47 protein-coding genes and 2 pseudogenes (1 of these 49 only partly in view) are annotated in these 57,473 nt (G+C 74.3%); 17 read left to right on the plus strand and 32 right to left on the minus strand.

Annotation, left to right across the window (positions count from 1 at the left end):
* On the minus strand, positions 1-1,070 hold a 1,070-nt coding region (locus ACFTWP_RS01505), incomplete at its 3' end, for a C40 family peptidase (RefSeq protein ID WP_380261423.1).
* A gap of 199 nt (positions 1,071-1,269) precedes the next feature.
* Here ACFTWP_RS01505 and ACFTWP_RS01510 point away from each other — a divergent pair.
* Entirely contained in the window at positions 1,270-1,944 is a 675-nt protein-coding gene (locus ACFTWP_RS01510) for a class I SAM-dependent methyltransferase (RefSeq protein WP_380261425.1), read from the plus strand.
* Between the two features lie 113 nt (positions 1,945-2,057).
* Here ACFTWP_RS01510 and hypE read toward each other — a convergent pair whose 3' ends face one another.
* The 16 genes from hypE to ACFTWP_RS01590 form a co-directional block, all read right to left on the minus strand.
* Positions 2,058-3,155: a hydrogenase expression/formation protein HypE gene (hypE, locus tag ACFTWP_RS01515; protein WP_380261427.1), complete on the minus strand. Its 1,098-nt coding sequence runs from the start codon at positions 3,153-3,155 to the stop codon at positions 2,058-2,060.
* Positions 3,148-4,302 carry a hydrogenase formation protein HypD gene (hypD, locus tag ACFTWP_RS01520; RefSeq protein WP_380261429.1) on the minus strand — a complete coding sequence of 385 codons (1,155 nt, stop codon included), beginning with the start codon at positions 4,300-4,302 and terminating at the stop codon, positions 3,148-3,150. Before hypD ends, hypE begins: the two co-directional genes overlap by 8 nt.
* Positions 4,299-4,595 (minus strand): HypC/HybG/HupF family hydrogenase formation chaperone, encoded by a 297-nt coding sequence (locus ACFTWP_RS01525; protein ID WP_380261431.1) that lies wholly within the window; start codon positions 4,593-4,595, stop codon positions 4,299-4,301. Before ACFTWP_RS01525 ends, hypD begins: the two co-directional genes overlap by 4 nt.
* A gap of 48 nt (positions 4,596-4,643) precedes the next feature.
* On the minus strand, positions 4,644-7,019 hold the full coding sequence (hypF, locus tag ACFTWP_RS01530) for a carbamoyltransferase HypF (protein ID WP_380261433.1): 2,376 nt from the start codon (positions 7,017-7,019) through the stop codon (positions 4,644-4,646).
* On the minus strand, positions 7,016-7,858 hold the full coding sequence (gene hypB / locus ACFTWP_RS01535) for a hydrogenase nickel incorporation protein HypB (protein WP_380261435.1): 843 nt from the start codon (positions 7,856-7,858) through the stop codon (positions 7,016-7,018). The genes hypF and hypB overlap by 4 nt, the downstream gene beginning before the upstream one ends.
* A 5-nt stretch (positions 7,859-7,863) precedes the next feature.
* Complete coding sequence (hypA, locus tag ACFTWP_RS01540) at positions 7,864-8,244, minus strand: hydrogenase maturation nickel metallochaperone HypA (RefSeq protein ID WP_380261437.1); 381 nt, start codon at positions 8,242-8,244, stop codon at positions 7,864-7,866.
* A 197-nt stretch (positions 8,245-8,441) separates the two neighbouring features.
* Entirely contained in the window at positions 8,442-8,543 is a 102-nt protein-coding gene (locus ACFTWP_RS01545; protein ID WP_380261439.1) for a DUF6893 family small protein, read from the minus strand.
* Positions 8,528-9,175 (minus strand): hydrogenase maturation protease, encoded by a 648-nt coding sequence (locus ACFTWP_RS01550; RefSeq protein WP_380261441.1) that lies wholly within the window; start codon positions 9,173-9,175, stop codon positions 8,528-8,530. Before ACFTWP_RS01550 ends, ACFTWP_RS01545 begins: the two co-directional genes overlap by 16 nt.
* Complete coding sequence (locus tag ACFTWP_RS01555) at positions 9,172-10,599, minus strand: hypothetical protein (protein WP_380261443.1); 1,428 nt, start codon at positions 10,597-10,599, stop codon at positions 9,172-9,174. Before ACFTWP_RS01555 ends, ACFTWP_RS01550 begins: the two co-directional genes overlap by 4 nt.
* Positions 10,596-11,306, minus strand: coding sequence for a DUF6084 family protein (locus tag ACFTWP_RS01560; RefSeq protein WP_380261445.1), 711 nt, complete (start codon positions 11,304-11,306; stop codon positions 10,596-10,598). Before ACFTWP_RS01560 ends, ACFTWP_RS01555 begins: the two co-directional genes overlap by 4 nt.
* Positions 11,303-11,956 (minus strand): DUF5947 family protein, encoded by a 654-nt coding sequence (locus ACFTWP_RS01565; protein ID WP_380261447.1) that lies wholly within the window; start codon positions 11,954-11,956, stop codon positions 11,303-11,305. The genes ACFTWP_RS01560 and ACFTWP_RS01565 overlap by 4 nt, the downstream gene beginning before the upstream one ends.
* Entirely contained in the window at positions 11,953-12,534 is a 582-nt protein-coding gene (locus tag ACFTWP_RS01570) for a hypothetical protein (protein ID WP_380261449.1), read from the minus strand. Before ACFTWP_RS01570 ends, ACFTWP_RS01565 begins: the two co-directional genes overlap by 4 nt.
* A complete protein-coding gene (locus ACFTWP_RS01575) occupies positions 12,531-14,315 on the minus strand; it encodes a nickel-dependent hydrogenase large subunit (protein WP_380261451.1) in 1,785 nt (594 codons plus the stop codon). Before ACFTWP_RS01575 ends, ACFTWP_RS01570 begins: the two co-directional genes overlap by 4 nt.
* A gap of 75 nt (positions 14,316-14,390) precedes the next feature.
* Complete coding sequence (locus ACFTWP_RS01580) at positions 14,391-15,473, minus strand: hydrogenase expression protein HypE (RefSeq protein WP_380261453.1); 1,083 nt, start codon at positions 15,471-15,473, stop codon at positions 14,391-14,393.
* A 143-nt stretch (positions 15,474-15,616) separates the two neighbouring features.
* Positions 15,617-17,368, minus strand: a complete 1,752-nt coding sequence (locus tag ACFTWP_RS01585; RefSeq protein ID WP_380261455.1) for an enoyl-CoA hydratase-related protein — start codon at positions 17,366-17,368, stop codon at positions 15,617-15,619.
* Between the two features lie 250 nt (positions 17,369-17,618).
* Positions 17,619-18,899 (minus strand): ATP-binding protein, encoded by a 1,281-nt coding sequence (locus ACFTWP_RS01590; RefSeq protein ID WP_380261603.1) that lies wholly within the window; start codon positions 18,897-18,899, stop codon positions 17,619-17,621.
* 419 nt (positions 18,900-19,318) lie between these two features.
* Between ACFTWP_RS01590 and ACFTWP_RS01595 the strand changes: the two genes are divergently transcribed.
* Positions 19,319-19,873: a YceI family protein gene (locus ACFTWP_RS01595; protein ID WP_380261457.1), complete on the plus strand. Its 555-nt coding sequence runs from the start codon at positions 19,319-19,321 to the stop codon at positions 19,871-19,873.
* A gap of 223 nt (positions 19,874-20,096) precedes the next feature.
* On the opposite strand, the gene ACFTWP_RS01600 is transcribed toward ACFTWP_RS01595, so the two are convergent.
* A complete protein-coding gene (locus ACFTWP_RS01600) occupies positions 20,097-21,239 on the minus strand; it encodes an N-acetylmuramoyl-L-alanine amidase (RefSeq protein ID WP_380261459.1) in 1,143 nt (380 codons plus the stop codon).
* Positions 21,240-21,592: 353 nt separating this feature from the next.
* Positions 21,593-22,273: a GntR family transcriptional regulator gene (locus tag ACFTWP_RS01605; protein ID WP_380261461.1), complete on the minus strand. Its 681-nt coding sequence runs from the start codon at positions 22,271-22,273 to the stop codon at positions 21,593-21,595.
* 134 nt (positions 22,274-22,407) lie between these two features.
* Here ACFTWP_RS01605 and ACFTWP_RS01610 point away from each other — a divergent pair, with 134 nt between their 5' ends.
* Both ACFTWP_RS01610 and nadE read left to right on the plus strand, forming a co-directional pair.
* A complete protein-coding gene (locus ACFTWP_RS01610) occupies positions 22,408-23,463 on the plus strand; it encodes a bile acid:sodium symporter family protein (protein ID WP_380261463.1) in 1,056 nt (351 codons plus the stop codon).
* A gap of 92 nt (positions 23,464-23,555) precedes the next feature.
* A complete protein-coding gene (nadE, locus tag ACFTWP_RS01615) occupies positions 23,556-24,398 on the plus strand; it encodes an ammonia-dependent NAD(+) synthetase (RefSeq protein ID WP_380261465.1) in 843 nt (280 codons plus the stop codon).
* Positions 24,399-24,449: 51 nt separating this feature from the next.
* Here the strand turns inward: nadE and ACFTWP_RS01620 are convergent, their stop codons facing one another.
* From ACFTWP_RS01620 to ACFTWP_RS01640, 5 genes and pseudogenes are all read right to left on the minus strand, one after another.
* The gene (locus ACFTWP_RS01620; protein WP_380261467.1) at positions 24,450-25,265 is read right to left on the minus strand and encodes an alpha/beta hydrolase family protein; all 816 of its coding nucleotides are present in this window, start codon (positions 25,263-25,265) and stop codon (positions 24,450-24,452) included.
* A 173-nt stretch (positions 25,266-25,438) separates the two neighbouring features.
* Entirely contained in the window at positions 25,439-25,609 is a 171-nt protein-coding gene (locus tag ACFTWP_RS01625) for a hypothetical protein (protein WP_380261469.1), read from the minus strand.
* Between the two features lie 173 nt (positions 25,610-25,782).
* A pseudogene (locus tag ACFTWP_RS01630) lies at positions 25,783-26,754 on the minus strand (right-handed parallel beta-helix repeat-containing protein); the annotation flags it as partial.
* A 159-nt stretch (positions 26,755-26,913) separates the two neighbouring features.
* Positions 26,914-27,363: pseudogene (locus ACFTWP_RS01635) on the minus strand (carbohydrate binding domain-containing protein); the annotation flags it as partial.
* 182 nt (positions 27,364-27,545) lie between these two features.
* Positions 27,546-28,394, minus strand: coding sequence for a beta-glucanase (locus tag ACFTWP_RS01640; RefSeq protein WP_380261471.1), 849 nt, complete (start codon positions 28,392-28,394; stop codon positions 27,546-27,548).
* 704 nt (positions 28,395-29,098) lie between these two features.
* Between ACFTWP_RS01640 and ACFTWP_RS01645 the strand changes: the two genes are divergently transcribed.
* Entirely contained in the window at positions 29,099-29,854 is a 756-nt protein-coding gene (locus ACFTWP_RS01645; protein ID WP_380261473.1) for an SDR family NAD(P)-dependent oxidoreductase, read from the plus strand.
* A gap of 39 nt (positions 29,855-29,893) precedes the next feature.
* Here ACFTWP_RS01645 and ACFTWP_RS01650 read toward each other — a convergent pair whose 3' ends face one another.
* A complete protein-coding gene (locus ACFTWP_RS01650; RefSeq protein ID WP_380261475.1) occupies positions 29,894-30,679 on the minus strand; it encodes a hypothetical protein in 786 nt (261 codons plus the stop codon).
* 30 nt (positions 30,680-30,709) lie between these two features.
* Positions 30,710-31,309: a hypothetical protein gene (locus ACFTWP_RS01655; RefSeq protein ID WP_380261477.1), complete on the minus strand. Its 600-nt coding sequence runs from the start codon at positions 31,307-31,309 to the stop codon at positions 30,710-30,712.
* A gap of 323 nt (positions 31,310-31,632) precedes the next feature.
* Here ACFTWP_RS01655 and ACFTWP_RS01660 point away from each other — a divergent pair, with 323 nt between their 5' ends.
* Both ACFTWP_RS01660 and ACFTWP_RS01665 read left to right on the plus strand, forming a co-directional pair.
* Positions 31,633-31,863: a hypothetical protein gene (locus tag ACFTWP_RS01660; protein ID WP_380261479.1), complete on the plus strand. Its 231-nt coding sequence runs from the start codon at positions 31,633-31,635 to the stop codon at positions 31,861-31,863.
* 290 nt (positions 31,864-32,153) lie between these two features.
* Positions 32,154-32,978 (plus strand): DUF4230 domain-containing protein, encoded by an 825-nt coding sequence (locus ACFTWP_RS01665; RefSeq protein ID WP_380261481.1) that lies wholly within the window; start codon positions 32,154-32,156, stop codon positions 32,976-32,978.
* 37 nt (positions 32,979-33,015) lie between these two features.
* Here the strand turns inward: ACFTWP_RS01665 and ACFTWP_RS01670 are convergent, their stop codons facing one another.
* From ACFTWP_RS01670 to ACFTWP_RS01680, 3 genes are all read right to left on the minus strand, one after another.
* Positions 33,016-33,555: an ATP-binding protein gene (locus ACFTWP_RS01670; protein ID WP_380261605.1), complete on the minus strand. Its 540-nt coding sequence runs from the start codon at positions 33,553-33,555 to the stop codon at positions 33,016-33,018.
* Positions 33,556-33,733: 178 nt separating this feature from the next.
* Positions 33,734-34,123 carry an STAS domain-containing protein gene (locus ACFTWP_RS01675; RefSeq protein WP_380261483.1) on the minus strand — a complete coding sequence of 130 codons (390 nt, stop codon included), beginning with the start codon at positions 34,121-34,123 and terminating at the stop codon, positions 33,734-33,736.
* 346 nt (positions 34,124-34,469) lie between these two features.
* Positions 34,470-35,258 carry an RNA polymerase sigma factor SigF gene (locus tag ACFTWP_RS01680; RefSeq protein WP_380261607.1) on the minus strand — a complete coding sequence of 263 codons (789 nt, stop codon included), beginning with the start codon at positions 35,256-35,258 and terminating at the stop codon, positions 34,470-34,472.
* Positions 35,259-35,917: 659 nt separating this feature from the next.
* Here ACFTWP_RS01680 and ACFTWP_RS01685 point away from each other — a divergent pair.
* Positions 35,918-40,297 carry a HAMP domain-containing protein gene (locus tag ACFTWP_RS01685; protein WP_380261485.1) on the plus strand — a complete coding sequence of 1,460 codons (4,380 nt, stop codon included), beginning with the start codon at positions 35,918-35,920 and terminating at the stop codon, positions 40,295-40,297.
* Positions 40,298-40,605: 308 nt separating this feature from the next.
* On the plus strand, positions 40,606-42,945 hold the full coding sequence (locus tag ACFTWP_RS01690; protein ID WP_380261489.1) for a SpoIIE family protein phosphatase: 2,340 nt from the start codon (positions 40,606-40,608) through the stop codon (positions 42,943-42,945).
* 131 nt (positions 42,946-43,076) lie between these two features.
* Here the strand turns inward: ACFTWP_RS01690 and ACFTWP_RS01695 are convergent, their stop codons facing one another.
* Positions 43,077-43,430, minus strand: coding sequence for a PRC-barrel domain-containing protein (locus ACFTWP_RS01695; RefSeq protein WP_380261491.1), 354 nt, complete (start codon positions 43,428-43,430; stop codon positions 43,077-43,079).
* Between the two features lie 384 nt (positions 43,431-43,814).
* On the opposite strand from ACFTWP_RS01695, the gene ACFTWP_RS01700 reads away from it, so the two are divergent.
* The 5 genes from ACFTWP_RS01700 (at position 43,815) to ACFTWP_RS01720 (ending at position 53,041) form a co-directional block, all read left to right on the plus strand.
* A complete protein-coding gene (locus ACFTWP_RS01700) occupies positions 43,815-44,018 on the plus strand; it encodes a cold-shock protein (RefSeq protein WP_034090357.1) in 204 nt (67 codons plus the stop codon).
* A gap of 570 nt (positions 44,019-44,588) precedes the next feature.
* The gene (locus tag ACFTWP_RS01705; RefSeq protein WP_380261493.1) at positions 44,589-46,124 is read left to right on the plus strand and encodes a DEAD/DEAH box helicase; all 1,536 of its coding nucleotides are present in this window, start codon (positions 44,589-44,591) and stop codon (positions 46,122-46,124) included.
* Positions 46,125-46,321: 197 nt separating this feature from the next.
* Positions 46,322-50,035: a SpoIIE family protein phosphatase gene (locus ACFTWP_RS01710; protein WP_380261495.1), complete on the plus strand. Its 3,714-nt coding sequence runs from the start codon at positions 46,322-46,324 to the stop codon at positions 50,033-50,035.
* A 100-nt stretch (positions 50,036-50,135) separates the two neighbouring features.
* On the plus strand, positions 50,136-51,053 hold the full coding sequence (locus ACFTWP_RS01715; protein WP_380261497.1) for a methyltransferase domain-containing protein: 918 nt from the start codon (positions 50,136-50,138) through the stop codon (positions 51,051-51,053).
* Positions 51,054-51,499: 446 nt separating this feature from the next.
* Positions 51,500-53,041 carry a M1 family metallopeptidase gene (locus ACFTWP_RS01720; RefSeq protein WP_380261499.1) on the plus strand — a complete coding sequence of 514 codons (1,542 nt, stop codon included), beginning with the start codon at positions 51,500-51,502 and terminating at the stop codon, positions 53,039-53,041.
* A 237-nt stretch (positions 53,042-53,278) separates the two neighbouring features.
* On the opposite strand, the gene ACFTWP_RS01725 is transcribed toward ACFTWP_RS01720, so the two are convergent.
* Together ACFTWP_RS01725 and ACFTWP_RS01730 are read right to left on the minus strand one after the other, a co-directional pair.
* Positions 53,279-53,659, minus strand: coding sequence for a hypothetical protein (locus tag ACFTWP_RS01725; RefSeq protein ID WP_380261501.1), 381 nt, complete (start codon positions 53,657-53,659; stop codon positions 53,279-53,281).
* 151 nt (positions 53,660-53,810) lie between these two features.
* Positions 53,811-54,911, minus strand: a complete 1,101-nt coding sequence (locus ACFTWP_RS01730) for a chemotaxis protein (RefSeq protein WP_380261503.1) — start codon at positions 54,909-54,911, stop codon at positions 53,811-53,813.
* Positions 54,912-55,135: 224 nt separating this feature from the next.
* Here ACFTWP_RS01730 and ACFTWP_RS01735 point away from each other — a divergent pair, with 224 nt between their 5' ends.
* The 3 genes from ACFTWP_RS01735 to ACFTWP_RS01745 form a co-directional block, all read left to right on the plus strand.
* A complete protein-coding gene (locus tag ACFTWP_RS01735; protein WP_380261505.1) occupies positions 55,136-55,741 on the plus strand; it encodes a hypothetical protein in 606 nt (201 codons plus the stop codon).
* 69 nt (positions 55,742-55,810) lie between these two features.
* On the plus strand, positions 55,811-56,026 hold the full coding sequence (locus tag ACFTWP_RS01740; protein WP_380261507.1) for a hypothetical protein: 216 nt from the start codon (positions 55,811-55,813) through the stop codon (positions 56,024-56,026).
* A gap of 117 nt (positions 56,027-56,143) precedes the next feature.
* Positions 56,144-57,473: the 5' portion of an ATP-dependent DNA ligase gene (locus ACFTWP_RS01745; protein ID WP_380261509.1), read on the plus strand. Its footprint extends 230 nt past the window's final position; the window shows 1,330 of its 1,560 coding nt (coding positions 1-1,330); it begins with the start codon at positions 56,144-56,146; its stop codon lies off the right edge, out of view.

Raw genomic sequence — 57,473 nt, forward strand, 5'->3', positions numbered from 1 at the left:
ATCTCACGCCCCCAGGCCTTGCAGAACACGTAGTTGGTGCCCTGGTACAACGTCCCCGTACTCGCCGTACTCGTCGGGGACCCGTACACCGAAGCATTGGCGAGCGTGTCCACCCAGTACTTCGTCGTGCTCGGAGGCGGGGTGGATCCGCCCGGGCAGTCGGGGATCACCGTGCCGTTGTTGTCCTTGGCCACGTCGTTGCCCCACCTCGACAGGTAGTACGCCGACACCCACTGACCACCCGGCCCCACATCCGGATCCGTCTTCAACCACCAGTGGTTGAAACTGCTCCCACTACGGATCTCACGCCCCCAGGCCTTGCAGAACACGTAGTTGGTGCCCTGGTACAACGTCCCCGTACTCGCCGTACTCGTCGGGGACCCGTACACCGAAGCGTTCGCGAAGGTGTCCACCCAGTACTGCCCGCCGCCGGGCGGCGGAGTGGGGGATCCGCCGCCCGGACCGTAGAGCCGGATGGCGCCGTAGTAGTCGCCGTGCGAGGACAGCGCCGCCACCTGGACGTAGCCGCCGGAGTACGGCGCCTCCGCGATGTACCCCTGACCGAGGTACATCGCCACATGGTGGATGGTGGAGGCGGTGTTGCCGAAGAACACCAGGTCGCCCGGGAGCAACGGGCCGGTGCCGTCGGCCCGGTAGAACCGGGCGACCGCGCGGGACGAGGGCCACTGGGTGGTGGTCACCCCGTTGATCACGTCGGCGCCGACCGCCAGGTAGTACGCGTAGCGGACCATCCCGGAGCAGTCCAGACCGCGGACGTGGCAGTCGTTGGGCGCGCCGTTGGACGCGTCGCAGATCCCGTACGAGAGCCCGGGCTGGCCGCCGTGGCCGCCACCCCAGGAGTAGGGCGTTCCGATCAGCCCGCAGGCGGAGTTCACGGCGGCGGCGGCCTGCGGCGCGGCGCCCTGGGCGAGTACACCGCAGGCCGGCGCGGCCTGGGCGGGCTGCACGCCGGAGAAGAAGAGGAGGACGGAGGCGAACATGGCCAGCAGAGCCGCGTACCGGAGGCCGGCAACGGCTCGGCGCGGTAAGAGGTCGACGCGCGTAGTCATAGGGGAGTCCTAGGCTGATGTGTGCCACAAGTGGCAGTAGGGGGAGGTGATTTGGTGGCGGTCATTCAAGCACCGGACGGCCGCCGCGGATAGAGCGGGCGGCCACCTTCCCAAAGTCCTCACCGGCCGGTGGCGGCGACCGCCACCACGCCCGCGACAATGGCGGGATGACCACCACCCGCCGGCCCGGCGCACCCCTGTGACGGCGCCGCAGCTGTACTCCGAACAGGCGCTCGCGGACTGCGACGTGGTGGCCAACTCCACCATGAACCGCGCCCGCGGCCTCACCGGCGTGAACAGCTACGCCCGCGAACTCGGCTTCGACCCGGTCGTCCGGCTGCTGGCCGCGCCCGGCCCGCCGGCCTGGCTCGACCTGTGCAGCGGCGAGGGCCACGCGTTGCGCGCCGCCGCGGCCAGGCTGCCGGACGACGCCGTGCTGACGGGTGTCGACCTGGTCGGCCCGCGCACCCGGTCACCGCTGCCGCCGACGGTGGAGCTGGTCACCGCCTCCACGGCCGACTGGCGACCGGTCAGGGCGTACGACCTGATCACCTGTGTCCACGGGTTGCACTACCTGGGCGACACCTTGGCACTGCTCACCCGGGCGGCCGGCTGGCTGAAGTCCGACGGGCTGCTCGCCGCCGACCTCGATCCGGCCTCGCTGCGCCTGCCCGACGGCGGGCCGGCCGCACGACCCGTCCTCGCCGCGCTGCGGGCCGCCGGGTTCGAGTACGACGCCCGCCGCCACCGACTCACCCTGCACGGCGGTCGGACCCTCACCCTGCCGTTCACCTGGCTGGGAGCCGACCCGGCGGCCGGCCCGAACTACACCGGCCAGCCGGCCGTGGCCTCGTACTACCGCCCGTCGGGCTGACCGACCCGGGCGAACGAGCGGCCTCACGCACAAGGACGACCCGCCGGCGCAGACCTCGCCGGCGGGTCGTCCCGCCCTGTCGCCGGCCGCCTCCGGGGGCGGCCGGTCCCGACTCAGCAGATCCGGGGCAGCTGCTCACCGATCGGCAGGTCGACCACCCTGGTCCCGCCCAGCGCGGTACGCGCGACCACCATGCCGGGGTGCTCGGCGACGCACTCCCCGATCACCGCGGCCCGGGCGCCGAGCGGGTGGGCGCGCATCGCGTCCAGCACGGCGTCGGCGTGCTCGCGCGGCACGAACGCCACCAACTTGCCCTCGTTGGCGACGTACATCGGGTCGAGGCCGAGGATCGCGCAGGCGTTGGCGACCTCGTCCGGGACGGGGACGCTGCGCTCCTGGACGAGCACGCCGACACCCGCCGCGACGGCGATCTCGTTGAGCGCGGCGCCCAGCCCGCCCCGGGTGGGGTCACGCAGGACGTGCAGGTCGGGGGTGACGGCGAGCATCGTCTCGACCAGTCCGCCGAGCGCGGCGCAGTCGCTCTCGATCCGGACCCCGAACTCCAGACCCTCCCGCACGCTCATCACGGCCACGCCGTGGACGCCGATGTCACCGCTGACGATCACCACGTCCCCCGGTGCGGCCCGCTGGGCGCGGATGTCCACCCCGGCCGGGATCAGGCCGATCCCGGCGGTGTTGAGGTAGATGCCGTCGCCGTGGCCGGCCTCCACCACCTTGGTGTCGCCGGTCACCACCTCGACGCCGGCGCGGCGGGCGGCGTCGCCGAGTGCCTGGGCCACCCGGGCGACGACCGCCATCTCGACGCCCTCCTCCAGGATGAAGGCGCAGGAGAGGTAGGCCGGCCGAGCCCCGCTCATCGCGAGGTCGTTGACCGTGCCGTTCACCGCCAGGTCTCCGATGCTGCCGCCGGGGAAGAACAGCGGCCGGACCACGAACGAGTCGGTGGAGAAGGCGAGTCGGGCGCCGCCGAGGGTGAGCGCGGCCGAGTCGCCCAGCGAGGCCAGCACCTGCCCGCCGAAGGCCGGGGCGAAGACGTGCTCGACCAGCTCGGCGGACATCGCCCCGCCGCCGCCGTGGCCCATCACCACCCTCGGGTGGTCGCGCAGCGGCAACGGGCAGCTCCAGTTGGCGAAGTCCGGTGCGGGCGCGGTGCTCGCCGTGCGGGTGCCGGTGGTGGTGGTGTCAGGCAACGGGGCTCGCCTCCAGCGGAACGACCGGCAGGGTGCTGGCCGGCAGGGGTGCGGCCGGCATGCCGAGCCGCCGGTAGAGGTAGTAGGCCGCGCAGGCGCCCTCGCTGGAGACCATGGTGGCGCCGAGCGGGTTGCGGGGGGTGCAGGTGGTGCCGAAGGCCTCGCACTGGTTGGGCTTGAGCAGCCCCTGGAGGACTTCGCCGCTGCGGCACTCGGCCGGCTCGCGGGTGGTGATGCCGGTGACCTCGAAGCGGTGCTCGGCGTCCTGCTCGCGGTAGCGCGGGGAGAGTCGCCAGCCGCTCTGCGGGATGACCCCGATGCCCCGCCAGGAGCGGTCGGTGACCTCGAAGACGTCCGCCAGCATGGCCTTGGCAGCGGGGTTGCCCTCCGGGCGCACCGCACGCCGGTAGGCGTTCTCCACCCGGTGCTCGCCACGCTCCAACTGCCGTACGGTGCGCCGGATCCCCTCCAGGATGTCGAGCGGCTCGAACCCGGTCACCACGATCGGCACCCGGTGCCGCTCGGCCAGCTCCGGGTACTCGTCCACGCCCATCACACTGCAGACGTGGCCGGCCGCCAGGAAGCCCTGGACCCGGCACTCCGGCGAGGTCATGATCGCCTCGATGGCGGGCGGTACCCGCACGTGCGAGACGAGGAGGCTGAAGTTGCGGATCCCGAGCCGGCGCGCCTGGTACACCGTCATGGCGTTCGGCGGGGCGGTGGTCTCGAAGCCGATGCCGAAGAAGACCACCTCCCGGTCGGGGTTCTGCTGAGCGATCCGCAGCGCGTCCAGCGGCGAGTACACCACGCGCACGTCCCCGCCCTCGCCGCGCACCCGGAACAGGTCGCGGTCGGTGCCGGGCACCCGCAGCATGTCGCCGAAGGAGCAGAAGATCACACCCGGCCGGGAGGCGATCTCCAGCGCCTTGTCGATCACCTCCAGCGGTGTCACGCAGACCGGGCAGCCCGGCCCGTGGATCAGTTCGACGCCCTCCGGCAGGAGTTGGTCGATGCCGTGCCGGATGATGGTGTGCGTCTGTCCGCCGCAGACCTCCATCAGCGCCCACGGCCTGGTCACCGTGGCCCGGATGTCGTCGAGCAGCCGACGGGCCAGTTCCGGGTCCCGGAACTCCTCCAGGTACTTCACTCCTGCACCTCCTGAACTACGCCGCCCGCACCGGCGGCCGCCTCCCACGGATCCCCGAACTCCTCCTGCAACAGACCGAGTTCGTTGAAGAGCTCCAGCGTCTTGCGGGCCGACTCCTCGTCGAGCCGCTGCAGGGCGAACCCCACGTGGACGATGGCGTACTCACCGACCGCCAGGTCCGGCAGGTACTCCAGACAGACGTCCTTCACCACGCCGCCGAAGTCGACGACGGCCATCCGGGTACCGTCCCGCTCCTCGATCTCCACAACCCTTCCGGGTACTGCCAGGCACATCGGGCTCTCCTCACTTCTCGGCGACCGGTCGAACTGCACACCCGCTGCTCAGGATTCGGCCGTGGCCGCCTCCTCCGCCGGGATTCGTCCCGCCACCATCAGCTGGCCGAGCGCCAGCCCCCCGTCGCCCGGCGGGACGAGCCGGTGGCGCAGCACGGTGAATCCGTCGGCCGTCAATCCGGCGGCGCAGGCACGGGAGAGCAGCACGTTGGCGAACACGCCGCCGGTCAGCGCCACCGTCTCCAGCCCGTGCTGCTCGCGCGCCCGCCCGCAGGCCCGGCGGACCAGGTCGGCCACCGCCTGGTGGAAGCGCGCCGCGAGCAGTCCGGGCGGCGCACCCGAGCGGAGGTCGGCGGCCATCGCGGTGAACACCGGTGCGGGGTCGGCGATCAGCGACGCGTCGCCCGGGTGCCCGCCGCCCGGGCCGGCCTCGACCGGGCGCAGCTCGAACGCGTATCCGCCGCCCGCCTCCTGATGGCCGACCGCCGCCGCCTCCAACTCGATGGCGGCCTGGGCCTCGTAGCCGGCCAGCTGGCAGATTCCGGCCAGCGAGGCGGCCGCGTCGAAGAGCCGGCCCATGCTGGAGGTCGGCACGCAGTTCAGGTTCCGGTCCAACTGGCGTGCCAGCACTCCCAGTTCCTCCGGCGGGCAGGCCGCCACGCAGGGCAGGTCCGGCGCCCAGTCGATGCCGGCGGCGTGCAGGTGCGCCAGCGCCATCCGGTAGGGGCGGGCGACCGTGGCATCGCCGCCGGCCAGCGGCGCGTACCGTAGCCGGGCGTACCGTCGGAAGCCGTCGTAGTCGGCGATCATGACCTCGCCGCCCCAGACGGCCCCGTCGTCCCCGTAGCCGGTGCCGTCGAAGGCCACGCCGATCACCGGCCGGCTGCCGTCGAGTCCGTGTTCGGCCATGGCCGCCGCGATGTGCGCGTGGTGGTGCTGCACCCGGACGAGCGGACGGCCCTCGGCGGCCCGCCGCGCCCACCCGGCCGAGCGGTAGCCGGGGTGGCGGTCGGCGGCGAGCAGTTCGGGCTCGACCCCGGTGATCGCGCCCAGCTGGCCCACCGCGCGGCCGAAGGCGCGCTGGGTGTCCAGGTCGTCCATGTCGCCGATGTGCCCGGACAGCCAGGCGCGGCGCCCCTCGCCGAGGCAGAAGGTGTTCTTCAGGTCGCCGCCGACCGCGAGGGTGGCGCGTACCGGCAGCGGCAGCGTGAGCGGCAGCGGCGCGTACCCGCGCGAGCGGCGGACGGGCAGGCTGTGACCGTCGCAGATCCGGACGACCGAGTCGTCGCACGGGACGTGGATGGGGCGGTCGTGGGTGAGCCAGGCGTCGGCGAGCGGCGCGAGGCGGGTCAGCGCCTCGGCGTCGTCGGTGACGATCGGCTCACCCGACCGGTTCCCGCTGGTCAGCACGAGCAGGCCGGGCCCGGGAGGGTCGCCGGGCAGGCCGAGCAGCAGGTGGTGCAGGGGCGTGTAGGGCAGCATCACGCCCAGGTCGGGGCTGCCCGGCGCGACCTGCTCAGCCGGCCCCGGCCCGCCCGGCCGGCGGCGCAGCAGGACGATGGGGTGGGCCGGGCCGGCCAGCAACTCCCGTTCCTCCGGGCCCAGCCGGACGTACGGCTCGACCTCGGCGAGGGAGCGGGCCAGCAGCGCGAAGGGCTTGTCACCCCTGGCCTTGCGGCGGCGCAGCAGGGCCACCGCCCGGGCGTCGGCGGCGTCACAGGCGAGGTGGTAGCCGCCGATGCCCTTGACGGCGAGGATGGCGCCGGCGGCCAGCATCCGCCGGGCCAGCGCCATGGCGTCCGCCCCGCCGGTGTCGGGCCGGCCGGGGACGATCAGGGCGAGCCGGGGTCCGCAGGCGTGACAGGCGACGGGTTGCGCGTGGAAGCGGCGGTCGGCCGGGTCGCGGTACTCACGGGCGCAGTCCGGGCACATCTCGAAGCCGGCCATGGTGGTGTTGGCCCGGTCGTAGGGCAGTGCGGTGACGATGGTGAACCGCGGGCCGCAGTTGGTACAGGTGATGAAGGGGTGGCGGTAGCGGCGGTCCGCCGGGTCGGCCAGTTCGGCGAGGCAGTCGGCGCAGGTGGCGACGTCCGGTGGGACGAGGGTGCGGCGCGGCCCGCCGGCGCTGGAGGCGACGATCGCGAAGCCCTCGCCGCCGGTGACCGGTAGCGGCCGGTGGCTCACCGACTCGACCGCGGCGAGGGCCGGCGCGTCGCTGGCGAGCCGGCGGCAGAAGGCGGCGACGCGTTCGGGGTGGCCCTCCACCTCGGCGGTCACGCCCTCACCGGTGTTGGTGACCTGGCCGTGCAGCCCGAGCTCGGTGGCGAGGGTGTAGACGAAGGGCCTGAACCCCACCCCCTGCACCACGCCCTGCACGGCCACCCGCCGGCGTTCCCGGAGGTCGGGGGACTCCTGGAGCGTCAAGACCTGTCCCCGGAGGCAACGGTGGCGTGGCCGTGCTCGTGCCCGTGCCCGTGGTCAGTCCCGTGCCCGTGGTCGTGCTCGTGGTCGTGGTCGTGCGCATGTCCGTGGTCGTGGCCGTGCCCCGACCCCGCCGGGTGCCCGTCCCCGCCCTGCTGCCGCGCCATCACCGGCAGGTGCACCGGCCCGCCCTCGCGCACCGCCAGCGCACGGTCCAGGAGCAGGCCCGCTCCCAGGCCCCTGCGGGCCGAGGTGAAGAGGATCTCCACCCCCGGATTGACCCGCCCGACGTTGGCGCGGAACGCCGCCTCGTCGAACTCCACCGCCTCGGCGATGTCGGTCTTGGTCACCACCACCAGGTTGGCGAGGCCGAAGGCCGTCGGGTACTTGAGCGGCTTGTCCTCCCCCTCGGTGACCGCCGCCAGGGCGACCCGCAGCGACTCGCCGAGGTCGTAGGAGGCCGGGCAGACGAGGTTGCCGACGTTCTCGACGAACAGCACCTGCGTCGCCTCGGGCAGCCAGCCGTCCAGGTGCCGGCCGAGCATCGAGGCCTCCAGGTGGCAGAGGCCGTCGGTGAGCACCTGCTTGACGGGCACTCCGGAGCGCGCCAGGCGGGTGGCGTCGTTCTCGGTGGCCAGGTCGGCGGTCAGCGCCGCCACCGGGATCCCGCGCTCGCGGGCGATCCCGAGCTCGCTCTCCAGCAGGGCGGTCTTGCCGCTCCCCGGACTGGACAGCAGGTTGACGGCGATGGCGCCGCGCGCGGCCAGCGCGGCCCGCAGGTCCTGCGCGCTGCGGTCGTTCTTGGCGAGCACGGCCTGCTGCAGGTCGACGACTCGGCACATGGGCTTCAGCCTTCCCGGTGGGCTCGGGCGGGCACCGGGCGGTCGGCCCAGCGGACGCCGGTGATCTGGAGTTCACGCCCGGCCAGCAGTTCGGCCTGCGTTCCGCCGCACCGCGGGCAGACCAGGTCCGGCGGCATGCCGACGGGCCACTCGGCGGCGCAGGGTGCGCAGCGGGCCCGGGCGGGCACCGTCTCGGCGACCAGTTCGGCGCCCTCCAGGACGGTGCCGGCGCAGGCGAGTTCGAAGCAGAAGGCGAGCGCGTCCGGGACGACCCCGGCGAGTTCGCCGACCTGCAGGTGGACGGCCTCGACCGCGGTCTCCCCGGTGGAGCCGGCGGCCTCCTCGACCTGCTCGACCACGGCCATGGCGATCGACATCTCGTGCATGGGCCCTCCTCCCCGCGCGTCCTCGCCGCCGCGGGCGTGCACCCGTCCATCGGGGCGCCGTGGTCGGCGCTCGGCGTCCGGGCTCCATTACAGAGCGCGGTGACGGCGCGGCCCCGGAGCCGCGCCGTCACCGCGCCGTCGCCTACGCCATTCGCCGCAGCCCCGTCACCGGACGGCGCGGCCGGCGCCGGCGCCCCTCACATGCAACGGATCTTCAGGTAGCGCTTGATGTCGGGCAGGCTCACCACCACGAGGAGGGTGACGAAGCCGGCCACGCCGGCGATCAGGATTTTCCGCATGCTGGTGTCCTTCTCTCTTCTCGGTCCCCCGCGCTGAGGGCCGCCACCGGTTCGGCGGCGGCCCGACTGCCGTTCCCGCCCCCGCCGCCCGCCTCGGCGCCGGGCTGCTCCGCCGGGCTCCCCGTCCCCTCCCGCAGCACCTGGAGCACCACCTCGACCGCCTGGGGGACGGCGGCGGCCACCGGCTCGCTGAGGCCGATGCCCTCCTCCAGCGACTGCGGCTCGCACCCGACCACCAGGACCCGCCCGGGGGGCGCGCCACCGGTGCCGGCGCTGAGCGTGTCCAGCAGCGCCAGCACCGCGTCCGGGCCCATCCGGTGCCCGTCGAGGACCGGGGACTGCGGCTCCACCGAGCCCGGAGCGGCCGCCTCGATGAGGTACACCGTGCCGGGCACGCCGCCGCGGGCGGTGGCGTCCACCAGGACCAGGGCCCGGTAGCCGTCCAGCAGTTGGTAGGCGAGGTGGACGCCGCGGACCCCGAAGTCGACCACGTCCACGTCCGGCGGCAGCGGCCGGGCGGCGAGCAGCCGGACGGTCTCCACGCCGAATCCGTCGTCGCCGAGGAAGATGTTGCCGACCCCGGCCACCAGGACCCGGCCGGCCGCGCCCGGGGCCGCCGCGCTCTCGCTCACACCTCCTCCAGGGGGACGACCTCGTCCGGCTGGAAGTAGAGGAACCGGCCCTGCTGGCGCCAGAGGTCGGCGCCCGGATCGCCCTCGACGGTGACCGCCAGGTGGACCGCGCCGTCGACGTCGTGCAGCACCGCCTCGACCAGCGCGCTGCGCCCGTCGAGGAAGAGGTCCTGTGCGTCGGTGCGCCGCAGGCCGGGCTTGAGGAGCACCCTGCTGCCGGCACCGACCGAGTGGTCGCCGATCCGGACGCGGTCGCGCGAGGGATCGACGCTGCGGTCGCCCGCCGGGTCCCACCAGGGGGTCTCCGGGCGCGGGGCGAAGGGCTCGCCCGCCTCCGGCGCCGCGCCCGGGTCCTGCCGGACGGCCGGATCGGTGATCTCCCGCAGCGCCCGGACCGCGCCGTGCAGCCGCTCCCACACCTCGGGCGGCAGCGAGTCGGCGAGGTCGATCACCTCGCCGGCCCGGATGTCGGTGCCCCTGGCCTCGCGCTTCTCCCGGTCGGTGAGGGCGGTGGTGCGCAGCGCCAGGATCTCGTCGATCTCGGTCGCGTCGTAGAGCGTGCCGGCGCTCTCGGGCGCGACCATCGGGTGGTCCTCCAGGATGATCGGGGAGGAGAGCAGCACGTCCGCCCGGCCCTGCTCGCCGGCCAGCACCGGCCAGGTGCGCTCGTTCCGGCAGTCGGCGACCGCGCCGCGGGCCCATTCCGGCGGGTCGGTCATCGAGACGAAGGTGCCGGCGGTGAGGCCGAGCAGCAGGTGGGCCGAGATGAGCGAGTGCGGTAGTGCGGCGTCGCGGGCGGCGGCGGCCTGCGGGGCCCAGCCGCCGGCGTTGGCGAGCTCGGCGGTGAGCTTCAACGCCGCGTACGGGCCGGGGACTTCGGTGGTGCGCAGCCGGAGCAGGCCGTCCACCTGCTCGCGTCGGCGCAGCAGCCGGCCGGTCACCTGCCCCTCCTCGGTGTGGACGAGCTCGCTGTCCTCGGAGGCCGGCCTGCTGAACGGGACGCTGACCCCCTCCCCGGTCAACTCGTCGAGCGACAGGGTGAGTTCGATCCGCTCCTCGACCCCCTCGTCCCAGGGGACGAGGATCCGGTCGGGCAGTTCCAGCGCGTCCGTCGGCTCGAACGCCCAACCCGGCAGCGCCCGTTCGACGGTACGGCGCTGGGCCCGGAGGAACCGCACCTCGATCAGCAGGCTCGCGCCCCGGCGTGGTTCCATCAGGCACTCGGTGCGCTGCGAGGAGTGCTCGGCGCTGTCGGCGCCCCAGGCCGGGGGGACGAGGACGCCGAACTGCCAGCGCAGCCGGTTCTTCGCGGCCGACGCCCGGTACGGGTAGAGCACGTAGCCCTCGAAGAGGACGGCGTCGGCGATCTGGCGGGCGGCGGAGAAGCGGGTCTCCACTTCGGGCACGGGGGCGCTGGTGGTCACCGTACGGTCCCTTCGGTCGACAGGTGTGCTGGTGCCGCGGTGGTGCTCAGCGGCCGGGCCGGTCGCGGTGCGGACGGGCCGGTGCCCGCGGCGGCGAGCAGGGCGCCGACGGTCGCCTCCCAGGAGGGCAGGGCGTGCCGGGAGCGGTATCCCAGCAGGGCGTCCATGGCGTCGTGCGGCAGCCGGATCCAGCCGCAGCCGGGGAAGTGCTGTTCGATCATCTGGTGCCAGACGGCGACCGGCATCGCGCAGCGGGCCTCGCGGTCCCAGGGCACGGGCTCGACCTGGAAGCCGCCGGCGCCGGTGAAGGCGGTGCCGGAGAAGAGCAGCAGCAGCGGCGCCGTGCCGTCGGCGAGCGCGCCGAGGTAGCGGGAGGCCGCGATGTCCATGTCGTAGGTGCAGGGCACCACGAGGTCGGCCTCGGTCTCCCCGGTGAACCCGGGGACGGTGAGCGAGACCTGCGCGAACTGCACCGGGTTCAGCGTGCTGCCCCAGCGGGAGCGCTCACCGAACAGGTCGGCGAGCCGCTCACCCTCCTGCGTGTCGTAGCCGCGCCGGGCGGGTTCGAGCCGGAGCTGGCAGCGCAGCGCGAGGGCATGGACCCGGGCCCCGTCGGCGGCGGTGATCCGCAGCCGGAAGACGAGGGTCGGGCCGGCCGCGTACGGGTCGGCCCGGACCCCGGTGCAGGTGAAGGTCAGTTCTGTCACGGCAGTTCGCCCTTCGGTAGGGTGCGGGCCCGGGCCCGGACGCGCTCGAAGAAGGCCGCGAGGTCGGCGCGGGCCTCGGCCCCGCCGTCGAAGCCCTGCCAGAGCAGGCGCATCCGGCCGACCAGCTCGTAGCAGATGTCGATGGGCACCAGGTAGCACTCGGTGCGCCCGGGGGCGCGGTGCAGCAGCAGCGCCTCGACGTCGGCCGCCAGCCGGTCGGCCAGCACGCTGCGGCCGAGCACCGACTCCCAGGTCTGCGGGTCGAGTTCGCTCTCGGTCGCGCCGGCCGGGCTGGGGTAGAGCGCGACCAGGCGCTCCAGCGCGGCGTTGCGGAAGAAGAACGCGGTGCTGACCGGGATCTGGAGCTGCTCCCAGGCGCCGTCGTCGAGGGTGTGGTGCGGATCGACGAGGTAGCGCTCCGGCACCGCCTGGTAGTGGCCGCCGCCGGCGCCGGCCTGCGCGAAGAGCACCGCGCAGGCCTGGCAGGCGCAGGCGAGGGCCCGCAGGCGGGTCTCCACCAGGTGCCGGTGCTCCGTGGCGAGTGCCTGCCCGCACAGTTCGCACCGCTCCGGCCGCGGGGGCGCGGGCTCCCGGAACCGGCGCAGCGCGGCCGTGCCCGTACCGGGCCCGGCGGTCGGCGGCGCGGTCACCGGGCGCCCGCCGGCCGGGCGCCGATCTGCAGCAGCACCGGTTCGGCGGCGCGCGGTTCGGCGGGCTCCAGATCGACCGCCGTCACCTCGGGCGCGAAGCAGGCGAGGGCGCCCTCGATGCTCTGCCGCGCGCTCTGCTCGGTGCTCCCGCAGCCGCAGCCTCCGCCGGTGGCGGCGGCCAGGCGCAGCCGGAGCGTGCCGGTGTCCTCGTCGAAGTCGAGCACCTCGGCGGGGTGGTCCGGCACGGCGGCCAGGGCCCGTCCGATCCGGGTGGTGACGTCGTACGGGTGCAGGTCGTGCAGCACCAGCAGGCCGGCCACCAGCTCGTCGTCCAGCAGTCGGGCCAGCGCCGGCGCGGGGGTGCCACCGCCGTTGCCGCCGCCGGCGGGAGCGTCGGTGAGCAGGGCCACCGTGCGGGCCAGGCCCGCACCGTAGAAGTCCATCAGGACGCGGACCAGCTCCTCTGCGGCGGCGCCCACGGCCGGGTCGCCGGTGGCGGCCAGCCGGTCGAGGACCTCCTCGACCCGCCGGCCGGTCTGCTCGGCGCTCGGCGCGCCGCCGTGGGTCGCGGTGCTCATCCGCCCATCCCGCTGAGTCCGGTGGGGACGTGCATCTTCTGCACGGTCTTCCCGTCGCCGACGTACATGTGGACGCCGCACGGCAGGCAGGGGTCGAAGCTGCGCACGGCCCGCATGATGTCGATGCCCTTGAAGTTCTCCGGGGAGTTCTCCTCGAAGATCGGGGTGTTCTGCACCGCGTCCTCGTACGGGCCCGGCGTGCCGTAGGTGTCGCGGACGCTGGCGTTCCAGGGGGTCGGCGGGTACGGGTGGTAGTTGGCGATCTTGCCGTCCCGGATCACCATGTGGTGCGAGAGCACGCCGCGCACCGCCTCGGTGAAGCCGCAGCCGAGGCCCTCGTCGGGCACCTCGAACTTCTCCCAGGTCTGGGTGCGCCCGGCGCGCACCTCGGCGAGCGCCTTCTCGGCGAAGTGCAGGGCGGCGCCGGCCGCGTAGGCCTGGAAGTACGTCCGGGCGCGGTTGCGCTCGATCGCGTTGCTCCACTGCGGGATCTTCCACTCGAAGCTCTTCTCCGGCTTCGTCATGGTCCGCGGCAGGTTGATCTGCACGCTGTGCCCGGTGGCCTTGACGTACCCGAAGTCGACGAGGCCGGAGAGCGCGGTGGACCAGAGCCGGGCGAGCGGGCCGCCGCCGGTGTCCAGCGCCAGGTAGTCCTTGCCGTCGAACCAGCGGGGGGACATCACCCAGCTGTACTTGTCGTCGAAGTTCCGCTTCTGCGGGGCCGGGATGGTGTGCTGGTTCCACGGGTGGCGCGGGTCGACCGGGTTGCCGAGCGGGTCGTGGGTGACGAACTGCTCCTGGCCCTCCCAGTCCTGGTAGTAGGAGCTGCCGAGCAGGATCCGGATGCCGAGGTTGATCTCGGTGAGGTCGTTGGTGACCAGCTTGCCGTCGACCACGATGCCCGGGGTGACGAACATCCGCCGGCCCCAGTCGGTCATGTTGCGGTAGGTGAAGTCGCAGTGGTCCGGGTCGTTGAGGCTGCCCCAGCAGCCCAGCATGATGCGGCGCCGGCCGACCTCCTCGTACCCGGGCAGGGCCTGGTAGAAGAAGTCGAAGAGGTCGTCGTGCAGCGGCACGACCCGCTTCATGAACTCCACGTAGCGCATCAGCCGGCTGAGGTAGTCGGTGAAGAGCTGGACGGTGGCGACGGTGCCGACGCCGCCCGGGTAGAGCGTGGAGGGGTGCACGTGGCGGCCCTCCATCAGGCAGAACATCTCCCGGGTGTAGCGGGAGACCTGCAGCGCCTCGCGGTAGAACTCGCCCTCGATCGGGTTCAGCGAGCGCATGATGTCGGCGATGGTCTTGTAGCCGTGGTCGCCGGCGTGCGGCGCCTCGGTGCGCTCCGCCAGTTCCAGCACGCCGGGGTTGGTCTCGCGGACCATCTTCTCGCAGTAGTCCACCCCGACCAGGTTCTCCTGGAAGATGTTGTGGTCGAACATGTACTCGGCGGCCTCGCCGAGGTTGATGATCCACTCGGCCAGGTGGGGCGGCTTCACGCCGTACGCCATGTTCTGCGCGTACACCGAACACGTCGCGTGGTTGTCGCCGCAGATGCCGCAGATGCGGCTGGTGATGAAGTGCGCGTCGCGCGGGTCCTTGCCGCGCATGAAGACGCTGTAGCCGCGGAAGACCGAGGAGGTGCTGTAGCACTCCGCGACCTTCTTCTGCTTGAAGTCGATCTTGGTGTGGATCCCGAGGCTGCCCACGATCCGGGTGATCGGATCCCAGGACATCTCGGTCAGGCCGCTGCCGTCGCCGGCCGCCTTCGTCGTCGGTGCCATCGTCTCTCTCGTGCCTTTCCTCGTCGGGGTGGTCACCGGGCGGAGAAGCCGGCCGGCTGGTACGGCGTCAGGGGATCACCAGGGCGGCCGGTACCCGGTCGTCAGCTTCTTCCCGGTCTGGCGCCACTTGGGTTCCTTGTCGACCGTGCTGGCGGTGATGCTCCGCAGCTTGCGGATCACCACGCCGTACGCGGTGCTCGCGGTGCTGGACACCTTGCCGCCGGGCGGTTCGTCCATGAACGGCATGAACTTGTCGGGGAACCCCGGCATGGTGCAGGCGATGCAGATGCCGCCCACGTTGGGGCAGCCGCCGACGCCGTTGATCCAGCCGCGCTTGGGGACGTTGCACTTCACCACCGGCCCCCAGCAGCCGAGTTTGACCAGGCACTGGGGCGAGCCGTACTCGGTGGCGAACTGGCCCTGCTCGTAGTAGCCGCCCCGGTCACAGCCCTCGTGGACGGTCGCGCCGAACAGCCAGGTCGGACGCAGCTTGTCGTCCAGCGGGATCATCGGAGCGGAACCCGCCAGCTGGTAGAGCAGGTAGAGCAGGGTCTCGGAGAAGTTGTCCGGCTGGATCGGACAGCCGGGCACGCAGACGATCGGCAGGCCGGCCTTGGACTTCCAGTCCCACCCGAGGTAGTCGGGCACGCCCATGGCGCCGGTCGGGTTGCCGGCCATCGCGTGGATGCCGCCGTAGGTGGCGCAGGTGCCGATGGCGACCACGGCGGTGGCCTTGGGCGCCAGCCGGTCGAGCCACTCGCTGGTGGTGATGGGCTGGCCGGTGGCGGGGTCGTCACCGAAGCCGCACCAGTAGCCCTCCTCCTTGATCTTCTCGTTGGGGATGGAGCCCTCGACCACGAGGACGAAGGGCTCCAGTTCGCCGCGCTCCGCCTTGAAGAACCACTCGACGAAGTTGTCGGCGCCCTGGACGGGCCCGCACTCGAAGTCGATCAGCGGCCAGTGGACCGCGACCGGGGGAATGCCGGGCAGTGCGCCGGTGACGATCTCCTCGATGCTGGGCTGCATCGCGGCGGTCAGCGACACGGAGTCACCGTCGCAGCTCAGGCCCGCGTTGATCCAGAGGATGTGCACCAGCGGCAGTTCCTGGCCGCCCTGCGGGGCGGATCCTTCGACGGTGGTGGTTTCTGTCGCACCCATGAGGATGCCTCCTCGAACACTGGGACGAGCCCGACAAAACGGACTCGATTCTTCATAGCAGCACCAAGCGCCCGGGGCTCAGGCGAACAGAGCCGAAGCGGTGGCGGCCCGGACCGCAACCCGGGTGGCCCGATCGCGGGCCGTCAGGGCCGGGCGGCGGGCCCGCCGGCGTCCTCCGCCGCCGGATCCCCGGGGCCCGGAGCCGGCGGGCGCAGGTGCGCGGGCGTGCCGGGTCGCGGACGCTTGCGGACGAACGCCGACCGCAGCGCGTGGTACGGCTCCCCCGACCCGAAGAAGGCACGGTGCATCAGGGCCAGCTCCCGCTCCCGGTACCCGGCCAGCGGCCGTCGCCCCTCGTCCCGCTCGCGGGCCTCCTTCTTCGCCGCGATCAGGCCGCCGACCACCGGACTCGCCGCCAGCAGTCCGGCGAGCCGCACCGCCTCCCGGCCGAAGTCCTCCGGCGCGACCGCGAGCACCCGGTCGGCCAGCCCGATCCGCTGCGCGGCCGCCGCGGTCATCGGCAGGGCCTGACGGGTGAGCCGCTCGGCGGTGGCCGCGCCGACCCGCCGCGGCAGCGTGTACGTCCAGTACTCGGAGCCGTACAGGCCCATCAGCCGGTAGTGCGGGTTCAGCACCGCGCCGTCCCGGCACCACACCTCGTCGGCCGCCGCCGCCAGGGCCACCCCGCCCGCCGAGGCGTTGCCGCCCACCGCGGACACCACCAGCCGGTCGGTGGTGGTCAGCACCTCCTCCACCAGGTCGTCCATCGCGGTGATGTTCGCCCAGGACTCCGCGGCGGCGTCGCGGGCCGCCTCGATCACGTTCAGGTGGATGCCGTTGGAGAAGAAGTCCCGGCCACCGCCCAGCACCAGGACGGTGGTCGGCCGGGAGCGGGCGAAGCGGTACGCCTCCAGCAGCCGGCGGCAGTGGTCGGTGCTCATCGCACCGCCGGGGAAGGAGAACCGGAGCAGGCCCACCGCGTCCTGCTCCCGGTAGCGGATGTCCGTCCAGGTCCGGCGGTGGTCCGGCAGGTCCAGCGGCGCGGGCACCTCCGGCAGCCGCGGCAGGCGGTCGCCCAGTGCCAGGGCGGCCGGGAGCCTGAAGGTCTCCGGACCGCCGGGGCGCCGCCTCGGGCGCAGCTCCGGGATCCACACCGCGCCGTCCACCGTCGCCCGGCAGAGCGCCCCGGTGCGGGTCGCCAACAGCTCGCCCGGGCGCCCCCGCAGCTCGTCCTCCGGGTGGCCGCCGTGCAGGTACCACTCGCCGCCGAGGAGTTCGTCCAGCACGCCGGGCTGCGAGTCGGCCGCCCGCAGGCTGCGCAGGACGGCCTCGGTCGGGTCGCGGGCCCAGTCGATCCGCCGCAGGCCCTGGTCGAGGTACGGCCGGTCGTGGTCGGGGACGTCCCAGTCCGGTCCGTGCTGCGGACGCGGCCGGTAGGTGCCGGCGGCGAAGCGCTCCACGGCGAGCAGCACCGCCCGCACCGCCGCGTCCGAGAGCTCGTTGCGGTAGAGGTCGCTCTTGCCCACCGGCGGGACGGGGAACTCCGCGTCGGCCCAGACCTCGCCGCCGTCCGGGCGGCCGTCGGCCTGCAGGACCGTCACCCCCCAGCGCTCGACCCCCTCGTGGATCGCCCAGTCCAGCGAGGACGGCCCGCGGTCGCCGGGCGGGCCCGGGTGGACCACCAGGCAGGTGTGCCGGGACCAGACGTCGGCGGGGATCATGGTCTTGAGCATCGGCGCGAGCACCAGCTCGGGCCGCTCGCAGCGGACGGCGTCCCGCAGCGGCTCGTCACCGCAGGCCAGATGGACCGTCAGATGGTTTCCACGGTCGCGCAGTTCGGCGAAGAGGCGCTGGGTCAGACTGTTGAACGCGCTCGCCAGGAGCAGGACCCGCATCACGACCTCCGGAGCCGTCCGGGCCGGCGCCGAGCAGCCGGCCCCGCCGGCAGCGATCGTCCCTCCGATGCGGGGTGGCGCCGGGCCGACTCGGCGCAGACCTGCCCGGGAGTCACCCGGTCGGACCGCACCGCGACGACACCGGCGGCTGCGGGCGGACGGCTGACGGGTGGCGGCGGACGGGTGGCGGCTGTGAGCGGACGGGTGGCGGCGGACGGGCCCACGAATCACCGGTGGCCGCCGGGCCCGCTCACAGCCGGGTGAAGCGGGCGATGTCCTCCTCGAACTCGGTGATCGCCTGCGGGGTGAGGGTGGGCCGGGTGTCGGCGATGGCGGACAGGTAGTCCTCGGTGCCGGCCGGACGGCCCTGCCGGTGCAGGACCTCGCGTTCGAAGGCCGCCTGGGCGCCCTTGCGGGCGGCGAACTCGATGTCCGCCGGGGTGAACAGCCCGCTGGCCGCCACCAGCCGGTCCAGGTCCACGCCCGCGGCCGCCCGCCCCGCGTACCGGGCCCAGATCGCCGCCCGGGCCACCGGGTCGGGCGGCCCGATCGGGATGACGTAGTCGAAGCGGCCGGGGCGCAGGAAGGCCGGGTCCAGCGAGCGGACCGAGTTGGTGGCGCAGACCAGCAAGCGGTCGCCGTGCTCCCGGAAACCCGGGATCAGCTTGAGCAGTTCGTTGGTCACGCCGTGACCGGGGTCGACCGCCAGGCCGGAGCGGACGGCGGCGATCTCCTCCACCTCGTCGATGAAGAGCACCACGGCGTCCAGCTCCGCCAGGTCCGCGAACACGTCGCGCAGCGAGGCGGCCAGTCCGGCCTCGCCGTCCGCCGCCAGCCGGGACGGGAAGAGCTCCACGAACGGCCAGTCCAACCGGGAGGCCACCGCCTTGGCGAAGCTGGTCTTGCCGGTGCCCGGCGGGCCGAACAGGATGACCGCCTTCGGCGGCGCCACCCCGTAGCGGTCGGCCAGCTCCTGCTCCGCGAGCGGCAGCACGATCCGCCGCTCGACGACCTCCTTCTCCCGCTCCATGCCGGCCAGCGCCTCCCAGAGGCCCGGCGGCTGCTCGCGGCCGCCCAGCTCGGCCAGCAGCCCCGCCTCGGCCGCGCCGCCGTGCGAGACCTTCTCGAAGTAGACCAGCCCCTCGCGCCCGCCGTAACCGCTGTTCAGCAGTGCCTGGGTGCCGGTGCCCCCTTCGGGGAGCAGCGCGCAGATCCGGCGCACGCCCTGCTCGCGCAGCCGCCGCTCCAGTTCGGCGAGCAGTGCGCTGCCGATCCCGCGCCGGCGCCAGCGCGCGGACAGGGCGATCAGCAGCACCCAGGCCCGCTCGCCGTGCGCCTGCGCGACCGCCAGCGCCACCAGCTCCTCCCCCGCCACGGCCACCACGGCCGGCTGGCCGCTCCTGGCCGCGGCCATCACCTCGGAGACCGGGAAGACGGGGAGCTGTTCGCCCGGCGGACGGCTCTGGTCCCACACCAGGACGGCCTGGTCCAGATCGTCCTCGTGGAAGTCCCGCAGTCGCCAGGCCGGCATCGCCACCACCTCGCCCTCGGCCGGGGCGGCCGACCGCGGGCAGCGGCGGCGGCGCACCGGGCCGTCCGTACCACCGTAGGCCGCGGGCCGCGGAGCGGCAGGACGGGTCCCGGGCGCGGGCCGTCGCCGCGGAGCGGCCGCGGCGGGACCGCCGTCGGACCGGGGTCGGGCGGTGGTCGGGCGGTGGTCGGTTCGCGGTCGGACGGTGGTCGGGCCGTGGTCGGTACACGGCCGGTTCGCGGCCGGTTCGCGGCCGGGCCGCCCGTCCGTAGGGCCGAACGGGTGGCCGGGTCGGTGCCGGTGCTGGTCCCGGCGGGTGACGCCCCGCGGGCCAGCACTGTCGCCGGTCGGGTGTCCGCCTAGCGTGGGGGCGAGGTCGGCCTGCCGGACCGGCCCGGCCCGACGCCCTGGAGTGCGCCATGACCGACATCCCGCTCGCCGAACTCACCGGGACCTACACCCTCGACCCCGCCCACACCGAGATCGGCTTCGTGGCCCGCCACGCGATGGTCACCAAGGTCCGGGGCGCGTTCAGGGAGTTCGAGGGCACCGCGTACCTCGACGGGGAGGACCCGACCAGGTCGACGGCGACGGTCACCATCAAGACCGCCAGCATCGACACCCGCAACGAGCAGCGGGACGGGCACCTGCGGACCAACGACTTCCTGGACGCCCCGACCTTCCCCGACATCACCTTCGTGTCGAACCGGGTGGAGCGGCTCGACGCCACGCACTTCCGGCTGGCCGGCGACCTGACGATCAAGGAGACCACGCGCGCGATCGGCATCGAGTTCGAGTTCCAGGGCAGCGCCCGCGACCCCTACGGGAACCTGCGGGTGGGCTTCGAGGGATCCGTGCCGATCAGCCGCAAGGACTACGGGGTCAGCTGGAACGCTGCCCTGGAGGGCGGCGGCGTCCTGGTCGGCGACCGGATCGTGCTGGAATTCGAGATCTCCGCGGTCAAGCAGTCCTGACGAGCAGTCCCGACGGGCACTCCCGACCGGGCCGGTGGGCACGGCGGCGCCGCGGACGCGCCGCTGCCCGGGGCGGTGGGCCCCGGGCAGCGGCGGGCGGCGAGCAGCGGGCAGGCGGCGGGCGCGGCGGAACTGCGCGACGGCGGGACTGCGCGCCGCCGGCTACCTCGCGGCGTCAGAGGGTCGCGGCCTCAGAGGGTCGCGGCGTCAGAGGGCCGTGACGTCACGGAGTGAGGGCCGCGACGTCGGCGCGCAGTGCGGGGAGCGTGCCGTACATGGTGGCGCCCGGGCAGTCGGTGGCCAGCCAGTCGCGGTGCCCGCTGATCATCTCGACCGCCTTGGTCACCCCGTTGACCGGGTTCACGAAGGTGACGTGCGCCTCCGGGTCGAGCCCGTGCGCGCAGGACAGGCCGGCGAGCAGGGCGGTCAGCGAGGAGCGGGCCGCCGCGGTGGGGCCCTGGTCGACCAGGGTGCCCAGCAGGGCGACGCCGAGGTTCCCGGAGTTGAACCCGGAGGTGTGGAACGCCGTCACCAGGTTCCCGGACGCGTCGTGGGCGGGGATGCCGTCCGTGCCCGAGTAGCGGCCCTCGTAGATCCGGCCGGCCTCGTCGATCAGGAAGTGGTAGCCGATGTCGCCCCAGTCCAGGGTGACGGCGCGGTACTCGTAGATCGCCCGGACGGTGGCCGCCGGGTCGGGGTCGGCGTTGACGCCGTCGGTGTGGTGCACGGTGAGCGTCTGCAGCGGGTAGTACGCGGTGGGCGTGTTCTCGACGCCGTTCTTGAACCGCTTGGACTCGTCCGCGCCCCAGGCCGCCCGGGACAGGTACTCGATCTGCCCGAACATCACCGGCGCGGTCGCCGACACGGCCGCCTGGCGGCTCGGCCCGCCCACGGTGTCGATCGCGGCCGAGCGCACCTCGGTGGCGCCGTCGGGCAGGCGCAGGTCGTAGCCGAGCGCACCGCCGGCGGCGATCAGCGCGGTGGCGCTGCGGGCCGGGTCGGCCGTGTGCCCGTCCGGACCACCGGCGCAGCCGGTCGGCAGCGGCTGCCACTCGCCCGCGACCCCGCCCTCCCGGTGCAGACGGATCGAGGCGCCGCGCTTGGGACCGGTCCAGCTCACGCCGACGTACTCGATCGGGAAGGTGGTGCGGACGGCCTTGGCGGCCTCACCGGCCGCGGACCGGGCACGGGTCTGCGGGACCTCGGCGATCCGGTGACCGGCTGCCGGGCTCCCGCTCGACGGCCGTTCGACGGTCGCGGCCTCCGCGGCGGCGGCGCTGAGCGGGGCCACGGCCACGGCCGCGGTGGCGGCGCCGATCGTGCCGATCACGGCCCGGCGGCTGACGGCAGGTTTGGAAGACGACATCGAGGTCCCATCTCAGGCGTGAAACATGAACAGGGGAGGCGTCGGCGACTGACGAACCCGGGCCGGCCGGAACGGAACCGACCGTCGCCCGCACGTGCTCGCGAGGAGCACGGCCGGCGGGAACGGTGTCCAACGGGGATTGATCTTGCCGAGGGCCGCCAACGTCGCACCAACGAAGCTCCAACGCGGCGGTCGCGGCGCACAGCGGAGCGCAGGGCAGCGCGATGGGGCGCAGGGGGGCGCGACCGACCGATCGATCACCCGGTGTTGTATACGATCTGCGAGCGGATGAGTCGGCGGACCGGGCCGCAGCCGACCCCCTCCCCCGCGCCCCCTCCCCCGCGACTGCGGCCTCAGGAGCCGGCGGCGCCTCCCGGCTCCCGCCGCCGGTAGGCGCTCTGGGCCGCGGCGATGTGCCGGGCCACCACCTGCCGGGCCGCGACGGGATCGCCGCGTTCGACGGCCGCCACGATCTCCTCGTGCTCGCGCCAGGAGTCCTCCGCCCGGCGGGGCAGGTCGACCGAGTACACCCAGGCGATCTTCTGGCTCAACTGGGTGACCAGCTGGCTGAGCGTACGGCTGCCCGAGGCGGCCGCGATCACCTCGTGGAAGCGACTGTTCAGCCGCGCCACCTCGTCCAGCCGACCGTCCGCGACCGCCTCCCGCCCCAGCGACACCAGCTCCTTCAACCGCCCGAGCTGCTCGGGCGTGCGGCGCAGCGCGGCCCGGCCGGCACCGAGCGGCTCCAGCAGCGCACGCACCTCCAGCAGGTCCTCCGCCTCGGCGTCGTCCAGCTCCACCACGACGATCCCCGCGTACGGGCGGGACTGCACGAAGCCCTCGGCCTCCAGGGTGCGCAGCGCCTCCCTGACCGGCACCCGGGAGACGCCGTAGCGGGCCGCCATCGACTCCTCGGTCAGCCGGACCCCCGGGCGGTGGACGCCGCGGATCACGTCCTCGCGGATCGCCCGGCAGAGCGCCTGGGGCGAGAGCCTGCCCTTCCGAGCGGCCTGCTCGGCACCCTCGCGTTCCATCCCGCACCTCGATTGAATACAATCGTCGTCAGAACGACGAAGAGACCGACGCCGCGAACGTACTACAGCCCGGCCCCCGACCCGGGCCGCACTGCCGCGGCGGCGGACCCCACGGAACGAGAGGCGGCGCCCGGGTGAAGAACCTCACCGCACCCCTGAGCAGGGCCGCCGCCCGGTTCGGACTGGACCCGTACATCCTGGCGCTGCTGGCCACGGTCGGCCTCGCCCTGCTCCTCCCGGCCAGGGGCGTGGCGGCCGGCGCCCTGGGGCACGTCACGACCGCCGCCATCGCCGTCCTCTTCTTCCTCTACGGCGCCCGGCTCTCCACCCGGGCCGCGCTCGACGGCGCGCGGCACTGGCGACTGCACCTGACCATCCTGGCGGCGACCTTCCTCGCGTTCCCGCTGCTCGGCCTGGCCGCCCAGGCACTGGCCGGCTCCGTGCTCTCCCCCGAACTGGCCCGGGGACTGCTCTTCCTGTGCCTGCTCCCCTCCACCGTGCAGTCCTCCATCGCGTTCACCTCGATCGCCGGCGGCAGCGTCGCCGGCGCGGTGTGCGCCGCGTCGTTCTCCAGCCTGGCGGGCATCCTGGTCACCCCGCTGCTCGCCTCGCTGCTGCTCGGCGGGGGCGCGGTACGGGTGGACCCGGGCTCGGTGCTGACCCTCGTCCTGCAGCTGCTGGTGCCGTTCCTGCTCGGCCAGCTCTCCCGGCGCCGGACGGCGCGCTGGATCGCCGCCCACCGGCCCGTGCTCACCCTGGTGGACCGGGGCTCGATCCTGCTGGTCGTCTACACCGCCTTCGGCGAGGGCGTGGTCGCGGGCGTCTGGCACACCGTGTCGGCCCTCCAACTGCTGGTGCTGGCAGGGTTCTGCGTGCTGGTCCTCGCCGCCGCCCTGGCCCTGACCGACCAGGCGGGACGACGATTGCGGTTCTCCCGCGCCGACCGGATCGCGATCGTCTTCTGCGGCTCCAAGAAGAGCCTGGCGAGCGGCCTGCCGATGGCGGCGGTGCTGTTCGCCGCCAAGGACGTGGCGCTGATGGTGCTGCCGCTGATGCTCTTCCACCAGATCCAGCTGATGACCTGCACCGTCCTGGCCCGCCGCTGGGCCGTCGGCACGCCCCCGACGCCGGTACCGCGCGAGCCGGCCGTTCCGGTGGTGCCCGCTGCGGTGCCGGACCGGGTCGCCTGACCCCTCGGGCGCATCCGGCGCACACCGCGGCGCTCCGCCAGGACGCGGGTCCCGGGCCCGGTCCGGTCGAATCCGGCCAGTACAATTCCCGGATGGCGAATCTCCGGGAGCACATCCTCATCGACCTTGGCGTCAAGGCGACCATCGTCCCGAAGGTCGAGATCCGGCAACGGGTCGACTTCCTCAAGGACTACCTGCGGTCGACCCCTGCCAAGGGGTACGTGCTCGGAATCAGCGGCGGCCAGGACAGCACGCTGACGGGCCGGCTGTGCCAGCTCGCCAGCGAGGAGCTGCGGGCCGAGGGGCACGAGGTGACCTTCGTCGCGGTGCGGCTGCCCTACGGCGTGCAGGCCGACGAGCACGACGCGCAGATCGCGCTGGAGTTCATCCGGCCCGACCGGTCGATCACGGTCAACGTCAAGCCGAGCGCGGACGCCGTCGGCGCGGAGGCGGCGCTCGGCCTGCGCGAACTGCTGGGCGGCGAGCCCCAGCTGCGGGACTTCGTGCGCGGCAACATCAAGGCCCGCGAGCGCATGGTGATCCAGTACGCGATCGCCGGCCAGCTGGGCCTGCTGGTCGTGGGCACCGACCACGCCGCCGAGGCGCTGACCGGGTTCTTCACCAAGTACGGTGACGGCGGGGTCGACGTCACCCCGCTGACCGGACTCACCAAGCGCCAGGGCGCCGCCCTGCTCCAGGAGTTGGGCGCACCGCCGAGCGCGTGGGAGAAGGTGCCGACGGCCGACCTGGAGGACGACCGCCCGGCGCTGCCCGACGAGGTGGCCCTCGGTCTGCAGTACACCCAGATCGACGACTACCTGGAGGGCGCCGAGGTCACGCCGGAGGTGGCCGCGAAGGTGGAGTCGATCTACCTCGCGACCCGGCACAAGCGGACCGTTCCGGTGACGCCCCTCGACGACTGGTGGCGGGCCTGATCCCGTAGGGGTCGCCCCCGCCGGGCGGCCGACCCGGGGCGCCGCGCGGACTCAGACCAGCCCGCGCAGCGCGTCCAGGACCGACGGCCAGGCCTGCGAGGCGGGATCGATCAGCTCGAAGTGTCCGGTGTCCGGCACTTCGAGCAGCTTGACGCCGAAGTCGTCCCGGTAGCGGTGGGCCATCGCGACCGGGACGCGCTCGTCCCGGTCGCCGTGGACCAGCACGGTGGGCACCGTCGGGGCGCCCAGGGCGTTCGGATCGGCGGCGGCGAAGCGGGACGGCACGGTGACCGGGTCGCCCTCCAGGAACTCGGCCACCGCTCCCTCGCCGTTGCCCAGGCGCCAGGCCTCGACCAGGTCGGTGACGGCGCCCAGCGCGAGGACTCCGGCCACCCGGGGAGCCCGGTCGGCCCGACCCGGGGCGTCGGCGGGCAGCCTGTCCCGGGCGGCGGCCCAGAGCGCGAGGTGCCCGCCCGCCGAGTGCCCCGCGTACACCACCCGGTCGAGGTCGACCCGCCCCGGGTAGGTGCGCCCGATCAGTTCGGGCAGGGTGTCGGCGGCCAGCGCCACGTCGACGAACGTCCCGGGCCAGCCGCCGCCCGCGCCGACCCGTCGGTACTCCACGTTGGCCACCGCGTAGCCCTGTGCGGCGAGGGCCTCGGCGAGTGCGGCCGCGTGCAGCCGGTCGTGCCTGGCCCGCCAGAAGCCGCCGTGCAGGAAGAGCACCAGCGGGGCCGGCTCGCCGAGTCCGGCCGCCGCACCGTGCGGCAGCGTGATGTCGGCGATCTGGTCGGGGTGTTCGTGCCCGTAGCCCAAGGTGACGTCGGGGCCCGTCGGACGGACCTGCTCCTCGTCGTCTCCGGACATGGTCCGCCTCCTCCTGCGCCGGTACTCGCTTCGCCCAGGACTCTATGCGAGCGGGGGCGCCGCGCGGGAGGATCCGTGCCCGTGCCCGTGCCCGACCGGCGGCCGGAGGGCGGCCGGTGGCCCGAGGGCGGCGCTCCGAGGGTCGCCGGCCCGAGAGGCGGGTGATCCGAGGGTCAGCGGTCCGACCAGATCGGCCGGCGGGACCCGGTGCGCTCGCGCCGGACCGGTCCGAGCTGTTCGGTCCGGCGCGCGTGCCGACCACCGGACTCCCAGCGGCGTGCGTCCGCGATCAGCGCCGCCAGCGCCTCGGCGTCCTCGGTCTCTCTGGGCTTGCGGCCGAACATGGCAACCGTCCCTGCCTGGGCGACACTCTTCGCCCGGTCGTGCGAGTGGAGTTATGAGTGTTCCCCCGTCCGGCCGGTACGCGGCGCCCTGCCGCCGCGTGTCACGTCACGAGGCGGTAACGGTACGCGTGCGATGTGTTTCCGGGCGGGGGAACGCCCTACGGGCGGGCGGCTCAGCCGACCGGCACCCCGGGGCTCACCAGGCCGTCGCCGCCGGTGACGGTGTTGTCGGCGGCGATCGTCACGGGGCAGCCCGCCGGGTCGTAGTTGGTGATCCCGAACGCGTACCGCCCGGCGGTGCCGTTGGCGGCGCCCAGGTCGGAGGCGTTGTGCCGGAAGACCGTCCCGCAGCCCCAGCCGGGCTGCTGGGTGTGGGTCTGGTAGCCGTCCTTCAGGGTGCCGACGCCGGTGTTGTTCTCGATGACGTAGCCGTTGCCCTTCACGTCGACCCAGGAGTCGTCGAAGTTCTTGTTCGTCAGACCGTCCCCGTAGAAGGTGTTGCCGGAGACCAGGCCTCCCGTGGTCCCCTCCTTCAGGTCGATGTTCTCCCCGCCCACGCGCGGGCCGATGACGTTGCCGAGGATCTGCACGTAGTCGCTGCGGTCGGTGAGGGTGTTGGCGGTGCCGACGTACACGCCTTCGCCCTTGCCGTCCCCGAGGGTGCCGGTGTCACGGACGGTGGAGTTGCGCAGCACCCCGTAGCGGCTGGAGTTGCGGAAGTGCACCCCCTCCATGGTCAGGTTGCGCACGGTCACCGAATCGATCTCCACGTGGTCGGCGGAGTCGACCACGATGCCCTTCTGGGCGCCGGTCACGGTGATGCCCCGGACGGTCCAGTACCCGGCCCCGTCGAGGTGCAGGCCGTACCCGCCGCCGGTGGTCGTGGTGAGGACGGCGTTCGGGGAGCCGGTCAGGGTGATCCGGCGGTCCGCCGTACCCGGCGCGGTCGCCGAGAAGTTGCCGAGGTAGGTGCCGTCGGCGAGGGCGATGGTCTGGCCGGGCAGCGCCGCGGCCAGGGCGGCCTTCAGCTCCTTCGCCGTCGTCACCTTGACGACCCCCGTACCGGAGGTGGCGGTGGCGGTCGGCGAGGCGGTCGGCGTCGGCGAGGCGGTCGGGGTTGCCGTCTGGGTGGGCGTGGACGTCCGCGTGGGCGTGGGCGTCGTGGTGGGCGTGGCGGAGGTCGACGCGGTCGGTGAGGCGGACGGTGACGTACTCGCCGAGGCCGACGGAGTGCCCCCGCCCGACCCGGTGAGGGACAGGTCGTCCACGGCGATCGCACCGGCGCCGTACCACCCGCTCACGGTGACCGTCACCTGCGTGGTCTGCGGCCCTGCCGTGAACGTCGTGCCGAGCGAGGTCCACGCCGTCCCGGCCGTCCAGTTGGAGGCACTCACACCCGTACCGGTGGCGGCGAGTTGGACGTACGACCCCTTCACCCAGGCGCTGAGCAGGTAGCTGGTGCCGGGCTGGACGGTGACGGTCTGGGTGCAGGGCGCGAGGTCCTGGGCGCCGGGGACGGAGGCCAGGGCGAATCCGCCGGAGTGCGGCGTCGCACTGCTCACCTGCGAACTCCCGGAACAGGTCCAGCCGTTGAGAGTACCGGCCTCGAACCCGGGATTGACCAGGAGCTCCGGCGAGGCCGCGCCGGCGAAGGTGGCGGGCAGCGCGAAGGCGGCGCCCGCGAGGCCGAGGGTGACGACGGCGGCGAGGGCACCGGCTCGTCGCCGGCCGGTGTGCTTCGGAGTGTGCGTCATGGCGGGTCTCCACAGCTGGACATGTTCGACGCGGACACGCGGAACGAATGACCACACAATGTGGACTAGACCAACTCGGACGTCAAGGGCGCGCCGGGACGGCCGCCGCACCGGCCCGCCCGGAGCCGGGGCTCCGGGCGGGCCGCGGGCGGTCGACGGTCGGCCGGGCGGCGCCCGAACGATCAGCGCTCGACGGTCAGCGACTGGCACACCCAGGAGAGCCTGGTACCCGGCGGCCCGGACGGGCGCGGGTGATAAGTCCCGTCGCTGACGGACATGTTGACGATGAGGTAGGCGTGCCAGCCGACCCCCACCCCGCGACCGTCCGCGTACACCCGCCGCCCCTGGACGTACCAGTCGACGGACCTCGCCCCCAGGGTCACCCGCAGATCGATCGTCCGGCCGGGGGCGACCGCACCGGACTGGTCGCGCCAGTACAGGTAACTGCCGTTGCCCATGTGGTTGGAGAGTTCGAGCAGGTTCGGGTTGTCCGGGTGGTACTCGAACACGTCGATCTCGTTCCGGCCCTCCCGCCAGGTCCAGATCGCCGGCCAGGCGCCGGCCCCCGACGGCAGCGTCACCCGGGCCCGCAGGACGTCCCCCGTGCGGACCTGGAATCCGTCCGGACTGCCCTCGGTGGTCAGCAGGTTGCAGTTCCAGAGGCCGTCACCCGCCCGGGCCACCGCCGAGAACACCCCGCCCGGGCAGTACTGCCCGACGAGGTAGTCCAGCTTGTGGTCCCCCCGGTTGGTCGGTCCCATGTTGGGATAGGCGCTGCTGCGCCCGGCCACCCACTGGCGGGTCGAGGAGAAGTCCGCGGTGAACACCACCGCACGGGCGAGGGCGGTCACCGAGGCGCCCTCCGCGCCCTCCGTGGGCGGCACGGGCTCGCCCGGCGGGCCACCGCCGGGCGGTTGCGCGGACGGCGGGGTGGCGGGCGACTGGCCGGGCGACCCCTGAGGCGGGACGCCGGTCGACGAGGCGGAACCGCCCCAGCCGAACCACGAACGGATGTCGGTCCATATTCCCATGTCCGCTCCTTCCGGGAGCAGTTGTGCGCCAGCGGCGCGCGAGCACATCGTGCATGAGTGGTGGTGCGAGAGCGGTTTGCGTGTGAGCGGTTTGCGTGTGAGCGGTTTGCGAGTGAGCCGTTGCGTGTGAGCGGTTCACCGCGCGCCCCCGTGACGCCGGGCTTCGCCCGCGGCCGCCCCTTCGTGACACGCCGTCGACGGATGGGAGGGGCGGCGACCGGAGGAGCCACAGCCGGAACCCCTCGCTCCGGACTAGTTGCCCGCCCTGTTCGTCCACAATCGAGAGCGACCCTGACAGCCGATAGCAGACCCGGGGGCGCACACCAGCGCACGCGCCGGAGCCGCCGGAGTCCGTGTGCTCCAGAGTGGGCTCGCCGGTATCGCGGTCACGGCTGCCGGCGGCGGCTCACGGGCATGGGCACGGGTACGAGTACGAGTACGAGTACGAGTACGAGTACGGGAACGGGTAAACGCTGCGCAAGCGCTGCAACTGGCTTGCCCTGTCCGGGCAGGGGCACGCTGTGCCGGGCGCGGCCATATCCACACCCACCGCTCCCGAGGAGCCCGACGCGAACTCGACGGGACCTCGACGGGACCTAGACGGGACCTCGACGGGCCGAGCGCACCACGGCGTTCCCGCGACCGGCGAGGCCGCGGGACTGGACACCGCCGCGGCGGGACGAGGAGAGGACGATGAGCCCGCGATGAACGAGGAGAGCGGCCTGCGCGGCGCCGACCGGCTGGGGCACGCGGACGGCCCCGCGCCCTGGGGCTGGCGGATCCTGGTGGTCGGCGCGACCGGGGTGATCGGCGGCGCGGTCGCGACGGCCGCCGCCGCCACCGGCGCGAAACTCGCGGTGGCCGGGCGGGACCGGGGGCGGCTGGCAGCGGTCGCGAACCGGCTGGGCGGCTGCTCGGCGCACCGGTTCGACGCCTACGACCTGGAGGGCTGCGGTCACCTGGCGGAACGGGCGTCCGCCGCGCTCGGCGGGCTGGACGCGGTGGTGACCGCCTTCGGGACGGTCGCGTTCGGCCGGGCGGAGGAGTCCTGCGACGCCGTCGACGAGCACCTGTTCACGGTCAACGCCCTGGCGCCGATCGCCGTCCTCCGGGGAGCCCTGGGGCAGATCGGCCCGGGCGGCGCACTGGCGGCGGTGACCGGGGTGGTGGCCTCGCGGCCGGTGGCGGGCATGGCGGGCTACTGCGCGTCCAAGGCGGCGCTCGGCGCCTGGCTGGACTCCGTACGGCTGGAGCAGCGTCGGAACCGGGTCACCGTGCTCGACGCCCGGTTCCCCCATCTCGACACCGGGTTCGCGGCTCGGGCCGTGGCGGGGCGACCACCGCGGCTGCCGCCGGGCGCGGACCTGGACGCCTGCGTCGCCGCCCTGGTCGAGGGACTCGTGGACGCGGCCGCCCGGCGCGGCCCGGACGCACCGGCCGGGCCGCACCGGCTCTCCTGAGGCCGGCCGGCCCGCGCCGTCACGCCGTCGAACCGCCGCTCAGGCGGCGAGCAGCCGGTCCAACAGGGTGCGGTACTCCCGCATCGCCAGCCGGAGCTCCTCGGTGGGGATCCCGGTGTCCCCGGCCCCCTCCCCCGCCTTGTGCAGCCGGCTCCGGTGGTCGCGGACGGATGCGGTGACCAGGTCGGCGGCCTTGCCCACCAGCTCGTCGGCCTGTTCCACCGCGGCCCGCGGGTCGTCGACGAAGCCGGTCTGGACGGTCCGCCACTGGGCGGAGAGCCGCTGCACCTGCGCCGTTTCCAGCCAGGTGCTCAGGTCGGCCGCACCGTCCGGGCTCTTGGGAGCGGGCGGGGCCACGGGGGCCGGTAGTGCCTCGGGCGCGGGCGGGGTGCGGTGGCCGGCCGGGGCCGGGCGGTCGCCGGTGGTCGGCCCGGCGGCGAGGCCGGGGCGGTCGTCGAGTGCGTCGCCGGCCGCGGGCTGGCGCGGGATCACCGGCTCGGCGGCCGGCGTCCCGGGCTCGTCCGGGCGGTGCCCGGAACGGATCGCAGCGTCCTCCCCGGGCTCCTCCGACTGCTGCTCGGCCTCGCCGTGCCGGTCGGCCCGCTGTTCGCGCAGCCGCTGCCCGTTCGCACGCTTCCCGTTCGTACGGTGCTCCACCGGACCGCGCTCGATCGGGCGCCGTTCGTCCGTGTCGCCCGACCCGGCCCTCCGGGGGTCGGCGGCGGTCGCGTCGGTGCGGGCGTCGTCGGCACCGTCGCCGTGCGCACCGGTGCGGACGGACCGCCCCCGGTCGTCGTCGAAGGCTGCCGCGTTCTTGTCCAGCATGGAAGTCTCCTTCTCGGTCATGTCGGCGGGTCAGCCGGCGGAGGGCGTCGGACTGGCGGGCGCGGTACCGGCCGACCGACCCGGGCGCTCGGACCGGCCCCGGGGCGCGGGGTGCTCGGCGCGCAGCACGTCCAGGACGAGGTCGCGGACGGCGATCAGGGCCGTCCGGAGCTCCTCCGTGCCCGCCTGGGTGGCCCGGGCGCGCTCCAGCGCGGACTGCGCCGAGCGGTACTGCGGCACCAGCTCGCCGTGGTGGACGGAGACCGCGCCGAGCCGCCCCTTCTCGGGGTAGCCCACCTGGTCCAGGACGGATGTCAGCAAGCGGTCGGCATCGGCCGCGGCGGTGCCGGGGTCGTCCACGAACAGCTCCTGGAGTCGGGCGAGTTCGCGTTCGGCCCGTTCGCGTTCGGCAGGCTCGACCGGCTTGAGTCGCAGGCCGCGCAGCAGCTTGACGCGGTCGGTGAGTTCGCGCTCCGCCGCGTGGACGTCGCCGCCGTGGCCGTGCACCGCACGGTCGTACTCCGCTCCGAAGCGCTCGCGCAGTCGACGCGTCCTCAGCCGTGGCGCGGCGAGAGCGGCCGCCGCCACCACCGCGAGCAGACAGACAGTGAGGATGACCAGCACGCTCATCCCAGCTCCTCCCGATCACGCCGGACTCGGCTCCGGCTGGGAAGCGCCTAACCCGGCATCCGGATCGCAAACCCACCGACCGAGTACCCCTCGCGGGCCGGGCCCGCGCCCGGCCGCCCCGGCCGCCCGAGCTGTCCCGACTTCCCGACTACGGCTACGGCTACGGCTACGGCTACGGCTACGGCTACCGCGATCGCCCGGCGGCTCCCGGCAGGCCGCGGTTCAGCGGCAGGTGACCGGTCGCCACGTGTGGCCGCCGACGGCCCGGGTAGGCGCAGCGCCGATTCGTTCGTGACGGTGAGCAAGCGAAAGAGGTGGTTCCGATGGGTATCGGTGGCTGTGTCCTGACCTTCGCGCTGGGCGCGATTCTGACCTTCGGCGTCGACTGGCAGCTGTCGGGGGTGAACCTCCAGGTGGTCGGTCTGGTGCTGATGGCGGCGGGTCTGCTCGGCCTGGGCTGCTATGTGACGGTGCTGCGACGCCGGCGCCTGCCGGGTGGACGGATCCCCGCCGAGACGGTGATCGAGGACCGCCGCTACTACGACGCGCCCTGAGGACGCCCGACCCCCGTACCGCCGGGCCCTCGCACAGCCCGATCCCCGTACCGCCCGAGCTCCCTACCGACCCGACCGAAGCCCGGCCGGCCGTTCACCGCGGCCGGCCGGGCTTCGGTCGTACACCCCGGGCCGCCGGCGCTTCGGTCGTGCACTGTTGGTCGTGCACCCTCGGTTCGTCGGGCAAGCGCCTTGTGCGCCAAGCTGGTTGGTGGAACGCCGAATCCGGGGCAGAAGGCCGTGGAGAGAGCGGGCATCCGGCGCCGCCCTCGGCAGACGGAGGACAAGCGATGGCACTCCCCCGCAACAGACGCCCGCTCGGCGAGGCCGGGTCCGACTCCGGCCCCGGCACGAAGGGCGACCTCGCCACGTCCGGCGACGAGACACCGAAGAGCAGCCCGGCGGGCAACGGGTCCGCCGCGGAGCGCAGTTCCGGACCGGAGCAGGGTTCCGCACCGGCGGCGCCGGTACGTGCCGCGCGCCGGCTGCCCTGGTACCTGAGCATCCCGATCACCCTGGCCGCGATCCTGGCGCTCTTCCTGGCGGCCGCCCGCTTCGACCTGCTGCCCGGCCTGCCCAATCCCTTCGCCGAGAAGCAGGTCGACCGGAGCCAGCCGGTGCTCCTCAAGTCCATTCAGAACATGAGCCGTTACACCGGCGCCACCGGCAACTTCCAGGTGATCATCGACCTGGACAACGACGCGAAGTTCCTGCCGTCCCAGCTGCTCGGCAACCGGACGCTGTACGTGGCGGCCGGCACCGTCGGCGCGTACACCGATCTGGGAGCGCTGGGCAGCGGCGCCGTGACCGTGTCGGAGGACCGCCGCTCGGTGACCCTGCGGCTGCCGCACGCCCAACTGGCCGAGACCGCGATGGACGTGAAGCGCTCCTACGTCTACTCGCAGCAGCGCGGACTCTTCGACCGGATCGGCGACTTCTTCTCGGGCAACCCCGGCAACGTCCACCAGCTGGAGGTCCTCGCCACCGAGAAGATCCAGTCGGCCGCCAAGGACACCGCGCTGACCGCGACGGCGGAGACCAACACCAGGACGATGTTCGAGGGACTGCTCCGCTCGCTCGGCTTCACCACCGTCGACGTCACTGTCGTCGGCTGAGGCGGCGACCGCCCGGGCCCCGCGGCCGAGCGGTCGCTCAGAGCGCCGGGAAGCCCTCCACCGCCCGCGTCCCCGGCTCCTCCCGCCGGGCCGCGGGCGGGCTCACGACCGCACCGGCGAGGCGTCCGGCGGCGAACTCCAGCCAGACGGACTTGCCGCCCGGCAGCGGTGTCACGCCCCAGCGGTCGGCGACCCGCTCGATGATGTGGAGCCCGTGCCCGCCCGGGCTGCCCGGCTGGTAGGGCGCCCTCGGCACCGGGACGGCCGGGTCCCCGTCCAGCACCTCGACCCGCAGGCCGTCGGCGGAGGCCGCGAGGACGAGCTCCTGCGGACCTCCGGCGTGCAGGCAGGCGTTGGCCAGCAGTTCGGACACCGCCAGCAGGACGTCGTCCGCCGTGCTCTGCCCGTACGGGTCCAGGCCGGCCGCCCACTCCCAGTCGGTGAGCGCCTGGCGGGTGAAGTCCCGCCCGCGGGCGACCTGGCCCTTCAGCCCGGACAGCGCGAGGCGCCGACGCTGCCCGGTGAGGGGAAGGCCCGGGCTGGTCGGCCCCGTGCCCCCGGGAGTCTGGAAACTCATCTGGTTCACCCCGCCATGATGCTCTGCACTGGTCGACTTCGGCTCGCCCCGGTCGGTTTCCCCGGACCGGGTCCGGCCCTGTGGTGGTTCGTCTGCCCTGCTCCGGGCGGCCGACACCCGCCCGCGCGGGCCGGGTCGCCGCAATGGGTCGCCGGGACGCGCCCGGCCGGACGGCGGGTCAGAGCGAGGCGACGGCCTCGTCCACCGAGTCGTGGATCGAGAACACGGTGCCGGCCCCGGTGATCTCGAAGACCCGCTCCACCTGCGGCGCCAGCGCGACGAGCCGCATCGGCAGCTCCGCGGCCTCGGCCGCCAGCCGGGTCTGCAACAGCAGGTTGAGCCCCGAGGAGTCGCAGAACCGCAGGTCGGCCAAGTCCAGGACGAGCATCGGCGGCCCGGCGGACGTGGCCGCCTCCAGTGCCTCGCGGGCCGCGCCGAGACTGTCGAGGTCGAGCTCACCGGCCAGCGAGCAGACGACCGCCCCCGCCGTCCGCCGGGTCTCCACGCTCAGGCGGCCGTCCCCGGACCCCGACCGTGCCGAACCCGCCCCAGCCTCACCGATTCCCATCGACCCGCACCTTCCACGGCAGTCTTCCGTACCCTGACGGGCATCCTGCTCCGTACCTCGCCCCGGCCCTGCATACCCGTCCGAACCGTCGGCGGGTGCCGCACGACGGGCCGGGCCCGTGACCGGGGCCGGACGTCGACCGGCGTCCCTCCGGGGCTGCTCAGCAGCGTACCCCGCCGTACGTTCCCGGCCCAGCCCGTCGACCCCCGCCCGGGGGCGGGAGCGCGGACGGGGGCGGGAGCACGGACGGGGGCGGGAGCACGGACGGGGGCGGGAGCACGGACGGGGCAGAGCGGGACGGGGCGGGGCGGGCCGGCGCCGGGCGGTGCCCGCCGAGCCCGGGGTGTCAGTCCTCGTCGACCAGCAGGCCGCTGCGCAGCGTGGCGAGGGTCCGGGACAGCAGCCGGGACACGTGCATCTGGGAGACCCCGAGCCGGGCACCGATCTCGGACTGGGTGAGCTCCTCGACGTAACGCATCGACAGGATGCTCCGCTCGCGCTCGGGCAGGGCGGCGATCAGCGGCTTCACGGCGTGGAGGTTCTCCAGCCGCTCGAATCCCGGGTCCTCGAAGCCGAGCCTGGCGGTGAGGGTGTTCTCGACCTCCTCGTCGGTGCCGGCGTCGAGCGAGCCGGCCGTGTGGCTGTTGCTGGCGACCATGCCCTCGACGATCTCCTCCTCGGTCAGCCCGAGGTGGGCGGCGAGTTCGGCGACCGTGGGGGCGCGGTCGAGCCCCTGCTCCAGTTCGTCGCCGGCCTTCGCGATCGACAGGCGCAGCTCCTGCAGTCGCCGCGGGACGTGCACGGACCAGGTGGTGTCGCGGAAGAAGCGCTTGATCTCGCCGACGATGGTGGGCAGGGCGAAGGTGGTGAACTCCAGCCCGCGTTCCGGCTCGAACCGGTCGATGGCCTTGATCAGGCCGATCGTCCCGACCTGGAGGATGTCGTCCATCGGCTCGCGGGTGTTGCGGAAGCGTCCGGCCGCGTAGTGGACCAGCGACCGGTTGAGTTCGATCAGCGTCGCGCGGGTGTAGGAGTACTCGCGGGTCCCCTCCTCCAGGGCGGCGAGGCGGACGAAGAGCGCCTTCGACAGCTGCCGGGCGTCGGCGGGCGCGACCTCGCGGGGATTGTCGATCATCGTCGGGTCCAGCTCCGCGGCGGCCGGGGCGCTCGCGTCGGTGCACCCCGCCGAGGTTCGCTCGGCCCGCGTGCGGGCGGGGTGGGTGGGCTCCGTGCCGGGGTCAACGGTCGGTGCAGCCTTCAGCGACGTCGTCATGGCAGTCCTTTCACCGGTGGCCTCGTGTCCCACCCGGGTACCCGGCATCACCCGGAGCACGCACCGGGCCTCCGATGTTCACGACTCCCACACCACTCCCCCGCGAAAGGGGTCCATTCACCGCGAAGGTCACACCTCCCTGCCTGCCGCACGGCCCCGACACCACCTCCGACACCACCCGGCAGCGCCCCGGCGGCCCGTCCGGCTGACCGGCGTCTACCCGCCGACCCCGGCGTCACACCTCCGGTGTCACCCCGCCGGGCCGCCCGCGCCACCGGCCGGGCGCCCCGCCGCCGCTCGGGCGGGCCCGCCCCCGCGCGCCGGGAGCCCCCCGGCCGGGGCGCCGATGCGGAGTACCCGAACCCTCCCCTGGGGTAACCTCCAGACGGCTCGCCCGGACGGCCCACCGGCACCCGGGGAGCCTCCTGAGGTCCAGGACCGGCAGCCGGCCCCGGAGTGCGCAACCGCTCCCGGCGGGATGCCCCGGCCCTGGCGGCGGACGAGGGGAAGTGCGGGACGGCATGTCTGAGAGCAGCGTGGGCAAGGCGGCGGCCGGAGCGAGGGGCCGCGGGCAGGCCGGCCCGGGCACCCCCGGCCGGACCGCCACGTCGCCGGGCCCCGACCCGGCGGCCCCCGACCGAACGGGACCGGACCTGCCCCCACCGGGCCCGGCGGCGCCGGCCGGCGTCGGGGAGCCCGAGCTGCGTCAGCTGCTGGCGGGCCTGACGGCCGTCCGCGACGGCGACTTCGGCACCCGGCTGCCCGACGACGAGGGCCTGATCGGCGAGATCGCCACGGTCTTCAACGGCATGGTCGACCAGCTCTCGCTCTTCACCTCCGAGGTGACCCGGGTGGCCCGCGAGGTCGGCACCGAGGGCCGGCTCGGCGGCCAGGCCGAGGTCCCGGGGGTGTCCGGCACCTGGGAGGACCTCACCGACTCGGTGAACGCCATGGCCGGCAACCTCACCACCCAGGTGCGGGACATCGCGCAGGTGGCCACGGCGGTGGCGGGCGGGGACCTCTCGCAGAAGATCCGGGTCGACGCCCGCGGCGAGATCCTCGAACTCAAGAACACCGTCAACACGATGGTCGACCAGCTCTCCTCCTTCGCCGGGGAGGTCACCCGGGTCGCCCGCGAGGTCGGCACCGAGGGCCGGCTCGGCGGCCAGGCCAACGTCCGGGACGTCTCCGGCACCTGGCGCGACCTCACCGACTCGGTGAACTCGATGGCCGGCAACCTGACGGCCCAGGTCCGCTCGATCGCGCAGGTGGCCACGGCGGTGGCCGGCGGGGACCTCTCGCAGAAGATCCGGGTGGACGCCCGCGGCGAGATCCTCGAACTCAAGGAGACCATCAACACGATGGTCGACCAGCTCTCCTCCTTCGCCGGGGAGGTCACCCGGGTGGCCCGCGAGGTCGGCACCGAGGGCCGGCTCGGCGGCCAGGCCAACGTCCAGGACGTCTCCGGCACCTGGCGCGACCTGACCGAGTCGGTCAACGTGATGGCGGAGAACCTCACCGCCCAGGTCCGCTCGATCGCGCAGGTGACCACCGCGGTGGCGCGCGGCGACCTCTCGCAGAAGATCCGGGTCGACGCCCGCGGCGAGATCCTCGAACTCAAGGAGACCATCAACACGATGGTCGACCAGCTCTCGGCGTTCGCGGACGAGGTGACCCGGGTGGCCCGCGAGGTCGGCACCGAGGGCAACCTCGGCGGGCAGGCCACGGTGCGCGGGGTCTCCGGCACCTGGAAGGACCTCACCGACAACGTCAACGTGATGGCCTCCAACCTGACCGGCCAGGTCCGCTCGATCGCGCAGGTGGCCACGGCGGTGGCGCGCGGCGACCTCTCGCAGAAGATCACCGTGGAGGCCAAGGGCGAGGTGGCGGCGCTGGCCGGGGTGATCAACACCATGGTCGACACCCTGTCGGCGTTCGCCGACGAGGTGACCCGGGTCGCCCGCGAGGTCGGCACCGAGGGGACGCTGGGCGGCCAGGCCCGGGTGCCCAACGTGGCCGGCACCTGGAAGGACCTCACCGACAACGTCAACTCGATGGCGAACAACCTGACCGGCCAGGTCCGCAACATCGCGCAGGTCACCACGGCGGTGGCCCGCGGCGACCTGACCCGCAAGATCGACGTCGACGCGCGCGGCGAGATCCTGGAGCTCAAGACCACCATCAACACGATGGTCGACCAGCTCTCCTCGTTCGCGGCCGAGGTCACCCGGGTGGCCCGCGAGGTCGGCAGCGAGGGCCGGCTCGGCGGACAGGCCGAGGTGGAGGGCGTCTCCGGCACCTGGAAGCGGCTCACCGAGAACGTCAACGAGCTGGCCGGCAACCTGACCCGGCAGGTCCGCGCGATCGCCGAGGTCACCAGCGCGGTCGCCGAGGGCGACCTCACCCGCTCCATCACCGTCGAGGCCCCGGGCGAGGTCGGCGACCTCAAGGACAACATCAACTTCATGGTGGAGTCCCTGCGCGAGACCATCCGCGCCAACCAGGACCAGGACTGGCTGAAGTCCAACCTGGCCCGGATCTCCGCCCTGATGCAGGGCCGGCGCGACCTCTCGGTGGTCGCCGACCTGGTGATGGACGAGCTGACCCCGCTGGTCGGCGCCCAGTACGGCGCCTTCTACCTCGCCGACGAGACGGCCGCCGGCCCCGAGCTGCGGCTGATCAGCTCGTACGGCATGCGCGACCTGCCCGGCAGCCCCGGCCGGCCGCTCTCGTTCCGGTTCGGCCAGACACTGGTCGGCCAGGCGGCCCGCAGCCGGCGGACCATCTCGATGGACGACGTGCCGGCCGGCTACGTGACCATCGCCTCCGGTCTCGGCGCGACCGCGCCCGACTCCCTGATCCTGCTGCCGATCGTGGTGGAGGGCCAGGTCCTCGGGGTGATCGAGCTGGCCTCCGTGCACCGGTTCACCCAGATCCACCGGGACTTCCTCGACCAGCTGATGGAGACCGTCGGCGTCAACGTCAACACCATCGTGGCGAACGCCCGTACGGACGAGCTGCTCGGCGAGTCCCAGCGGCTCACCGCCGAGTTGCAGATCCGCTCCCGGGAGCTGCAGTCCCGCCAGGAGGACCTGCAGTCCTCCAACGCCGAACTGGAGGAGAAGGCCGCGCTGCTGGCCGCGCAGAACCGGGACATCGAGACCAAGAACCTGGAGATCGAACAGGCCCGCCAGGAGCTGGAGGACCGCGCCCACCAGCTGACCCTCGCCTCCACCTACAAGTCCGAGTTCCTGGCCAACATGAGCCACGAGCTGCGCACGCCGCTGAACAGCCTGCTCATCCTGGCGCAGCTGCTGGCCCAGAACCCGACCCGCAACCTCACCGCCAAGCAGGTGGAGTACGCCGGCATCATCCACTCGGCCGGCTCCGACCTGCTCCAGCTGATCAACGACATCCTCGACCTCTCCAAGGTCGAGGCCGGGAAGATGGACATCAACCCCGAGCGGGTGCCGCTGCGCCAGCTGCTCGACTACGTCGAGGCGACCTTCCAGCCGCTGATCACCCAGAAGAGCCTGAGCTTCCGGATCACCACCGCCCCCGGGGTGCCGGCCGACATCCTCACCGACGACTACCGGCTCCGGCAGATCCTGCGCAACCTGCTCTCCAACGCGGTGAAGTTCACCGAGACCGGCAGCGTCCGGCTGAGCATCGAGAACGCGGACGGCGCCGAGATCCCGGACCTCGCCCGGCAGCACGGCCCGGTGCTCGCCTTCCGCGTCGTCGACACCGGCATCGGGATCGCCGAGGAGCACCTGCAGAGCGTCTTCGGGGCCTTCCAGCAGGCCGACGGCACGACCAGCCGCAAGTACGGCGGCACCGGCCTCGGGCTGTCCATCAGCCGCGAGATCGCCTACCTGCTGGGCGGCGCCATCACCGCGCGGAGCGCGGTCGGCCAGGGCAGCACCTTCACCCTCTACCTGCCGGCCGCGCGCACCGACCTGGCCGGCCCGCAGCTGCGCGGCGGTGATGGCGCCGCGTACGCCGCCCTCCCGCCGGCCCCGGCGGCGCCGCTGCCCAGGCAGCGGCGCCGGCTGCTGGTGGTGGAGGCCCGCCCCGGCGGGCTGCTGTCCCTGGTGGCGGAGAGCGCCGTCGCCGACCTCGGCGACGCCGGTGACCACGCCGGCTCCGCGCGGTCGGTCGAGCTCGTCACCGCCCTCGGCGTGCGGGAGGCCGCGGCGGCGCTGGCCACCGAGGCCTGCCACTGCGCGGTGCTCGACCTCGACCTGCCGGACGGCGCCGCGCTGCGGTTCCTGGAGGAGGTCAACAACGACCCGGCGCTGCGCGGCGTGCCGATCCTGGCGCACAACAACCGCCGGATGCGGGCCGACCAGGAGCTCACCCTGCAGTCCCGCAGCACCTCCCAGCCGCTCGAACTGCTCTCCAGCCTGGACGAGTTGCGCGAGCGCATCACCCTCCACCTGAGCGCGGACCAGCCGGGCGACGTGCTGCCGCTGGTCCGCCCCGAGGAGATCGCCAAACCGGCCGGGCGCGAGATCGGCGGCACCCTGGCCGGCCACACCGTGCTGGTCGTCGACGACGACGCCCGGAACCTGTACGCGATCACCGGGATCCTGGAACTGCACGGCATGCGGGTGCTGCACGCCGAGAACGGCCGGGCCGGCATCGAGGCCCTGGTGGCCAACCCCGCGGTGTCGGTCGTCCTGATGGACGTGATGATGCCCGAGATGGACGGCTACACGGCGACGGCCGCGATCCGCGCCATGCCGGAGCACGGCACCCTGCCGATCATCGCGGTCACCGCCAAGGCGATGCCCGGCGACCGGGAGAAGTGCCTCGCCTCCGGTGCCAGCGACTACGTCACCAAGCCGGTGGACGCGACGGACCTGGTCGCGTGCATCCAGCGCTGGCTGGGGCGGTAACCACGCACGGTCCCGTCCCCGCCCGTCCGAACCCGCCCGTCCGGACCCCGCCGTGCGAATCCCGCCGTACGGCGGCCCGACCCCGACCCGAGGAGCAGCCCGTGCAGGTCCCCCCGCAGCCCGAGCCGGTACGCCTCCTGCACCCGCCGGCCGCCGGGCTCACGGTCGACTCGGCTGAACCGGCTGAACCGGCTGAAGCGCTCGTATCGCTCGTATCGCTCGCGCCGGTCGGGCCCGCCCGGACGTCGGACGGGTCGGACGCTCCCGGCAGCGCGGGCAGGCGGGCCGGGACGGCGGAGGACGCCGAGGTGACGGTCGGGCGCCTGGCGTCCACGGTGGAGCGGCTGCACCGCCAGGTCCTGGAGGCGCAGGCCACCGCGGACGGGCGGGCACTGGTCGAACTCGCCAAGGGCATCCTGGTCGAGCGGCTCGGCTGCGGCCCCGCGCAGGCCGCCCGGCAACTCGCCGACCTGGCCGGCCAGGCCGGGCAGTCGCCGCTGGAGCTCGCCGCGGACATCGTCAACCAGGCGGCCCGCGACCACCTCAGCGACACCGCCCGGGAGCTGCTCGCGCCACCCGGGGCCGCCGACCGGCGCACCCCGCTGGCCGTGCGGCTGCGCAGCGCCGAGAGCGGCGCGCTGGCCGCCGGCGACACCCAGGCGGTGGCCGAGTCCCTGTTGGAGCACGCCCTCGCCCCGCTCGGGGCCACCGCCGTCGCCATCTGGGCGGCCCACCCGGACGGCTCCCTCTCGCTCGCGGGGCACGCCGGGTTCCCGGCGCACGAGGCCGGCCGCTGGCACTACGTCCCGCCGGGCGTGGCCACGCCCGCCCGGCAGGCGCTGACCCGCCGGGCCGCGGTGTGGATCGAGTCGCTGGCGGGGGCCGGCCTGCCCTCCATCGGCCACCACCGCAACACCGGCGGGCGGGCCGCCGTCCCCGCGGGCCCGGGCGGTCGGATCACCGGCGTACTGGAGATCTGCTGGCCGGACGCGCCCGTCCCGCGGTCGCCGCAGATCAGGCGCCAGGTGGAGGCGCTCGCCGAGCTGTGCGCGCACACCCTGGAGCACCCGTCCGGCACGCTTCCGGGCGGCCCGGGCGCGCCCGGCGCGGAGCACTCCCAGCGCCTGCAGGAGCTGGTGGACCTCGCCGACGGCCTGCACGATCCCGCGCTGGTGCTGCTGCCGCACGTCGAGGACGGCGGCCGGGTCACCGACTTCCGGATCCACCACGTCGGCGCGCGGTTCGTGGACTTCGCCGGCCGCCCGCGCGGCGCCGTCTCGGGGTCGCTGCTGCTGGAGGCCTACCCGCTGGCGGCCGGGCCGGGAGGCCTGTTCGAGCAGGTGGCGTACGTCCATGCCGGGGGCGAGCCGTTCCGGGCCGAGCGGATGACCCTGACGGCGGAAATCGGGCAGGTCCCGCTGAACGCGGTCGCCGACGTCAGCCTCACCCGGCACGGCGCCGCCGTCCTGCTGGTCTGGCGGATCGAGGACGAGGCCGCGCGGGTCGCCGAGCTGCTCCAGCACGCCCAACGGCTGGGCCGAATCGGCGGTTTCGAGGAGGACACGGTCACCGGCGGGATCACCTGGAACAGCCCGTTGTTCGACCTCTACGGCCTCCACCCGTCGGCGGCGCCGATCCCGATCGACCGCCTCCCGGCGCACGCCCACGAGGACGACGCCGAGGCCATCCGGCGCTTCCTGCGGACCCTGCTGCACCACCGGCTGCCCGCCTCCACGGCGTTCCGGCTGCGGCGCCCGGACGGCATCGCCCGTCACATCCGGGTGGTCGCCGAACCCGTCCTGGACCCGGACGGCCGGCTCACCGCCGTCCGCGGCGCCTACCAGGACATCTCCTCCCAGCACTGGACCGAGGTGGCGCTCGCGGCCACCCGCGACCAGCTCGCCCAGAGCGAGCAGCAGGCGGCCGAACGCAACCGGCTGGCCCGCCAGTTGCAGCACGCCATCATGCCGCCCACCCGGGGGCCGATGGACACCTCGGGGCTGCGGATCGGGGTGCGCTACCGGCCCGCGGAGAAGGACCACCTGGTCGGCGGTGACTGGTACGACGCGGTGGTGCTGCCCTCGAAGCAGATCCTGCTCTGCGTCGGCGACGTGGCCGGCCACGGCATCGAGGCGGCCACCGGCATGGTCGCCCTGCGCAACGCGCTGCGCGGACTGGCCGCCACCGGTGCCGGCCCGGGCCAGCTGCTGGCCTGGCTCAACGTCGTCGCACACCATCTGACCGACAACGTCACGGCGACGGCCGTCTGCGGGCTCTTCGACCCGGTGAGCCGCAGCCTGCGCTGGGCCAGGGCGGGCCACCTGCCGCCGGTGCTGGTGCGCGACGGCCGGGCCAGCGCCCTGCCGCTGGTGGGCGGCCTGCTGCTGGGGGCGATCCCGGAGACCGAGTACGACGAGGCGGAGCTCCAACTACGCGCCGACGACACCCTGTTGATGTACACGGACGGTCTGATCGAACGCAAGGACAGGTCGGTGCAGGACTCCCTGGAGCGGCTGCTCGCGCTCGCCCACGGCACGGCCGGACCGCCCGAGGGGGCGACGCTGGAGCAGCGGCTCGACCACCTGCTGACGCACAGCAACGCCGACACGGACGACGACACCTGCCTGATCGGCGTGCAGCTGGTCTGAGCGGGCGGGGCCGGCCGGGAACCCGGGCTCCCGCGGAGACACCGACCGCCCGGCGTCTTGCGTACCGTCCGCGCGCCGGCGGGGGCGGGGCGGCCCGGCTCGCCGTCCCGCCCCCGCGCCGGTGCCCGCGGCTACAGCATCGTCCGGCCGTAGTAGTAGTCGCCGAGGCGCGTCCGGTAGTCGGCGTCCTGGTCGTGGCGCTCGCGGAGGAACTCGGGCGCGCCCTTGACGTCCTCCTTCGTCCGGTTCAGGTACACCGTCCCGGCCGCGAGGTCCACGCTGGAGATGCACCCGGCCGGCAGCAGGACCTCCCGGCCGAAGATCCAGACGCCGGTGTCCACCACGATGCCCGCCGCACCGGCCTCCGCGGTGTGCTTGTCGACCTTGCCGATGTGCCCGTCGATCGCCTCGACCCGGAAGCCCGCCAGGTCCGCGCCGGCGAGGTAGCCGCTCTCGGCCCGGTGGTCCCAAAGGTTGTCGCTCACAGTACGGTTCCTTCCCGTCGGGATGCCCCCGCCGGCGCCCGGCCGCCGTGTCAGAAGCCGTCCGGGCGACGGGGATCCGCCCTCCGGCTGCCCCGGTTCCGGGCTCCCATGCCGTCGGGTCGCGGGCGGTTCCGGGCACCGGGGCGCCGTGCTTCGCGAACACGCCGGAGAACCCCGCAGTCCGGTAATCCCCCGTTGCGGCGCCGATGCTGCTACAGTCGAATCAGTTGCAGTTTTGGTTCCCATGAAATCTTGTGTGCGCCTGCTGGTACCAACAGACAGGCGCATTTTTGTTTCCTCGGGTTTCCCCCGGGCGCGGCGTCATCACGGCAACGCGAAGTTCGCAAGTGGCGGGCTTCGTACAGTTCTGAAGGAGATTTCTATATGGCTACTGGCACCGTGAAGTGGTTCAACGCGGAAAAGGGCTTTGGCTTCATCGAGCAGGATGGTGGCGGCGCTGACGTGTTCGCCCACTACTCGAACATCAACGCCCAGGGCTTCCGTGAGCTGCTTGAGGGCCAGAAGGTCGAGTTCGACGTCACGCAGGGCCAGAAGGGCCCGCAGGCGGAGAACATTCGCCCCCTCTGACTTCCACTGCACCGGCACCTGCCATCGCAGCAGAGGCCCGTACCGTGTACACGCACGGTACGGGCCTCTGGCCGTTTTTCGCCCGGATCGTACTCGTTCCGGATGTGATCGACCGGGCAGCGCACCGTCCGCCGGGCCGCCGTACACGCTCCGTATGCCATTCGTTGGCATTCCATGCACGCCCAAGACGGCCCACGTGCACGCCCCGGACATTTCGCGTACACGCTCGGACGTGTTCCCGCACCTGAATTTCCTCCGCACTTCTGCTCCAACTCCGCTCCCAGCCCCGGCTTTCCCGCGCGAGCCCTCCACGAGGGCCCGACGGGACGACGCCGCAGCGGCCAGGTCGGCCCTGCACCGCCTCCGCCCCTCCACCGGGACGGGACCGTGCGGGGGCCGCGGCCCCGACGGGGCCGGCGGCGGTGTCCGCCGGCCGGTGGGCACGGGGACGTGCGGCACGGTTCCACCCCCTGCGCCAGGCTTCACCGCTCCGGCCCGTTCTTGTGACCTCCCCGTGGCCTCGTGCCGGGAGTCCTCCTCGCGACGTGCCTCCGAGGAAGGACTCTCTCCATGACCGGTTCCGCCCGCTCCTCCTACGGCTCCGCCACCTCCCGCTCCGGCGGCCGCGCCTCCGCCGGCCGCCCGTCCTCCGGCGGCACCCGGCGACCGTCCGGCGCCGGCAGTCGCCGCCCGGCCGCCGCCCGGGGTGAGTTCGCGCTCCCCGTGGGCTCCCCCGCGCTGCCCGCCGTCGAGGCCTTCCAGGACCTGGAGATGCCGGCCCCGCTGCTCTCCACCCTGCTGCGCCAGGGCGTCAGCGCGCCGTTCCCGATCCAGGCCGCCACCCTGCCGAACTCGCTGGCCGGCCGGGACGTGCTCGGCCGCGGGCGCACCGGCTCCGGCAAGACCCTCGCCTTCGGGCTCGCCCTGCTGGCCCGCACCACCGGGCGGCGCGCCGAGCCGGGGCGCCCGCTGGCCCTGGTGCTCGTCCCGACCCGCGAGCTGGCCCAGCAGGTCACCGAGGCGCTCACGCCGTACGCGCACGCCGTCCGGCTCCGGCTGGTGACGGTGGTCGGCGGCATGCCGATCCGGCGCCAGGCCTACCAGCTGGCCCGGGGCGCCGAGATCGTGGTGGCGACGCCCGGCCGGCTGAAGGACCTGGTGGAGCGCGGCGACTGCCGGCTCGACGAGGTGTCGGTGACCGTCCTGGACGAGGCCGACCAGATGGCCGACATGGGCTTCCTCCCGCAGGTCACCGAGCTGCTGGAGCAGGTCGAGCAGGACGGCCAGACGATGCTCTTCTCCGCCACCCTGGACCGCAACGTCGACCGGCTGGTCCGGCGCTTCCTCAAGGACCCGGTGACGCACTCGGTGGACCCGTCCACCGCCACCGTGAGCACCATGGAGCACCACCTGCTGCACGTGCAGAACCACGACAAGAACAGCGCGATCGCGCACATCGCCTCCCGCGACGGCGGCGTGATCATGTTCACCGACACCAAGGACTCGGCCGACCGCCTGGTCACCGACCTGCTCGCCAACGGCGTCCGGGCCGCCGCCCTGCACGGCGGGAAGTCCCAGCCGCAGCGCACCCGCACACTGGAGCAGTTCCGCTCCGGCGAGGTGACCGCGCTGATCGCCACCAACGTGGCCGCCCGCGGCATCCACATCGACGGCCTCGACCTGGTCGTCAACATCGACCCGCCGACCGACCACAAGGACTACCTGCACCGCGGCGGCCGCACCGCCCGCGCGGGCGAGTCCGGCACCGTGGTCACCCTGGTGCTGCCCAAGCAGCGCCGCGGCACCGCCCGGATGATGGCCTCGGCCGGGATCACCCCCAACTCGGTGGCGGTCCGCTCCGGTGACGCCGAGCTGACCCGGATCACCGGCGCCTGCGAGCCCACCGGCGTACCGGTGGCAGCGCCCGAGCCGGTGGTCGAGCGCCCGCGCCGCCGCCCGTACGGGAGCTCCGGCGCGCGCGCCCACACCGGGCGCCCCGTGCGCAGCCCGCGCTCCGCCCAGAGCGCGGGCCGGTCCGGCCAGCCCGCCCGCGGCTCGCAGTCCGCCCGTGGTGGCGGCCGGCGAAGCGGCGGCCCGGCCGCGTAGGCACCCGCACCCGCCCGGAGACCCCCGCACCCGGGCCACGCACCACCCCGCCCCGCCCCCAGGCCGCACCGGCCCGGGGGCGGGGCGGCGCCGTTCCCGGCCGCCCCGGCGGAGCCCGGTCGCTCACCCGGGTGGCGGAGCGCAGTCGGTGCGAAGATGGCAGGGCGGGTATTCGACCTCCGGGCGGTTTCCTGGCCATGCAGACAGACGAGCAGGGCGCGACAGCGGGTGCCCGCCGGGAACCGACCGGCGAGCGGCCGACTCAGAGCAGTCTGCTCCGGCTCCCGATCGCGACGGCGCTGATCGAGGAGAACGGGCGGATCCTGCACTGGAGCGCCGACGCGGAGGCGCTGCTCGGCTACCCGGCCGAGGAGGCCGTCGGCACGCTGGCCGCGAAGATCCTGGTCACCGACGACCAGTTGCCCGGCGTGATGGAACTGTTCGACAGCATCCTGCGCGGCGTCGGCTGGTCCGGCGTCTTCCCGGTGCGCCATCGCGACGGCCACCACGTGAACCTGGAGTTCCGCACCCACCCCATCGAGGGGCCCGACGGCCGCCCGCTGGTCCTCGCGGTCGCCTCGGACGTCACCGCGCTGCGCCGGCTGGAAGCGGACATGGCCGTGCTGGACGGCTTCTTCACGCAGTCCCCGATCGGGATGGCCGTCTACGACCCCGACCTGCGCTACGTCCGGCTGAACGAGGCCCTCGCCCGCGCCAACGGCCGGACGGTTCCGGAGCATCTGGGCCGCCGGGTGGCCGAGGTGCTGCCCGGCATCAACGGCGTGGAGATCGAGGCGGTGATGCGCAAGGTGCTGGAGAGCGGCAAGCCGGTCATCGACGCCCGCTCGCACGGACGCACCCCCGGCGACCCCCAGCACGAACACGCCTGGTCGGCCTCGTACTTCCGGCTGGAGGAGGCCAACGGCAAGATCCTCGGGGTGAGCTCCACCATCGTCGACGTCACCGAGCGCTTCCGCGCCGAGTCGCTGGCGGCCACCGCCCAGGAGCGGCTGTCCCTGCTGGTGGACGCCGCCGCGTCGATCGGCACCACGCTGGACCTGCGGCAGACCGCCCGGGAGCTGGCCGAGGCGATCGTGCCGAGGGTCGCGGACTCCTGCGCGGTGTTCGGCCTGGAGAACCTGGTGGCCGAGGCGGGCTCGTCGACCCCCGGCTCACCGCCCGGGGACCGGCTGCGGGTGCGCCGGCTGGCGCTCGCCGCCTCCGAGGCCGACTACCCGCTGCAGGACCTGCCGATCGACACCGTGCACGACATCCCGCTGGACTCCGCGTACGCCCAGGCCCTGGCCGGCGGTCGGCCGGTGGTGGCGCCGTCCTGGGAGCTGCCGCTGCTGGCCGCCGGGATGCCGCCCGAACGGCTGCGGGCCTACCGGGGCCGGCGCTCGCGCGCGGTGCGGATCGCGCCGCTGGTCGCGCGGGGCACGGTGCTCGGCATGGTGGTCTACTCCCGGCGCGGGGCGCGCGCCTCCTTCGCCAAGGCGGACTTCACCCTCGGTGACGAGCTGGCCGCCCGGGCGGCGGTCGCCCTCGACAACGCGATGCTGTACCTGCGCCGCGAGCAGGTGCTCAAGGCACGGGCGCAGGCGCTGCGGGACGCCAAGGCGGCCCAGGAGCGGCTGGCGGTGGTCAACTCGGCGTCCAGCCGGATCGGCACCACCCTCGATCTCGGGCAGACCGCCCGGGAGCTGGCCGAGGTCGCCACGCCGCGGCTGGCCGACGCGGTGGCCGTGGAGGTGCTGGACTCGCTGCTGCGCGGGGAGCGCGAGGTGTTCAGTCCCGCCGACCGCTCCGCGCTGCTTCGCCGGCTGGCGTTCAACGCCGTCGAGGGCTCCGGGATCGTCCCGGTCACGCCGGTCGGCTCGGTGCGGCGCTTCCACCCGACCACGCCCCGGTCGTGGAGCCTCACCCACCGGCGCGCGGTGCTGGTGCCCCGGATGGACGACGAGGGCTACACCTGGCTCGCCGACGACCCGGTGTGGGCCGAGGCCGCCCGGGAGCAGAAGGTGCACACCTTCATGGTGGTGCCGCTGATCGCCCGTGGTGCGGCCGTCGGCATCGCGGCCTTCTACCGCACCGTCACCGCCCGGGCGTACGACGAGGACGACCTCGCGCTGGCCCGCGAGCTCGCCTCGCGGGCGGCGGTCGCGATCGACAACGCCCTGCTGTACACCCGCGAGCGGGACGCGGCGCGCGAGCGGCAGCTGGCGCTGGAGGAGGGCGACGCGGCCCGTCAGCGACTGGCGCTGCTGAACGAGGCGAGCACCAGGATCGGCACCACCCTGGACGTGCAGCGCACCGCCCAGGAGCTGGTCGAGGTGGTGATCCCGCGGTTCGCCGACTTCGTGACGGTCGACCTGCTGGACAACGTGCTGGACGGCGACGACCTGACGCCGCCGCTGTCGCACGACGGCTCGGTGCGGCTGCGGGCGGTCGCGGTCGGCGAGGTGGGGGCGACGATGGCCGGTGCGGCGGACCCGGTGGGGCAGTCCTCGAACTCCGCCGAGATCTACGCGGAGAGCCTGCGCACCGGCCGCTCGATCCTGGTGCCCGAGGTGGACGAGGCCGCCCTGCGGCGGATCGTGGCCTCCCCCGAGCGCGTGCAGCCCAGCCTGGACGCGGGCGTGCACTCGTACCTGATGGTCCCGCTGCTGGCGCGCGGCGTGGTGCTCGGCGGCGCCGAGTTCATCCGGACCGGCACGCCCGAGCCCTTCTCGGCGGCGGACGTGGCGCTGGCGGAGGAGCTCGCGGCCCGGGCGGCGGTCTGCATCGACAACGCCCGCCTGTACCGCCGCGAGCGGGACACCGCGCTGACCCTGCAGCGCAGCCTGCTGCCGCAGGAGGTGCACCACACGGTGGGTCTGGAGATCGCCCACCGCTACCTGCCGAGCAGTGTGAGCAGCGAGGTCGGCGGCGACTGGTTCGACGTGGTGCCGCTGTCCTGCGGCCGGGTGGCGCTGGTGGTGGGCGACGTGATGGGCCACGGCATCCGGGCCGCCGCCACGATGGGCCAGCTGCGGACCGTCGCCCGGACGCTGATCACCCTCGACATGGACCCGGCCCGGGTGCTGCGCAGGCTGGACGACGCGACGACGGAGATCGGCGAGGGCCAGTTCGCCACCGGCGTCTGCCTGGTCTACGACCCGCTGGAGCGCACCTGCACGGCGGCCAGCGCCGGCCACCTGCCCCCGGTGGTGGCCACGCCGGACGGCTCCGCCCGGCTGATCTCGCTGCCGCCCGGGGCACCGCTCGGGGTGGGCGGGGTCCCGTTCGAGACGGTGGAGTTCACGCTGCCCGAGGACGCCATCCTGGCGCTGTACACGGACGGGCTGGTGGAGCGCCGCGGCCACGACATCGACGAGGGCCTGGAGTTGCTGCGCCGGACGCTGGCCGCGCGCGCGGACTCGCTGGAGCGGACCTGCGACGCGGTGCTGACCGCCCTGGACGCGCCGGCCAGCGAGGACGACATCGCCGTGATCATGGCGCTCTGCCGGCCCGTCGGTGCGGAGCGGATCGCCACCCTCCCGCTCGGCGGCGACCACGCCATGGTCCGGCACGCGCGCCGCTTCACCCGGCGCACCCTGGCCGCCTGGGACCTGGCCCCGCTGGGCGACCTCACGGAGCTGCTGACCAGCGAGCTGATCACCAACGCGCTGCTGCACGCGGGGGCGCCGACCCAGCTGCGGATCTTCCGCAACCGGTACCTGACGGTGGAGGTCGCCGACCGGGACGTCCGCGAGCCCCGGCCGCGCCGCGCGGCGGAGGGCGACGAGGGCGGGCGCGGCATGCACCTGGTCGACGAGCTCGCGCACCGCTGGGGCAGCCGCAGCACCGGGCGCGGCAAGGTGGTCTGGTTCGAGGTGGAGCTGCCCGGCTCCGCCGGGAACCCGCTCTGAGTGTCCCGGCCGACCGCCCGTACCGGTGGCCGGGCCCCGCGGCCGGTGCGGCATAGTGGCGGCGGGGCACGACCGGACCGATCACGACGAACGGGTACCGATGACGACAGACGTGACGAGGACGGGCGGTGCGGGGCTTCCGGCCGCCCGGCCCGCGGCCGGGCGGAGCCGGGAGGACCGGAGCCGGGAGGGCCGGAGCCGGGAGCGCGCCGACTTCGAGGAGTTCGAACAGGCGGGCTGGGCCCGGCGCAGCGGCACCTACGACGACGGGTTCGGCCGGATGACGGCGGGCGTCCACGGGCTGCTGCTCGACGCCGCCGAGGTCCGCCGCGGGACGCGGCTGCTGGAGGTCGGCTGCGGCACCGGCCGGCTGGCCCGGGCGGCGCTGGAGCGCGGCGCCGAGGTGGTGGCCACGGACGCGGTCGCGCAGATGGTGGCGCAGGCCGCGGCCGCGCTGCCGCAGGCGCTGGTACGGCAGGCGGCGCTGCCGCGGCTGCCGTTCGCCGACGGCGGCTTCGAGGCGGTGGTCGGTGCCTTCGTGGTCAACCACGTGCCCGAACCGCTCGCCGCCGTGGCCGAGTTGGCCCGGGTCACCGCTCCCGGCGGCCGGGTGGTGCTGTCCTGCTGGGACACCCCCGCGGAGAACCTGGCCCAGGGGCTGGTGGCCGCCGCCGTGGCCGAGGCCGGCGCCACCCCGGCCGGGGACCTGCCCGGCCATTCGCCGTTCGCGCCCTACGCCTCGACGGAGGCGTTCGCGGGGCTGCTGGAGGCGGCCGGCCTGCGGGACGTCCGGGTGGAGTCGGCCCGCTGGACGCACCCGGTGGACCCGGGCCGCTGGTGGCAGGACGTCCTCGACGGGACGGTGCTCACCGCCTCGCTGATCGAGGGTCAGGACCGGGCGACGGTGGCCCGGATCCGCGCCGCGTACGACCGGCTGACGGCGCCCTTCACCGGGCCCGACGGGACGGCCGCGCTGCCGGTGGCGGCGCTCGTCGCGGTGGGGACCCACCGGCGGTAGCCGGCCCGGCCCGGGGGACGACACGGGCGGTGCGGGCCGCGCCGACGACGGCGCGGGCGCATCCGGGCAAGGGGACGGCCGCCGGACCTGGCCAGGTTCTCCGGCGGCCGTGGCCCCGTCCGTCAGGGGGCGGGGCATTTGTAAGACTAGGGAGACGGGCCGTCAGGCGCCAGACGACTAGGCCATCCGGCTGACGGGGCGTGTCGCGCACCCCGAAGCGTCGCCCCGAACCCGTCCCCCGGCCATCACCTCCGGCCACCGGCGGGGTCGCCCCGGCCGTGGCGCTCCCGGCCCCGCCAGCCCCTCCCCGCGCCGAAGGCGCTGCGCCCCACCGGTGGTTCAAGGCGTCCGTTCGGGTAGGGCGGCGGGACGGCGGCCGTCCGGCGGCCCCACCGCCGGGTAGCGTCGACCACCGAGAGTAACCGTCTGGTCGGATCGGGAATCTGGTGATCGCACTGCTCCTCACACGTGCCTGCCTGGCCGCCGCCCTGGTCGTCACGGCCGTCCACGGCGGCGGCCCCGATCCGGTCGCCGCCCGGCCGAGGGCCGCCGCGCCGGCGGCCTTCGTCCCGCGAGCCGCCCCCGCACCCGGCGATCCGGTCTTCCCCGGCCTCGGCAACGCCGGGTACGACGCCCTGAGCTACCACCTGTCCTTCGAGTACCGGCCCGACAGTCGGACGGTGGACGCCGTCGCGAGCATGACCGCGCGCAGCACCCAGGACCTGCCGCGCTTCGAACTCGACGCGCTCGGCCTGGCGGTGCGCACCGTCCGGGTGAACGGCCTGCCGGCGGGCTTCGCCCTGCACGACGAGAAGCTGCGGGTCACGCCCGCCGTCGCCGTCCGGCGCGGAGCGGGCCTGACGGTCACGGTCGAGTACTCGGTCGATCCGCGGGCCCGGCTCGCCCACACCGCCTGGATCCCGACCGCGGACGGGTTCGCGCTCGCCGGCCAGCCGAACGGCGCGCACACCGTCTTCCCCTGCAACGACCACCCGAGCGACAAGGCCTCCTTCACCGTGCGGGTCACCGCCCCGCGCCGGACCCTCGGCGTGGCCGGCGGCACCCTCACCGACACCGTGGAGCGCGACGGGCTGATCACCCGCACCTATGTGATGCGGGATCCGATGGCCACCGAGCTGCTCCAGGTCTCGGTCGGCGACTACGTGGTGCAGGAGCGCCTGACCCCGGGCGGCCTGCCGCTGCGCGACGTCGTCCCGGTGAGCCGGGTGGCCGCCGCGCAGGCCGCCCTCGACCTCACGGCGGACCACCTGGCCTGGGCCGAACGGCGGCTCGGGGCCTTCCCGTTCGAGACGTACGGGCTGATGCCGGCGGACACCGACGATCCGGCGGCGTTCGACTTCACCGGGCTGGAGACCCAGACCCTGACGCTCTACAAGCCCGGATTCCTGAACCGGTCGGAGGACCGGATCGCGCCGCACATGATGCACGAACTGGTCCACTCCTGGTTCGGCGACAGCGTCTCGCCCCGGACCTGGGCGGACCTCTGGCTGAACGAGGGCCACGCCGACTACTACGGCCTGCTCTACCGCTACGAGCGGGGCTGGCCGGACGCGCTCGGGGCCACCTCCCTGGAGGCCGACATGCGGGAGGTCTACACGCACGGCGACCAGTGGCGGCTGGACTCCGGGCCGGTGGCGGCGCCGACCCGGGCGGGCCTGTTCGACAGCCAGCGCTACGCCGGCGGCGTCCTGGTCCTCTTCGCCCTCCGGGAGAAGGTCGGCGCGGCGGTCTTCGAGCGGATCGAGCGGACCTTCCTGGCGCGCCACCGGCACGGCACCGCCGGCACGGGGGACTTCATCGCCACGGCCTCCGCGACGGCCGGGCAGGACCTCGGCCCGTTCCTGACCGACTGGCTGTACGGCAGCCGCACCCCGCCGATGCCGGGTCACCCCGACTGGACGGTGGCCCCCGCCGTGCCCAAGGACCGCGGACTGGCGGACGCGCCGCGCGGCAGCTCCACCCTCTGACCGCCCGAGCGGCTCACCCTCCGACCGCCCCGGCCCGGACACGCCGTACGCCGTACGCCGCGTGTACGCCCGGCCCGTGCTGCGCCGCGCCGTCCGCGCGCCGCTGCCGGGGCCGGCCTCCGGACCGCATCGTGGTCGCACGGCCCGCCCGTCGACCGGCTCTGCCCCGGACGGCGGGCGGGACGTCCACCTCCCGTCCCGTTCGGGCGACTCGGGTCCGGGCCGGGCCTTGCGCCGTCAGGCCTTGCGGCCGACCTTGAGGGCCCACCAGACCAGCGGGATCTGCAGCGGCACCCGGGCCCAGGCCCCCTGGCGGTACGGCGTCGGCCGGCGCCGCCAGTCCATCGCCATCTTCACGTTCCCGGGGAGCACGGCGACGAAGAAGCCGGCCGCGGCGAGCGCGCCGATCCTGCGGGTGCGCGGTACGGCGACCGCCGTCCCGATCGCGAGTTCGGCGACGCCGCTGGCGTACGTCCAGGTCCGCGGCTCGCCGGGCAGCGAGCGGGGGACGATCGCGTCGAAGGTGCCGGGCCGGGCGAAGTGGGCCACCCCGGCCAGCAGCAGCAGGGCGGCCAGCGGGCGCGCGGCCCGGCCGGCGGACGGGCGGGACGATGACACGGGGTACCTCCGGGGTGGCCGTGGCGAAGCGGAGCCGCCAGGTTACCGGAGAGTAGGAAGCCCGGGTAGGGCTCGTCCGTACGCATCCCGTGAAGCCGGCCGCCGCGGCCCAGGGCCGCGGCGGCCGGCTCAGTACCGCACGGAGGCCCGCTCAGTACCGCAGGACCGCCGCGATCCGGCCGTGGCCGGTCAGCTCCCCGTTGGGCACGAACTCCACCTGCGCCCCCGTGTCCAGCGCCCGCTCGACGATCTCGTCGACCATGTCCTCACGGACGTCGGACTCGCCCGCCGGCGCCGGCACCAGGTGGTTGTCGGTCACCCGGACCGGCTCCCAGTAGTCCTCCTCCAGCACCACCAGGGCGGCCCGGCCCTCGGCCACGCTCTGCCAGACCTCGTCGATGCCGGCCGCCAGCGACTTGACGCCCAGCGCCTGCTCCAGCCGCTCCTTCGCCTGGGCCACCGCCCGGACGGCCTGCTCCGCGGCGGCGCCGGCCACCGCCTCGCGCACCACGGCGGCCGAGGCCCGGCCGAGCCCGCCGCGGGTCACCCGGGCCACCGCCGCCTTCGCCGCCGTCCCGACCTCGTCCAGCTCGGCGAGCGCCGCCGCCTCGCCCAGCACGTACAGCGGGCGCGGCTCGGCCTCCAGGACGGCGGCGAGGGCGGCGTCGGCCTCGCGCAGGTAGTGCCTGGTCTGTTCGTCGCGGAAGGTGCTCGGCACGTCGCCGATCCGCTCCTTGCGCTCGACGTCCGGCAGGTCCGGCCGGAGCTCCACCGGGAAGCCCCGGCCGACGGCCTCGGCCAGCCGGTCGCCGGCGCCGCCGAACAGTGCGGCGCGCTCGGCCGAGACGGTGAGCACCCAGGAGGGCGCGGCGGCGGCATGGGTGGCGACCAGGTTGCGGGTCAGGAAGGTGTCGGAGAAGACCACCCGCTCGGGCACGCTGCGCGGGAGCGACCAGACCTGGTGCTCGCCCGGGGCGGCGAAGATCAGCAGGCCGTCCTCGGCGTGCACCAGGTCGACCTCGGCGACGGCCCGGTCGAGCTGCTCGACCACGTCCAGCCGGTCGGCCCGGGAGACGGCCTCGTCGGCGTGCAGCCGGTTCTTCGCCTCCGCGACCAGGTTGCGCAGCCGGACCGGGTCCTGGGCGTTGTCGGGCTCGCTGCGGTGGGTCGGCATCACCACGGAGACCGCCGGATAGCGGCGCAGCCGGCGGAGCTCGGCAAGGACGGACGGCGTGAGCTCGGCAGAGTGCATGAGGCGCCCTTCTTCTGAGGAGTGTCCCTGGCAGTCCTCCCCCGAACCGGGTGTCGCTATTCGGGCAAATAGGTAAATCACGGTAGATATTTCGCTGAGCGCCGGAGCCACCCGAACGGCCGGGGCGGCCGCGCGGCCGTCCGCGATCGGCGGCAGCCTGGGAGGAGCGGGGCGACCAGGCCCCTCCGACGCGATGCACCCCGACGCGACCCAGGAGCGCCCACGTGACGAAGACCGGCGGCCGCACGACCCATCGAACCCACCGGCTGAGCCCGCTGCGGATCACCGCGGTGACCGCCCTGCTGGCGGTCACCGCCGGCACCGTGGCGGCCTGCGGCAGCAGCTCCGACACCTCCGGCGCAGCCTCCCCGAACCGCCCCACCGTCCAGGGCACTCCGCCGTCCTCGCTGCTGCCCTCCGCGCTGCTCTCCTCGGCCTCCGCCCTGGCCTCGGCCGCCTCCGTCCGCGCCTCCGCCTTCGAGTCCTCGGTCTCCGCCGAGGTCTCGCGGGCCAACGCCTCCGCCTCGGCCGCCCTCGCCGGCGTGACCGGCACCGGCAACGCGATCTCGGACGTCACCCTGACGGGTGTGCCGACCGCCCAGTCCGGGGGCCGCCGGGCCGCGGTGGTGACGATCACCAACAGCACCGCCGCCGCGGCCTCCTACGCCGTCCAGGTCGAGTTCGTGGACTCCTCCGGCACCGTGGTCGACAGCACCGTGGTCGGCGCCGTCGACCTCCAGCCAGGCGCCAAGGCCTCCCCGGTCGCCTTCGGCGGCCGTGACGAGGGGCTGGCGGCGACGCCCCGGGTCGCCAAGGCCCAGCGGTACTGAGCCTCGGCCCGGCCGCACCGGGCCGGGGCAGACCGTGACCTCCGGCCCGGTGCGATCGTTGGACCGGCCATGAAGAAGCGCAGCATGCTCGCCGTCGCCTCACTGGCCGCCGGAGTCGTCGCCTCCCTCCTCGCCCCCAGCGCGCACGCCGGGACGCCGGACCAGGGCGCCGGTACGACCGGCCCGCAGACCGCCAACTCCGTCCTCGACACGGTGACGGGGGAAGCCGGCACCGTCGCCGCCGAGGGCACGTCGGCGCTCGGCCCGGACACGCTCCGCGGCTGACCGTCCCGGTCGGCGGCTACCGGCCGGCGGCCGCGGCGGGCGAGGGCCTCGCTCCCGCCCGCCGGGGCCGACGGGTCCATGCTGGACGGAGACCACCGACCGGACGGAGGAGCCCGCATGCTGCTCCGGGATCTCGCCCGCACCTCGCGGGAGGTCGCCGCCGAGCCGTCCCGCACCGCCAAGGTCGCCCTGCTGGCCGACTGCCTCCGCGCGCTGGACCCCGAGGAGGTCCCCGCCGCCGTCGCCCTGCTCTCCGGGGAGTCGCAGCGGCTGCGGATCGGCGTCGGTCCGGCCGCGCTGCGCTCCCTCCCGGAGCCGGCAGCGGATCCGGCGCCGGAGACCGCCCTCGGGGTGGCGGAGACCGAACGGCTCCTGGTCCGGCTCGCCGCCGTGCACGGCCGCGGCGCCCGGGCCGAGCGGCAGCGCCTGCTGGACGACCTGTTCGGCCGCGCCACCGAGGGTGAGCAGACCTTCCTGCGCGCCGTCCTGGCCGGGGAACTGCGGCAGGGCGCACTGGACGCGGTGATGGCGGACGCCGTCGCCCGCGCCGCCGACGTACCGGGGGCGGCCGTCCGGCGCGCGCTGATGTTCCGCGGCTCGGCCCGCGCGGTCGCGCGGGCGGCGCTGGACGGGGGCGTTCCCGCACTGGCCGCCTTCCGGCTCGAAGTGGGCCGCCCGGTCCGGCCGATGCTGGCGGCCTCCGCACCGGACGTCTCCACCGCCCTGGCCCGCACCGGACCGGCCGCGCTGGAGTGGAAGCTGGACGGCATCCGGATCCAGGTGCACCGGGACGGGGACGAGGTCGCGGTGTTCACCCGGAGCCTGGACGACGTCACCGGCCGGCTCCCCGAGGTGGTGGAGGCGGTCAGGTCGCTCCCCGTCCGCACCGCCGTCCTGGACGGCGAGGCCATCGCGCTCGCCCCCGACGGACGCCCGCGCCCGTTCCAGGTGACGGCCGCCCGGGCGGCCTCCCGGCAGGATCCGGCCCGGCTGCGCGCCGAGGTGCCGCTGCACGCCTTCTTCTTCGACCTGCTGCACCTCGACGGCGAGGACCTGGTGGACCTGCCGGCCCGCCGACGCCGGTCCGGCCTGCTGGAGGCCGTCCCGGCGGAGCTGCGGGTACCGGCGGCGGAACCGGCGGATCCGGCGGACGCCGAGGCCTTCTTCCGCGGGGTACTGGCGCGCGGGCACGAAGGCGTGCTGGTCAAGGACCTGGAGGCGCCGTACGCGGCGGGCCGCCGCGGGGCCGGCTGGATCAAGGTCAAACCGCACCACACCCTGGACCTGGTGGTGCTGGCGGCCGAGTGGGGCAGCGGGCGCCGCCGCGGGTTCCTGAGCAACCTGCACCTGGGAGCCCGGGCGGCGGACGAGCCCGGGCTCGGGCCGTGGGTGATGCTCGGCAAGACCTTCAAGGGCCTCACCGACGAGATGCTGGCCTGGCAGACCG

Origin of the sequence: Kitasatospora sp. NPDC057015 (assembly GCF_042673745.1) — a bacterium.
Classification (GTDB): Bacteria; Actinomycetota; Actinomycetes; order Streptomycetales; family Streptomycetaceae; genus Kitasatospora.

Coding starts and splice junctions, on each gene's coding strand:
- ACFTWP_RS01525 (WP_380261431.1), bottom strand. CDS start 4,595: ATGTGCCTGGCAGTACCCGGAAGGGTTGTGGAGATCGAGGAGCGGGAC.
- hypB (WP_380261435.1), bottom strand. CDS start 7,858: ATGTGCCGAGTCGTCGACCTGCAGCAGGCCGTGCTCGCCAAGAACGAC.
- hypA (WP_380261437.1), bottom strand. CDS start 8,244: ATGCACGAGATGTCGATCGCCATGGCCGTGGTCGAGCAGGTCGAGGAG.
- ACFTWP_RS01545 (WP_380261439.1), bottom strand. CDS start 8,543: ATGCGGAAAATCCTGATCGCCGGCGTGGCCGGCTTCGTCACCCTCCTC.
- ACFTWP_RS01570 (WP_380261449.1), bottom strand. CDS start 12,534: ATGAGCACCGCGACCCACGGCGGCGCGCCGAGCGCCGAGCAGACCGGC.
- ACFTWP_RS01575 (WP_380261451.1), bottom strand. CDS start 14,315: ATGGCACCGACGACGAAGGCGGCCGGCGACGGCAGCGGCCTGACCGAG.
- ACFTWP_RS01580 (WP_380261453.1), bottom strand. CDS start 15,473: ATGGGTGCGACAGAAACCACCACCGTCGAAGGATCCGCCCCGCAGGGC.
- ACFTWP_RS01585 (WP_380261455.1), bottom strand. CDS start 17,368: ATGCGGGTCCTGCTCCTGGCGAGCGCGTTCAACAGTCTGACCCAGCGC.
- ACFTWP_RS01590 (WP_380261603.1), bottom strand. CDS start 18,899: ATGCCGGCCTGGCGACTGCGGGACTTCCACGAGGACGATCTGGACCAG.
- ACFTWP_RS01595 (WP_380261457.1), top strand. CDS start 19,319: ATGACCGACATCCCGCTCGCCGAACTCACCGGGACCTACACCCTCGAC.
- ACFTWP_RS01600 (WP_380261459.1), bottom strand. CDS start 21,239: ATGTCGTCTTCCAAACCTGCCGTCAGCCGCCGGGCCGTGATCGGCACG.
- ACFTWP_RS01605 (WP_380261461.1), bottom strand. CDS start 22,273: ATGGAACGCGAGGGTGCCGAGCAGGCCGCTCGGAAGGGCAGGCTCTCG.
- nadE (WP_380261465.1), top strand. CDS start 23,556: ATGGCGAATCTCCGGGAGCACATCCTCATCGACCTTGGCGTCAAGGCG.
- ACFTWP_RS01620 (WP_380261467.1), bottom strand. CDS start 25,265: ATGTCCGGAGACGACGAGGAGCAGGTCCGTCCGACGGGCCCCGACGTC.
- ACFTWP_RS01625 (WP_380261469.1), bottom strand. CDS start 25,609: ATGTTCGGCCGCAAGCCCAGAGAGACCGAGGACGCCGAGGCGCTGGCG.
- ACFTWP_RS01640 (WP_380261471.1), bottom strand. CDS start 28,394: ATGGGAATATGGACCGACATCCGTTCGTGGTTCGGCTGGGGCGGTTCC.
- ACFTWP_RS01645 (WP_380261473.1), top strand. CDS start 29,099: ATGAACGAGGAGAGCGGCCTGCGCGGCGCCGACCGGCTGGGGCACGCG.
- ACFTWP_RS01650 (WP_380261475.1), bottom strand. CDS start 30,679: ATGCTGGACAAGAACGCGGCAGCCTTCGACGACGACCGGGGGCGGTCC.
- ACFTWP_RS01655 (WP_380261477.1), bottom strand. CDS start 31,309: ATGAGCGTGCTGGTCATCCTCACTGTCTGTCTGCTCGCGGTGGTGGCG.
- ACFTWP_RS01660 (WP_380261479.1), top strand. CDS start 31,633: ATGGGTATCGGTGGCTGTGTCCTGACCTTCGCGCTGGGCGCGATTCTG.
- ACFTWP_RS01665 (WP_380261481.1), top strand. CDS start 32,154: ATGGCACTCCCCCGCAACAGACGCCCGCTCGGCGAGGCCGGGTCCGAC.
- ACFTWP_RS01670 (WP_380261605.1), bottom strand. CDS start 33,555: ATGAGTTTCCAGACTCCCGGGGGCACGGGGCCGACCAGCCCGGGCCTT.
- ACFTWP_RS01675 (WP_380261483.1), bottom strand. CDS start 34,123: ATGGGAATCGGTGAGGCTGGGGCGGGTTCGGCACGGTCGGGGTCCGGG.
- ACFTWP_RS01680 (WP_380261607.1), bottom strand. CDS start 35,258: ATGATCGACAATCCCCGCGAGGTCGCGCCCGCCGACGCCCGGCAGCTG.
- ACFTWP_RS01685 (WP_380261485.1), top strand. CDS start 35,918: ATGTCTGAGAGCAGCGTGGGCAAGGCGGCGGCCGGAGCGAGGGGCCGC.
- ACFTWP_RS01700 (WP_034090357.1), top strand. CDS start 43,815: ATGGCTACTGGCACCGTGAAGTGGTTCAACGCGGAAAAGGGCTTTGGC.
- ACFTWP_RS01705 (WP_380261493.1), top strand. CDS start 44,589: ATGACCGGTTCCGCCCGCTCCTCCTACGGCTCCGCCACCTCCCGCTCC.
- ACFTWP_RS01710 (WP_380261495.1), top strand. CDS start 46,322: ATGCAGACAGACGAGCAGGGCGCGACAGCGGGTGCCCGCCGGGAACCG.
- ACFTWP_RS01715 (WP_380261497.1), top strand. CDS start 50,136: ATGACGACAGACGTGACGAGGACGGGCGGTGCGGGGCTTCCGGCCGCC.
- ACFTWP_RS01730 (WP_380261503.1), bottom strand. CDS start 54,911: ATGCACTCTGCCGAGCTCACGCCGTCCGTCCTTGCCGAGCTCCGCCGG.
- ACFTWP_RS01740 (WP_380261507.1), top strand. CDS start 55,811: ATGAAGAAGCGCAGCATGCTCGCCGTCGCCTCACTGGCCGCCGGAGTC.